Origin of the sequence: Actinomadura sp. 6K520 (assembly GCF_004349245.1) — a bacterium.
Lineage (GTDB): Bacteria > Actinomycetota > Actinomycetes > Streptosporangiales > Streptosporangiaceae > Spirillospora.
This window is the reverse complement of record NZ_SMLC01000021.1, coordinates 1-57,671: the sequence shown is the minus strand read 5'-3', so window position 1 is coordinate 57,671 and position 57,671 is coordinate 1. Positions and strand designations below refer to the sequence as shown.

Genomic DNA, 57,671 nt, shown 5'->3' with positions numbered 1-57,671 from the left:
GCCAAGCGGCTGTCGGCGGACGTCATCAACTTCTCCGCGAAGGGGTCGAGTGTGTCCAAGGGCGAGAGCCTGAAGGACACCGCCCTCACCCTGGAGGCGATGGGCGCGGACGGCGTCGTCATCCGGCACGGCGCCTCCGGGGCGCCGCACCGGCTGGCGGGCTGGGTGCGGGGCAGCGTGATCAACGCCGGCGACGGGACGCACGAGCACCCGACGCAGGCCCTGCTGGACGCGTTCACGATGCGCCGCCGCCTCGGTGAGCTGGACGGCCGCAGGGTCACGATCGTCGGCGACGTCCTGCACAGCCGCGTGGCACGATCCAACGTCCTGCTGCTCGACACCCTCGGCGCCGACGTCACCGTGGTGGCGCCGCCGACGCTGCTGCCGGTCGCGATCGACACCTGGCCGTGCTCGGTCTCCTACGACCTGGACGGCGTCCTCGCCAAGAGCGACGTCATCATGATGCTGCGCGTCCAGCAGGAGCGGATGAACGCCGCCTACTTCCCGACCGTCCGGGAGTACAGCCGCCGCTACGGGCTGACCACCGAGCGCATGGCCCAGCTGCCCGACCACGCCATCGTCATGCACCCCGGGCCGATGAACCGCGGCGTCGAGATCGCCGCCGAGGTCGCCGACTCGGTCCGCTCCACCATCGTCGACCAGGTCGCCAACGGCGTCAGCGCCCGCATGGCCGTCCTCTACCTACTGCTCGGCGGCTCCGAGCCCGCCATCGGCCAGGAGGTCACCCAGTGAGCGAGCCGGAGGGCGCGGCGCCGCCTGGGCTGAGGAGCGAGGGACGAGCGACGAGGGAAGGCGGCGCCGAAGAGCGCCCGGAGGCGAGCGGGGGAACACTGTGACGTACGTGATCAAAGGAGTTCGGGTGCTCGGCGGGGAAATCGCCGACATCCTGGTGCGCGACGGTGTGATCGCGGAGGTGGGGTCCGGGCTGGACGCCGCCGGGGCGCAGGTCGTCGACGCCGAGGGGCTCGTCGCGCTGCCCGGTCTCGTGGACCTGCACACGCACCTGCGCGAGCCGGGCCGCGAGGACGCCGAGACCGTCGAGTCCGGGACGAAGGCCGCCGCGGTGGGCGGGTACACCGCCGTCCACGCGATGGCCAACACCGAGCCCGTCGCCGACACCGCGGGCGTGGTGGAGCAGGTGTGGCGCCTGGGGCGCGAGGCCGGGTACTGCGACGTCCATCCCGTGGGGGCGGTCACGCGGGGCATCGCCGGCGAGCAGCTCGCGGAGCTGGGCGCGATGGCCGACTCCGCCGCCCGGGTCCGGGTGTTCTCCGACGACGGGCACTGCGTGTCCGACGCGGTCATCATGCGCAGGGCCCTGGAGTACGTGAAGGCGTTCGGCGGCGTCGTCGCCCAGCACGCGCAGGAGCCGCGCCTCACCGAGGGCGCGCAGCTGAACGAGGGCGAGATGTCCGCCGCGCTCGGGCTGCGCGGCTGGCCCGCGGTCGCCGAGGAGGCGATCATCGCCCGGGACGTGCTCCTCGCCCAGCACGTCGGATCGCGGCTGCACGTGTGCCACGTGTCCACGGCGGGCTCGGTGGAGATCCTCCGCTGGGCCAAGAGCAAGGGCTGCCCGGTGACCGCCGAGGTCACCCCGCACCACCTGCTGCTGAACGACGCCCGCGCCGGAACCTACGACCCGATCTTCAAGGTGAACCCGCCGCTGCGCACCGCCGACGACGTCACCGCCCTGCGGCACGCCCTCGCGGACGGGACGATCGACTGCGTGGCCACCGACCACGCCCCGCATCCCGTCGAGGCCAAGGAGACCGAGTGGGCGGTGGCGGCGATGGGCATGATCGGCCTGGAGACGGCGCTGCCGGTCGTCCAGGAGGCCATGGTCGAGACCGGGCTGCTCGACTGGGCCGGGGTCGCCGACCGCATGTCCGCCGCGCCCGCCCGCATCGGCCGCCTGTCCGGGCAGGGCCGCCCGCTGGAGACGGGTTCGCCCGCCAACATCACGCTGTACGACCCGTCGCCCCGCGGCACCGTCGACCCGTCGGCCATGACGTCCAAGAGCCGCAACACCCCGTTCGCGGGGCTGGAACTGCCGGGACGGGTCGTCGCCACGTTCCTGCGCGGAAAGCCGACCGTCCTGGAAGGGAAGCTCCAATGACCCCTGCTCTGCTGGTTCTGGAAGACGGCAGGGTGTTCCACGGGGCGGCGTACGGCGCCGAGGGCGAGACCTTCGGCGAGATGGTCTTCAACACCGGGATGACCGGTTACCAGGAGACGCTCACCGACCCGTCGTACGCGCGCCAGATCGTGGCCATGACGTCCCCCCACATAGGCAACACCGGAATCAACGGCGAGGACCCCGAGTCAGGACGGATCCAGGTCGCGGGCTACGTCGTGCGTGAGCCCGCCCGCGTGGCGTCCAACTGGCGCGCCACCGGGTCCCTGGGGTCCGCGCTGCGGGAGCAGGGCGTGGTGGGCATCGCCATCCCCGGCACCCGGGCCCTGACGCGGCATCTGCGTGACAGGGGCGCGATGCGCGCGGGCGTCTTCAGCGGGACGGCGGCCGAGCGGGGCGTGGAGGCGCTGCTGGAGCGGGTGCGGCAGAGCCCCTCGATGGAGGGCGCCGACCTCGCGCGGGACGTGTCGACCACCGAACCGTACGTCGTACCCGCCCAGGGCCAGAAGCGCTTCACGGTCGCGGCGGTCGACCTGGGCATCAAGGCCATGACGCCGCACCAACTGGCCGTCCGCGGCTGCGAGGTGCACATCCTCCCGGCGGCCAGCACCACCGAGGAGATCCTCGCCCTCGAACCGGACGGCGTGTTCTTCTCCAACGGTCCTGGCGACCCCGCCGCCGCCCACTACGCCGTGGACGCGCTGAAAGGCGTCCTGGACGCCGGAACCCCGTTCTTCGGCATCTGCTTCGGCAACCAGATATTCGGCCGTGCGCTCGGGCTGGGGACGTACAAGCTGCGGTTCGGTCACCGGGGCGTCAACCAGCCCGTCCAGGACCGCGCCACCGGCAGGGTCCACATCTCCGCCCACAACCACGGCTTCGCGGTGGACGCCCCCAAGGACGGCCCGTTCGACACCCCCTACGGCCCCGCCGAGGTGACCCACGTCAACCTCAACGACGGCTGTGTGGAGGGGCTGAGACTTCTGGAGCGTCCGGCGTTCAGCGTGCAGTACCACCCGGAGGCGGCGGCCGGCCCGCACGACGCCTCCGGCCTCTTCGACCGTTTCTGCGAGCTGATGGGAGGGTCGAAGTAATGCCGCGCAGGGACGACCTGAAGTCCGTCCTGGTCATCGGCTCCGGGCCGATCGTCATCGGCCAGGCGTGCGAGTTCGACTACTCCGGCACCCAGGCGTGCCGGGTGCTCAAGGCCGAGGGCCTGCGGGTGACGCTGGTCAACAGCAACCCGGCCACGATCATGACCGACCCCGAGTTCGCCGACGCGACCTACGTCGAGCCGATCACCCCCGAGGTCGTCGAGAAGATCATCGCGAAGGAGCGCCCGGACGCGCTGCTGCCCACGCTCGGCGGCCAGACGGCCCTGAACACCGCGATCGCGCTGTACGAGGGCGGCGTCCTCGCCAAGTACGGGGTCGAGCTGATCGGCGCCGACGTGGCGGCGATCCAGGCGGGGGAGAACCGGGAGAAGTTCAAGGACGTCGTCGCCAAGGTCGCGCGGGAGCGGGGCCTGAACGCCGAGTCCGCCCGGTCGCGGATCTGCCACTCGATGGACGACTGCCTCGCCGCGGCCGGCGAGCTGGGGTACCCGCTCGTCGTGCGGCCCTCGTTCACGATGGGCGGCGCCGGATCGGGGTTCGCGCACGACGAGGACGACCTGCGCCGCATCGCCGGCACCGGCCTCGACGCGTCCCCGACCACCGAGGTGCTCCTGGAGGAGTCGATCCTCGGCTGGAAGGAGTACGAGCTGGAGGTCATGCGCGACCGCCACGACAACGTGGTGATCGTGTGCTCGATCGAGAACCTCGACCCGATGGGCGTGCACACCGGCGACTCGATCACGGTCGCGCCCGCGCTGACGCTGACCGACCGCGAGTACCAGAACATGCGGGACGTCGCGATCGCGGTGATCCGCGAGGTCGGCGTCGACACCGGCGGCTGCAACATCCAGTTCGCCGTGCACCCCGGCACCGGCCGGATGATCGTCATCGAGATGAACCCGCGGGTGTCGCGGTCGTCGGCGCTGGCGTCCAAGGCCACCGGCTTCCCGATCGCCAAGATCGCGGCGAAGCTGGCGATCGGCTACACGCTGGACGAGATCCCGAACGACATCACCCGGGAGACGCCGGCGTCGTTCGAGCCCACGCTCGACTACGTCGTGGTCAAGGTGCCCCGGTTCGCGTTCGAGAAGTTCCCCGGCGCGGACGGCACCCTCACCACGCACATGAAGTCCGTGGGCGAGGCCATGGCCATCGGGCGCTGCTTCACCGAGGCCCTGCAGAAGGCACTGCGGTCCCTCGAACAGAAGGGCTCGTCGTTCAGCTGGGCGGGCGAGCCCGACGCCGCCGCGCTGGTCGAGTCCGCCCGGCGCCCCCATGACGGACGCCTCAAGGACGTCCAGCGCGCGCTCTGGGCGGGCGCGAGCGTCGAGGACCTCTACGAGGCGACCGGCATCGACCCCTGGTTCCTCGACCAGATCGCGGCCGTCAACGAGATCGCCGAGGAGATCCGCACCGCCGACGACGCGCTCACCAGGGAGAAGCTGATCCGCGCCAAGCGGCACGGGTTCTCCGACGCGCAGATCGGCGAGCTGCGGAACCTCTCCGAGGACGTCGTCCGGGAACTGCGCCACGCCCTGGGCGTCCGCCCCGTCTACCTCACCGTGGACACCTGCGCGGCCGAGTTCGAGGCCCAGACCCCCTACCTCTACTCGGCCTACGACGAGGAGACCGAAGTGCCGCCGGGCTCCAAGCCCAAGGTGCTCATCCTCGGCAGCGGCCCCAACCGCATCGGCCAGGGCGTCGAGTTCGACTACTCGTGCGTGCACGCGTCGTTCACGCTGGCCGAGGCGGGCTACGAGACCGTGATGGTCAACTGCAACCCCGAGACGGTCTCCACCGACTACGACACCTCCGACCGGCTCTACTTCGAGCCCCTCACCCTGGAGGACGTCCTAGAGGTCGTCTACGCCGAACAGCAGACCGGTGAGGTCGCGGGCGTCATCGTCCAGCTCGGCGGGCAGACGCCCCTGGGGCTCGCCCAGAAGCTCAAGGACGCCGGTGTCCCCATCGTGGGCACCTCGCCCGAGAGCATCCACCTCGCGGAAGAGCGCGGCGCGTTCGGGCGCGTCCTGCACGGGGCGGGGCTGCTCGCGCCCAAGCACGGCACGGCCACGTCCTACCGGGAGGCCCTCGAAATCGCCGGCGAGATCGGTTACCCCGTTCTCGTGCGTCCCTCGTACGTCCTCGGTGGGCGCGGCATGGAGATCGTGTACGACGACGCCACGCTTGAGTCGTACATGGCCCGCGCCACCGAAGCGAGCCCCGAACACCCCGTCCTGGTCGACCGCTTTTTGGACGAGGCCATCGAGATCGACGTGGACGCCCTGTTCGACGGCGAGGAGCTCTACCTCGGCGGTGTCATGGAGCACATCGAGGAGGCCGGCATCCACTCCGGCGACTCGGCCTGCGCGTTGCCGCCCATCACGCTCGGGCACGACGACATCCGCCGCATCCGGGAGTCGACGGAGGCGCTCGCACGCGGCATCGGTGTGCGCGGGCTCATGAACGTGCAGTACGCGCTGTCCGCGGGCGTCCTGTACGTCCTGGAGGCCAACCCGCGCGCGTCCCGCACCGTCCCCTTCGTGTCCAAGGCGACGGCCGTGCCGCTCGCCAAGGCCGCGGCCCGCGTCATGATGGGCGAGTCCATCGCGGGGCTGCGCGCCGAGGGGATGCTCCCGGAGACGGGCGACGGCGGGTCCCTGCCGCTGGACGCGCCGATCGCGGTGAAGGAGGCCGTGCTGCCGTTCGACCGGTTCCGCAACGAGCGCGGCCAGGGCGTCGACACCGTCCTCGGTCCCGAGATGCGGTCGACCGGCGAGGTCATGGGCATCGACGAGGTGTTCGGCACCGCCTTCGCCAAGTCGCAGCAGGCCGCCTACGGCTCGCTGCCGACCAAGGGCCGCGCCTTCGTGTCGGTGGCGAACCGCGACAAACGGCACATGGTGTTCCCCGTCAAGCGACTCGCTGACCTGGGCTTTGAGATTCTTGCCACGGAGGGGACCGCCGGGGTCCTGCGCCGCAACGGCGTGCGTGCCAAGATCGTGCGCAAGCACAGCGAGGGTCCGGGACCGTCCGGCGAGCCCACGATCGTGCGGCGCGTCCTGGACGGCGAGGTCGACCTCATCGTCAACACTCCCTTCGGCAGCCCCGGCCAGTCCGGGCCGCGGCTCGACGGTTACGAGATCCGCACCGCGGCGGTGCTGCGGGGCGTACCGTGCGTGACGACCGTGCAGGGGCTCGCGGCGGCGGTGCAGGGCATCGAGGCCGTCGCCGGAGGCCAGGTCGGCGTCCGCTCCCTCCAGGAGCACGCCGAGCGGCTCGGCGGGTCCCGTGGGCGCGTCGGCGGGCCGGCCCCGGACGGTGACGGCAGTATGGCGTCCGGGTAATGGCGTCCGGGTGACAGGAGCCGGCGCGGGCGGGGCCGGGCGGGACGTGCCGCGCCCCGCCGGCCGGCCCACGCGACGAGGAGAGGGAGACGGGTGTCCGACACACCGGTGCAGACGTCGGGGACGGTTCTGACGGTCCGCCAGGTGCAGGACTACCACGCGCTGACGCTGGTGGCCCCGGCCATCGCCGAGCGGTTCCGGCCGGGCCAGTTCCTGGCCCTCGCCGTCGGCGGCGAGCACACGTCCCGGCTGATCCGCCGCTGCTTCGGGGTGCACGAGGTCAAGTCCGACTACGGCGGCACCGTCGAGCTGGTGTTCGCCGACACCGAGCCCGGCACCGCCTGGCTCGCCGGGCGCCGCTCCCGCGACCAGGTCGACATCGTCGGGCCGCTCGGGCGCCCGTTCCGGCTGCCCCGCGACCCGGTGAGCTGCCTGCTCGTCGGCGGCGGGCCCGGCGCCGCCGCCGTGTTCGCCCTCGCCGACGCGCTGCTGCGCCGCGGCTGCCAGGTGCATTTCGTGCTCGGCGGGCCGTCCGCCCGGCAGGTGTTCGGTTCCCGCATGGCGCAGCGCATCGGCGACAGCTCCACCGTCGCCACCGAGGACGGGTCGATGGGGGAGACCGGCACCGTCCGCGACGTCCTGCCGCGCGTCATCGAGGAGACCGGCGCCGACGTCGTCTACGGCTGCGGCCCCACCGAGCTGCTGCGCTCGGTCACGCAGGTCGCCGGCGACTTCGGCCTGCCCTCCCAGGTGTCGGTCGAGGAGTTCCTCCAGCGGACGGGCGCCTGCGGCATCGGCGTCTGCATGACGTGCATGCTGCCCGTGCACGGCGACGACGGCGTGACCCGCATGGTCCGCGCCTGCGCGGACGGGCCCGTCCTGCGCGGCGACCGCGTCCGGTGGGGCGACCTCGGAACCATCCCGTTCGACGCGCTCGGCGCGCCGCGCGTCCTGAGCGTCTCCGAAAGGGGTCCTCGATGAGCGACCGGGTCAGGACCTCACTCGGGCCCCTGGAGCTGCCCAACCCCGTCATGACGGCCTCAGGGTGCGGTGGGACGGGACGGGAGCTCGCCCAGTTCTTCGACCTCACCCGCCTGGGCGCCTTCGTCACCCCGTCTGTGATGTCCCAAGCGCGCGCGGGACGTCCCACACCCCGGGTCACCGAAACGCCCAGCGGCCTCCTCACCGCGATGGGCCTCCCCGGGCCCGGAATCGAGACGTTCCTGGAACGTGACCTTCCCTGGCTCATGGAGCAGGACGTCCGCACGGTCGTCTCCGTCGCCGGCAACAGCGTCGAGGAGTACGCCGACCTCGGGCGCCGCCTCCGCAACGTCCCGGGCGTCGCCGCCATCGAGGTCAACGTCGCCTGCCCGAACGCCGAGGACCGCGGCCGCGTGTTCGCCTGGCACCCGGCCGCCGCCGCGTCCGTCGTCCGGGCCGTCCGCGACCACGCCCGGCCCGGCGTGCCCGTCTTCGCGAAGCTCGCCCCCGACGTCACCGACATCGTCACCATAGCCCTGGCCTGCGTCGACGCGGGCGCCGACGGCCTCACCCTCATCAACACCCTGGAGGGCATGGCGATCGACCCGAAGACGCTGCGGCCCGCCCTCACCGGCGTGTCGGGCGGCCTGTCCGGACCGGCCGTCCGCCCGATCGCGATCCGCTGCGTCTACCAGGTGCACGCCGCGCTGCCGACCACGCCCATCATCGGCGTCGGCGGCATCGCCACCGGCCTCGACGCACTGGAGTTCATCCTCGCCGGAGCCTCCGCCGTCGCCGTCGGCACCGCGGTCTTCCACGACCCCTCCGCCGGGCCCCGGGTCCTGCGCGAGTTGGAGGACGCCATCGCCGCCCGCCGCATCGGGCGCCTCGCCGACGCGGTCGGCCTCGCGCACAAGCCGGCCGGGTACGTCCCGCCCCAGGTGCGCCCGCAAGAGCCCGAGAAGGAGAAGCTGTGACCGCCCCCATCGCCGTCGCCCTGGACGCGCCCGACCTGGAGACGGCCGCCCGCTGGGCCACCCTGGTCACGCCGCACGTCTCCACCGTCAAGGTGGGCCTGGAGCTCTACCTGCGCTACGGGCCGGACGTCGTCGCCAGCGTCCGGGGCGCCAGCCGCGTCCAGGTCTTCCTGGACCTCAAGCTGCACGACATCCCCGCGACCGTCCGGGGCGCCGCCCGCGCCGTCGCCCGCCTCAAGCCGTCCTACCTGACCGTGCACGCCGCCGGCGGGCCCGCGATGATCCGCGCGGCCGTCGACGCGGCCCCCGCCACGGAGATCGCCGCGGTGACCGTGCTGACGTCCCTCGGCGAGGCCGACCTCACCGCCCTCGGCCTCGCCGGTCCCGCCCCGGACGCCGTGCGCCGGCTGGCCGTCCTCGCCGTGGCGGCGGGCGCCCAGGCGCTCGTCTGCTCCCCGCAGGAGGCCGCGGCCGTCCGCGCGGAGGTCGGCCCCGGCATCACGCTCATCACCCCGGGCGTCCGCCCCGAGGGCTCCGCCAACCAGGACCAGGCCCGCGTGGCCACCCCGGAGGACGCCCTCGCCGCCGGGGCGGACCTCCTGGTCATCGGCCGTCCCATCACCGCCGCACCCGACCCGGGAGCCGCCGCGGCCGCGATAGCCGCCGCCCTCCGCAGGACGTCCGCCGGCGCACCGTGAGCGAGCGGGCCGGCGGTGCGGACCGTGCCGCCCCCGGCGCCGGGACCCGGGTGCGCAGGCCCGGCCGCCCGCGGGAGCGGGCCGCGCATCCGGAGAGCCTCCCCGGTGAACAAGTGACGGGTTCTGCTTTCTGAGCAGGTATTGCTAAGGGGTTTCAGGGTGTGCGGTATCGCACTTTGTGGTTTTAGCCGCATGCGATTACGGAGACGGACTCCGCCGCATTGCGATACGTACCGAACGACGAACTCGTTCACGCGGGGCGACGATTCCCGCCGGGGAGCGTCCCCGGCGGACCGTCGGCGGTTCCGCGTCCATGTGCGATGCCCTGGCGGCGGGCGGGGGAGCTGGAGCGGTGGCGGTGCCCTCCGGGAGGTGCGCGATCTTGGCGGTCGGCGTGTTGTCGAGGATGGCAGTAACCCTCGCGGCGCGACGTGCGGAACGGCGCGGCGTGACGAGCGTCACTCGGTCGGGATCATTTGTGGGAGACCTCACAGGCGGCCGCCCGCGGGGCCCGCGGGCGTTCCGCGGGAGCGCCGGCCGGGGCGCGGCGGGGGTGCGGACCCCGCCCGCAAACCGGTACCGGGTGCCGCATATGGGGTCAGAAAGGGGGGATTTTCACGATCATGCGAAAGTCCCAGCAAGGCGCCGGGATGGGCACCCGAGGGGTCCCGATTGGGTACACTCTGTATTCAGGACACTCCAAGGAGTGATTTTCATGAATTTGTGGCGGGCTAAACGGCACTTCACGTTGCCTAATGGGCGGTGAACTCGCTAGTTTCCCAACCCGTCCGACTCCGTCGAGTGGAAACCTGAGGTGACCCGGCGTGGCTCTTCCGCCCCTAACCCCCGAACAGCGCGCCGCAGCCTTGGAGAAGGCTGCCAAGGCACGCAAGGAGCGGGCCGAGGTTAAGAATCGGCTCAAGCACGGGGGAACCTCGCTCGCCGAGGTTCTCAAAGAGGGTCAGTCCGACGACGTCATCGGAAAGATGAAGGTGTCGGCGCTCCTCGAATCACTGCCCGGTGTGGGCAAGGTCCGTGCGAAGCAGATCATGGAGCGCCTGGGCATCGCCGAGTCCCGCCGTGTGCGGGGCCTCGGCGCCAACCAGCGCGCATCCCTGGAGCGTGAGTTCGGCGGAAGTGCGAACCGCTGACGCGCGACTCACGGGCGGGCGCTGCGGCCAGGCCGCAGCGGCCGGCTCGGGGCGACCCGAGACCGGCACCATCCCGCCCGGCTCCGGCGCACGCGCCGAACGCCTCCCATCGCCGGCCGCCCCTCGCGGGGCGCACGTCCCCGGACGGGCCGGCTGAGAATGTTCGACGCAGTGCCGGACGGCTCCGAAACGCATGGCCCGCTCTCACGGCGCCTGACGGTCCTGTCCGGGCCGTCGGGCGTCGGCAAGAGCACGGTCGTCGCCGAGATCCGGCGAGCGCACCCCCGGGTGTGGCTGTCGGTCTCGGTGACCACCCGGCCGCCCCGGCCGGGTGAGACCCACGGTGTGCAGTACTTCTTCGTCGACGACGCCGGTTTCGACCGGCTCGTCGACGAGGGGGAGCTCCTCGAGTGGGCCGAGTTCGCGGGCAACCGCTACGGGACCCCGCGGCGGCCCGTCGAGGAGCGCCTGGACCGCGGCGAACCGGTCCTCCTGGAGATCGACCTCCAGGGCGCCCGGCAGGTGCGCCGCACCATGCCCGAGGCGCTGCTGGTGTTCCTCGCGCCGCCCAGCTGGGAGGAACTCGTCCGCCGGCTGACCGGCCGCGGCACCGAGCCCCCCGAGGTCGTCGAGCGCCGCCTCGCGACGGCCCGCGTGGAACTCGCCGCCGAGAAGGAGTTCGACGTCACGCTCGTCAACACGTCCGTCCGGGACGTGTGCGATGAGCTGCTAGCCTTGATGGCTGTCCACTAGTGTGGCGTCCGCCGTGTCCGGCGGACGATGAACGAACGCCGAAGCGAGACCTAGGGAAGGCCACCGAGTGGCAGCCAGCAATGAGGGCATCACCAACCCGTCGATCGACGAGCTCCTCGAAGTCGTCGACACCAAGTACGGCCTCGTGAGCATCGCGGCCAAGCGCGCCCGGCAGATCAACGCCTACTACGCCCAGCTGGGCGAGGGCCTGCTGGAGTACGTCGGCCCGCTCGTCGAGACGCAGGTCCAGGAGAAGCCGCTGTCGATCGCGCTCCGCGAGACGCGCGAGGGCCTCCTGAACGCCGAGCCCATCGAGGGCTGAGAGCGCCCCGCCCGGGGGCGACCCCGGCGGGAGACCGCCCGCTGCCTGATGGCACAGTGGGCGGCATGACCTCCCCCAAGCCGCGCGTCGTGCTCGGAGTGAGCGCCGGCATCGCCGCGTACAAGGTGTGCGAACTGCTCCGGCGGCTCACCGAGTCGGGCCACGACGTCACCGTCGTCCCGACCGAGGACGCGCTCCGCTTCGTCGGCGAGCCCACGTGGGCGGCCCTGTCGGGGAACCCGGTCTCGACGGCGGTGTGGGACGGCGTCGCCGACGTCCCGCACGTCAGGCTCGGGCAGCACGCCGACCTGGTCTTCGTCGCCCCCGCCACCGCCGACCTGCTCGCCCGGGCCGCCGGCGGCCTGGCGGACGACCTGCTCACCAACACCCTGCTCACCGCCCGCTGCCCCGTCGTCTTCGCCCCCGCGATGCACACCGAGATGTGGGAGCATCCCGCGACGCAGGCGAACGTGGCGACGCTGCGGGACCGCGGCGCCGTCGTCGTCGACCCGGCCTCCGGGCGCCTCACCGGCAAGGACACCGGCCCCGGGCGGCTGCCCGAGCCGGCCGAGCTGTTCGAGGTCGCCCGGCACGTCCTGGCCCGCGGCGCGGACGGCCGCGACCTCGCCGGGCGGCACGTGGTCGTCTCGGCCGGCGGCACCCGCGAAGCCCTCGACCCCGTCCGCTTCCTCGGGAACCGCTCGTCCGGGCTGCAGGGCTACGCGCTCGCCCGCACGGCCGTGGCCCGCGGCGCCCGGGTCACGCTCGTCTCCGCCAACGTCGCCCTGCCCGACCCGGCCGGGGCCGGCATCGTGCCCGTCGTGTCGGCCGCGGACATGCGCGAGGCCGTCCTGAAGGCCGCCGGCGCCGCCGACGCGGTCGTCATGGCCGCGGCCGTCGCCGACTTCCGGCCGGCCGGCTACCAGGGCTCCAAGATCAAGAAGTCCGAGGGGAGCGAGCCGGAGCCGATCCGGCTGGCCAAGAACCCCGACATCCTCGCCGAGCTCGGCGAGAGGCGCCGCCCCGGGCAGGTGATCGTCGGCTTCGCGGCCGAGACCGACGACGTCCTGGAGAACGGCCGCGCCAAGCTCGCCCGCAAGCGCTGCGACCTGCTCGTCGTCAACCAGGTCGGGGAGGGCCTCACCTTCGGGCGCCCGGACAACGCCGCGGTGATCCTCGGCGCGGACGGCTCGCAGACCGAGGTGCCGCGCGGCGCCAAGGAGGCGCTCGCCGAGGTCGTCTGGGACCAGGTCGCCGCCCGCCTCGTCCCCCCGCCGGCCGACTGATGCCGGCCGCGGCGCCCGGCCCGGCGGCCGTTCCCGGCCGAGGCGGCGGAGGCCCGGCGTCGCCCGGTGATCGTGGTGCCGTTCCACGTTCCCGCTAGACTCCGAAACGACCGTGGGAAACCCGGCGGGGGCGGGGTCCCCTGCCGAACTCGACAAGACATCCGTCCCTGCGACGACAGTCAGCAGCCGCTGCAAGGAGTTCACGTACGTGCCTCGCCGCCTGTTCACCTCCGAGTCCGTCACCGAAGGACACCCGGACAAGATCGCGGACCAGATCAGCGACGCGATCCTCGACTCGATGCTCAAGGACGACCCGAAGAGCCGGGTCGCCGTCGAAACGATGATCACGACCGGTCAGGTCCATGTGGCCGGTGAGGTCACCACCGAGACCTACGTGGACATCCCGGGCGTGATCCGCGAGAAGATCCTGGAGATCGGCTACGACTCGTCGAAGAAGGGCTTCGACGGCCACTCCTGCGGTGTGTCGGTGTCCATCGGCGCCCAGTCGCCCGACATCGCCCAGGGCGTCGACGCCGCCTACGAGGCCCGCGAGGGCGAGGGCGTCGACGAACTGGACCGGCAGGGCGCCGGCGACCAGGGGCTGATGTTCGGCTACGCCACCAACGAGTCGCCCGACCTGATGCCGCTGCCGATCACGCTCGCGCACCGGCTCGCGCACCGGCTATCGGCCGTCCGCAAGAGCGGGGACGTCCCCTACCTGCGTCCCGACGGCAAGACCCAGGTCACCATCGAGTACGACGGCGACCGCGGCGTCCGCCTCGACACCGTCGTCGTGTCCAGCCAGCACGCCCCCGACATCGACCTGAAGGAACTGCTGGCCCCCGACATCAAGGAGCACGTCGTCGACCCAGTGCTCGCCGGGTTCGACCTCGACACCGAGGGCTACCGGCTCCTGGTCAACCCGACCGGCCGCTTCGAGATCGGCGGCCCGATGGGCGACGCCGGGCTCACCGGCCGCAAGATCATCGTGGACACCTACGGCGGCATGGCGCGGCACGGCGGCGGCGCGTTCTCCGGGAAGGACCCGTCCAAGGTCGACCGGTCCGCCGCGTACGCGATGCGCTGGGTCGCCAAGAACATCGTCGCCGCGCAGCTCGCCGACCGCGCCGAGGTGCAGGTCGCCTACGCGATCGGCAAGGCCCACCCGGTCGGGGTGTTCGTGGAGACCTTCGGCACCGAGAGGGTCGCCCCCGAGAAGATCGAGAAGGCGATCTTCGAGGTCTTCGACCTGCGCCCGGCCGCGATCGTCCGCGACCTGGACCTGCTCCGCCCGATCTACCAGCAGACCGCCGCGTACGGCCACTTCGGCCGCAGCGAGCCCGACTTCTCCTGGGAGTCGACGGACCGCGCCAAGGCCCTGGCCTCCGCCGCCGGCCTGTAGCGGGACGGCCCGGCCGACGGTCCCGCAAGCGAGAAGAGCCCCGCGGTTTCGCGGGGCTCTTCGTCGTGTGTGCGGCGTTGAGTCTTGTGTGGCGTTGAGTGTGGCGTGGCTGCCGGCTGGGGTCGGTCAGGGTGCGCAGTGGTCGCCGCCATGCAGGCCGTAGCGGGCGCCGATGGTGTAGCGGCCGGGCTCGTCCACCTGCAGCCGGACGAACTCGCCCGCGCGCGCCAGGCAAGCGTCCCCGCCCGTCACCCTCAGCCAGGGCGACCAGTAGGCGCGCACCAGAACGGAACCGCTGGACGGCATGTCCACGACGAGTTCGCCCGCGTCGAGCTTGCGGACGGACGCCGGGCGGTCGACCAGGGGCGTCGCGCGCAGGACGCGGTACAGGCGCCAGTGCTCGTCGTGCCAGATCTCCGTCAGGTACGGCTGGCCCTCCGCGACGAGCGCGGCCTCCTCCTGCGCCGCCCAGTCGTTCTCCTGCTCGGGCAGGACGACGTACTGCACCGCCCACTTGTGCAGCCAGTCGCGGTAGGAGTCGGACGTCAGCGCGCCCTCCTCGTAGAACAGCCCGTGGCGTTCGGCGTCGACCTGGCGGTTCCAGCCGCGCGCCAGGGTGAAGTGGCGGCTCATTCCGGCCGCCTCCCAGTGGGAGCGCAGCGGGACGACCTCGATGCGCCCCTTGTCGGCGCCGAGGTTCGTCAGCTCGGTGACGAGGCCGCTGGCGTGCGCGGCGGCCTCGTCGGCGGGTTCGGTGTGGATGAGGTCGTCGACGGGCTTCACGACCTGCCAGGACGCGGTGACGATGAACGCCAGGGACAGCACGGCGATCCGCAGGCGGCCGTGCGCGCGCGCGACGGCCGACAGCAGGAACATCCCGCCGAACATCAGCGAGAGCCGCTCGACATTGCTGCCGACCGGGGACGGGATCAGCCACGTCAGCACGATCCCGGCCAGGTACACGGCGGCGCCGACGCGGACGAGGGTCCAGCTCTTCGGCGCACACGTCAGCACGGCGATCACGCCGGTGACGGCGGGCAGGACGATGGCGGTGAACGAGATCGGCTGGATGCCGTCGAAGGGGAACAGCAGGCTCGTCGTGCCCACGACGAGCGGCAGGCCGACGGCGAGGCAGACCCCGGCGCGACGGCGTCCGGTCAGGAACAGCGCGGCGGCCAGCACGAGCAGGAAAAGGCCCGCGACCGGGCTCGCCAGCGACGCGAGGAGGCTGAGGACGGCCATCCCCACCGCGCGCAGGGCGGGGGTTCCGCGGCCGGTGAACGCCACGATCGTCGCCAGGAGCGCGAACATGAGGCCCAGCCCGAACGTGGTCCGGCCGGACGCGGCGTTGCACGCCAGCGCGAACGCGGCCCAGAGGGAGGCGGGGAGCGCCACGGGCGCCTTGAACCGCCTCAGGAGGTGCGCGGTGAGTGCCGCCGAGACCGTGCCGGTCACCACGGCGACCGTACGGATGCCGAACAGCGCCATGAGGTGCGGGGACAGGACGCTGTAGGAGACCGGGTGCATCCCGCCGTACCAGGCGAAGCTGTACGCGGCGTCAGGGTGCTTCCAGACGAAGTCGGTCCACGCGGCCTGCGCCGCGAGGTCACCGCCTTCCGTCGCCAGGTACAGCGCCCACACCAGGTGGAGGACGGCCGAGGCGAACGTGGCCGCCACTACGGGGTGACGCGGGTTCGCCCACCTTCTCCAGGGCGCGGGGGACCGGGGGCGGCGTGGCGGACTCTGCAGGGCAGGAGCGTCCGCCCGCTCTTGGGTATGCGGTGTTGTCATCGCCTGGTTGTCATCGCCTGCACGGGCTTGTCGGGCGGCTAGGGCGCGGGGGCATCGGGCAATGGAGCGGCGGATGCGCACCCCGTTCGTCCCCGTTCGAACGGATCAACCCTAGCGTGCGCGGTCGGCTGTCGGGCTGATCTGGTAGGACGGGGACGTGGCGAAGGACGGTGGGGGGACGGACCTCATCCCGGGGCTGGGCGATCTGCCGGAGCGCCCCGCGGACGGGCCGGGCAAGCCTTCTCAGCCTTCCAAATCTCCCAAGTCCTCCAAGCCGGTCGGCGGCGCCAAGGGCGGCAAGCCGGGGAAGACCGCGAAGAAGGGGGCGCGGCGGCCCGCCGAGGAGCTGCCCGTCGCGCGGATCGCGGTCGACATGTCCCTGCCGCACCTGGACCGGCCCTTCGACTACCTGGTTCCGGCCGAGCTGGACGCCAAGGCCGTGCCCGGCTGCCGCGTGCGGGTGCGTTTCGCGGGGCAGCTCGTCGACGGTTTCCTGCTGGAGAGGGTCGCCGAGAGCGGTCACGACGGGAAGCTCCTCTACCTGGAGCGGGTCACGTCGTCCGAGCCCGTCCTCACCCCGGAGGTCGCGGCGCTGGTGCGGGAGGTGGCCGACCGGTACGCGGGGACGTTCGCGGACGTGCTCCGGCTCGCCGTCCCCCCGCGGCATGCCCGTGCAGAGGCGGAACCTGCGGCCGCGCCTGGCGACGAGACCGAACCTTCCGGTGACAGCGACGAACCCGGTGACAGCGAAGACGCGGACATCGGCGTATGGCGTGACTACCCGGCGGGGGCCTCGTTCCTGAGCGCTCTTGCCGACGGCAGGGCGCCCCGGGCGGTGTGGACGGCCCTGCCTGGGCCCGACTGGACGGCAGCCATAGCGCGTGCTGTGGCCGTGGCCCTGCGGAGCGGACGCGGCGCCCTGGTCGTCGTGGCCGACGGCCGCGATGTGGCGCGGATGGACGCCGCGCTGGAGGTGGAGCTGGGGGAGGGCCTGCACGTCGCGCTGACGGCGGAACTCGGCCCCGCGGAGCGCTACCGGAGGTGGCTGGCCGTTCTGCGCGGATCCGCGCGGGCGGTGGTGGGCACGCGCGCCGCGATGTTCGCCCCCGTCGCCGATCTCGGCCTGGTCGTGCTGTGGGACGACGGGGACGACGTCCACGCCGAGCCGCACGCCCCTTACCCGCACCCGCGCGAGGTCCTGGCCCTGCGCGCCCACAGGACGGGCGCCGCGGCGCTGATCGGCGGTTACACGAGGACCACCGACGCCACCCAGCTCGTCGAGACCGGCTGGGCGCACGCGCTCGCGGCGGACCGGCAGCGCGTACGGACGGCCATGCCCCGCGTCCGCTATGTCGGCGAGGACGCCCAGCTCGCCCGGGACGCCGCCGCCCGTACCGCGCGCCTGCCGAACGTCGCGTTCGAAGCGGCGCGGCAGGCGCTGCAGGACGGGCCCGTCCTGGTGCAGGTCCCACGGCGCGGATACGTGCCGGGCATCGCGTGCGGGCGCTGCCGTACCCCGGCCCAGTGCGCGGCCTGCCAGGGGCCGTTGTCACTGCCGTCGTCCCATGCCGCCCCGCACTGCCGGTGGTGCGGGCGCATCGCGGGCGACTGGCACTGCCCCGAATGCGGCTTCTTCCAGGTGCGCGCCGTGGTGGTGGGCGCCAAACGCACGGCGGAGGAGCTGGGCAGGGCGTTCCCCGGCGTGCCGGTGCGCACCTCCGGCCGCGACGCGATCCTCGAAAGGGTCGGCGCCGAACGCGCTCTGGTGGTGTCCACACCCGGTGCGGAACCGCCCGCGGAGGACGGCTACCGGGCCGCGCTGCTGCTGGACGGCTGGGTGCTGCTCGGGCGGCCGGATCTGCGCGCCGGGGAGGAGGCGCTGCGGCGCTGGATGAACGCGGCGGCGCTCGTGCGCCCGCAGGGCCCGGTCGTGGTGGCCGCGGAAGGGACGCTGCCCGCCGTCCAGGCCCTCGTCCGGTGGGACCCGGTCACCTACGCGGAACGTGAGCTGGCCGAGCGCAGGGAGGTCGGTTTCCCGCCCGCGGCGCGGATGGCCTCCCTGACCGGGACGCCCGCGGCCATCCGGGACCTTCTGGCCGATGCCCGCCTGCCCGACGGTGCGGAGGTGCTCGGCCCCGTTCCCGTCCCGCAGGCTCCAGGCCCGCAGGCGGGTGCCCATGCCGAGAAGGAACGTGCCCGGGAGAAGGAACGCGCACTGATCCGCGTACCCCGGGTTGCAGGGCACGCTTTGGCGCGCGCGCTGAAGGAGGCCCAGGGCGTGCGCAGCGCGCGCAAGGCCACGGAGACCGTACGAGTCCAGATCGACCCCCTGGAGTTGATCTGACCAATAGGGTTCTCGGGTGGCCGACAACTGGGTGGAGACCACCGTGGGCGACCTGCGGCGGTGGGCGGACGAACACGGCAAGGCGCTGGACGAGCCGGGAGCTCGGATCCTGCTCGATCTCGCGCAGAAGGAGATGGGCCTGACCGGCCCGGACGCACTGACTCCGGAGCATCTGCGCGAACTCCTGCTGAAGGTGTTCCCCGAGTCCGTGGTCGCCGGGCGCGAGGACGTGCCCACGATCCTGGACGTGCTCCGCCGGATCGCCGCTTACCTGCGCGACACCAAGGCCGTAACCGCGGACGCCGCCGCGGGCCTGGAGGCCGAGATCGACCGGATCGGCCCCGAGTTCGAGGAACTCGTCGCCTCGGTGGACAGCGTGGAACGGCAGGCCGCCGCGGAGGTCATCGGCGGGCTGATGCAGGCCGACGGCGTCTCCTTGGACGACCAGGAGGCGGTCGAGGCGTGGATCAGCGACTTCGAGGCGCTTCCCGAGCACGAGCGCTACGCCCGCACCGAGGGCTACCTGCGTCAGGTCGAAGAGATGGTCGTCCCGCCGGTGCGGCTGGCCCCGGAGGCGGAGCTGGCCGACGCCGCGCGCCGATCCAGCCTGACCCGGCTCACCCTCGCCCTGGCCGACTGGACGGGCGAGCGTGACCTCACCGAGCACGACACGCTCACCGAGGCCGACGCGGAGGCCGCCGGTGCCGCGCTCGGCCTGGAGACACCGCGGAGCCACGGCCAAATGGAGGACTCGGGGGAGCTGGAGCGGTTCTGGTGGGCCGCCGTAGAGGCCGAGGTGATAACGGCCGCTGACGGTAGGGCCGGCCCCGGCCCCGCCCTGGACGGCCTCCGTTCCACCGACGACGCGACCCTGCTCGGCGCCTGGCTGCCGATGTTCGACGCGCTTGCGGTGCCCGGCCACGACTACGCGGACGGCCTGGACGCGGTGGAACTCGTCCAGAACGAGATGACCGGCGTCCTCATCCACCTGTACGAGCAGGAAGAGCCGACGGAGCCCGAGACCCTTCTCGGGGCGTTGCTCGACCACGTCGAGGAGGCGTACGACCTCTCCGACGCCGACGGCATGCCGGCGCTCGTGTCGGACGCGTTCGCCCTTGAGCTGGCGGCCCTTGAGGAATGGGGCGTCGTCCGAAAGTCCGGTGAGGGGCGCGAGCTGACACCGCTGGGCGTGTGGGCCGTTCGGGAACTGCTGATCGCGGACGGGTTCACCGCGCCGGTCGTCGGTGAGCTGGCCGGCGCCAGGGCCTCCGAGCTCATCGCCGGTCTCACCTGGTACCGGCCCGAGGCCGCGGACGAGGAGATCGGCGGCTGGCTGGCCGGCCAGGACCCCAAGGACGCCGCCGCCGACCTCCTGGACGTCATGCGCACCGGCGGTCCGGGCGCGCGCAACCTGGCGGCGGCCGTCCTGCACCGCGTCGGCCCGGAGGCCGCAGCCGTGGTCCGCGCCGCGCAGGAGCATCCGCTTGTCTCGCCCTACGCCGCGCTTTGGCTGAACGCCACGGGCGACCCATCGGGACGGGAGCTGGCCCGCGAGGAGTACCTGTGGGTGTTCGTCGACACCGTCGCAGGGATGCTGGAGACCGCCGAACCCGAGGAGGCGGTCGAGGCGGCACTCCTTGACCTGCCGCCGGGAGCGGAGATGGAGAAGATGGTCGACGAGCTGTGGCGCACCGACCATCCCGGTGTGGCCGACGTCCTGGAGGCCCTGGGCGCGCATCACCCCGACAAGGCGACCGCCAAGGCGGCCCGCACCGCCGCCTACAAGGCGCGTTCGGCCAATCAAGGAGCGGGCCGCGGCGTGTGAATGCTCAGCGGGTAACTGTTCACGGTCGGCCTCCGTAGACTGGACGGAGCCGGACGGAGCATCCCGCCGTGCACGAACCGCAGGAACCCCCGGGGAATCTCGTAGGAAACGGAGCCTTCGTTGGCCGTCAAGCCCATCCGCCTTTTCGGCGATCCCGTGCTGCGCACGCCCGCGGAGCCGGTGAAGGACTTCGACAAGGAGCTGCGGCAGCTCGTCAAGGATCTCACCGACACGATGATCGACGCTCCCGGCGCGGGCCTCGCCGCGCCGCAGCTCGGCGTCGGCCTGCGGGTGTTCACCTACTACGTCGACGACCGGCTGGGCCACGTGGTCAACCCGACCCTGGACCTGTCGGACGAGCAGGAGACCGACGACGAGGGCTGTCTCTCCCTGCCCGGCCTCGCGTTCCCCACGCCGCGGGCCGTCCGCGCCGTGGCGAAGGGGTTCAACATGTACGGGGAGCCCATCACGCTTGAGGGCACGCACATGCTGGCCCGCTGCGTCCAGCACGAGACCGACCATCTCGACGGCATCATCTTCATCGACCGGATGGACCCCGAGCAGCGCAAGGCCGCGATGAAGGCGATCAGGACGGCCGAGTGGTTCGGCGACCCGGTCCCCGTCGTCAAGGAGTCGCCGCACCGGACCTTCGGGAAGGCGATCTAGGTGCGGCTCGTCTTCGCGGGCACCCCCGAGACCGCGCTGCCGTCGCTGAGAGCGCTTCTGGAGTCCTCGCACGAGGTCGCCGCGGTCGTGACCCGTCCGGACGGGCGTTCGGGCCGTGGGCGCCGTCTGAGCGCCAGCCCGGTGGGTGCGTTCGCCGCCGAGGCCGGCGTCGAGGTGCTCAAGCCCGCCAGGGCCCGCGATCCAGAGTTCCTCGACCGGCTCCGCGAGATCGCGCCCGACTGCTGCCCGGTCGTCGCGTACGGGGCGCTGCTGCCCCGCGCGGCCCTGGACGTCCCGCGCCACGGCTGGGTGAACCTGCACTTCTCGCTGCTGCCCGCGTGGCGCGGCGCCGCTCCCGTCCAGCGCGCCATCCTGCACGGCGACGACATGACCGGCGCGGCCACGTTCCAGATCGAGGAGGACCTGGACACGGGGCCCGTCTACGGCGTCCTCACCGAACCGATCCGCCCCGATGACACCACCGGTGACCTGCTGGGCCGGTTGGCGGACGCCGGCGCCGCCCTCCTGCTGGACACGATGAACGGCATCGAGCAAGGCGTCCTGGAGCCCCGGCCGCAGCCCACCGAGGGCGTCTCCCACGCGGCCAAGCTGACGCCCGAGGACGCCCGCGTCGAGTGGAACGGCCCCGCCCTGCACATCGATCGCCTCATCCGCGCCTGCACCCCCGCCCCGGGTGCATGGACGACGTTCCGTGACATGCGGGTCAAGCTGGGGCCGGTCCGCCTCAGGCCCGACGCGGAGAAGCTCTCACCCGGCGAACTGCGTCCGGGGAAGAACGAAGTCCTGGTGGGGACGGCCACACACCCCGTCGCCCTGGGCGAGGTCCAGCCGCAGGGGAAGCGCCGCATGGGCGCCGCCGACTGGGTACGCGGGGCCGACCTCACCGGCAAGGACACGCTGCACTGATGCCGCCCGCACGCAACCGCCGACACACCCAGAACCGCAGGCCCGGCGGTCCCCGCAAGACGGGACGTCCGCAGGACCTCGTCCGCCGCACCGCCTTCGACGTCATCCGCGCCGTCGAGACACGCGACGCCTACGCCAACCTGCTGCTGCCCTCCCGGCTCCGCGACCGCGGGCTCACCGGACGCGACGCCGCCCTCGCCACCGAGCTGACCTACGGCACGCTGCGGGGCCGCGGCACCTACGACGCGGTGCTCGCGCTGTGCAGCGACCGCGAACTGCGCCGCATCGACGCTCCGCTCCTGGACGTCCTGCGCCTCGGCGCGCACCAGGTCCTCGCGACCCGCATCCCCTCGCACGCCGCGGTGGCGACCACGGTCGAGCTGGCGCGGTCGGTCTCCGGCCCGGGGCAGGCCAAGTTCGCCAACGCGGTGCTCCGCAAGGTCGCCACCCGCGACCTCGACGCGTGGCTGGAGATCGTGGCACCCGCCGACGCCGACACGACGACCCGCCTGTCGGTCGCGCACAGCCACCCCAAATGGATCGTGTCCGCTCTGCGGGACGCCGTCGGCGCCGCCGAGATCGAGGATCTGCTCGCCGCCGACAACGACCGTCCGCGCGTCACCCTCGTCGCTCGCCCAGGCCGGGCCACCGTGCAGGAGCTGCACGAGGCGGGAGCCAAGCCCGCGCCGTACTCGCCTTACGCCGCCATCATGTCCGAAGGGGATCCGGCGGACGTCGCCGCCGTCCGTGACGGGCGCGCCGCCGTCCAGGACGAGGCGAGCCAGATGGTCGCCCTGGCCCTGACCGAAGCTCCCTTGGACGGCCCGGACGCGCGTTGGGCGGACCTCTGTGCGGGCCCTGGAGGAAAGGCGGGCCTGCTCTCCGGCCTCGCGACCCAGCGCGACGCGCGGCTCCTGGCGGCCGACATCCAGCCGCACCGCGCCGCCCTCGTCCGCCGCGCGGTCGATGACCGCGCGGGGGTGGTCGCCGCCGACGGCACCGTGCCCGCGTGGCGCCCCGGTTCCTTCGACCGGGTCATGCTGGACGCGCCCTGCACCGGTCTGGGCGCGCTCCGGCGCCGCCCCGAGGCCCGCTGGCGGCGCGGCCCGCAGTCGGTCGCCGAACTCGGTCCGCTCCAGCGCGGGCTGCTCGCCTCGGCCCTGGACGCCGTCCGGCCCGGTGGCGTGGTCGCCTACGTCACCTGCTCGCCCCACATCGCCGAGACCCGGGTGGTAGTGGACGACGTCCTGCGCAAGCGTGAAGACGTGGAACGGCTCGACGCGCCGTCCGTCCTGGCGTCACTGGCGCATGACTTGACCGAACTGGGGAACGGCCCTTACGCCCAGTTCTGGCCGCACCGCCACGGTACAGACGCGATGTTCCTGGCTCTGCTGCGCCGCACCTGACCTCCTGGAGGTTTCCGTGCTGACCGGCTTCTGGCACGCCGTGTCGTTCCTGGGCAGCGCGGGCTTCTACGTACCCGTGCTCCTCGTGCTGTTCTGGTGCGCGGCTCCGCGGGTGGTGGCACGGGCCGCCGTGCTCCTGCTGGTCGGCGGGTATCTCAACGCCGTCCTCAAGTTCGTCTTCCACGATCCCCGCCCCTACTGGACGAACCCCAGCGTCGAGGGCGAGCAGGCGTATTCGTCGTTCGGCATGCCATCGGGCCATGCGCAGAACGCCGTGGTCGGCTGGGGCTTCGCCGCCACCCTGACCCGGCGCCGGGTCCTGTGGGTGGCCGCCGCGGTGCTCGTCGCGCTGATCGGGATCTCCCGCGTCCAACTGGGGGTCCACTCGGTGGGGCAGGTCCTGGGCGGCTGGGGCATAGGCCTGACCCTGCTGGTGGTCGCCCTATTCGCGGAACCCTTCGTGGTCTCGTGGTGGACACGACGTCCCCTGGGCCTGCAATTGGCGCTCGCTCTGGGACTGTCCCTGCTGCTCCTGGGGGCGGCGTGGGCGGCGATACAGCCGCTCGAAGGCTGGCGATGGCCGCACGGGTGGGCGCAGGAGATCAGGGAGGCCGGAGGCGAGACCGAACCCATCACGCTCATCGACTCGGCCCGGGCCGCGGGTGGCCTCTGCGGAGTTCTAGCGGGGCTGTCCATCCTGGCGGCCCGCGGCTGGTTCGACCCTCGTGGGCGACCGTGGCAGCTCTTGGCGCGCGTCGCCGTGGCGATGGCCGGCGCCGCGGTCATCTACCTGCCCGCCCTCCTGCTCGACGCCTCCGGGCTGTTCCCGGCGTTCGCCCTCCAGGCGGCGCTGGGCCTGTGGGTGACGGCGGGTGCACCGGAAGCCTTCGTCCGCCTCCGCCTGGCCGCCCGCCCCACCCCCGCTCTCACCCGGCCGGGTGAGGAGCAGTCGGAACTGCGCCAATAGACTCGGTCCATCATGGCTCCTCAGATCGCACCCAGCATCCTGTCCGCGGACTTCGCCCGCCTGGCCGACGAGATCGCGCGCATCGCCGACTCCGCCGACTGGGTCCACGTCGATGTCATGGACAACCACTTCGTCCCCAACCTCACGTTGGGGCTGCCGGTCGTCCAGGCGCTGCTCGGGCACAGCGCGCTGCCCCTCGACTGCCACCTCATGATCGAGGACCCGGACCGCTGGGCCCCTGAGTACGCCGAGGCGGGCGCGAAGAGCGTCACCATCCACGCCGAAGCGGCGAAGGCCCCGATCCGCACCCTGCGCGCCATCCGCGCCGCGGGCGCGCGCGCGGGCCTGGGCGTCAACCCGGCCACCCCCGTCGACGGCTTCGAGGACATCCTCGGCGAGATCGACATGCTGCTCCTGATGACCGTCGAGCCCGGCTTCGGCGGCCAGAAGTTCCTGGACGTCGTCCTGCCGAAGGTCCGCCGCGCCCGCGAGCTCATCAAGGGCCGCGACCTTCCCGTCTGGCTCCAGGTCGACGGGGGTGTCAGCACGGAGACCATCGAACGCTGCGCCGAAGCGGGCGCCGACGTGTTCGTCGCGGGCAACGCCGTCTACGGAGCCGACGACCCCGCCGAGGCCGTCCGCAGGCTCCGCGGCCAGGCCGAGGAGGCCACGGCCAAGGCGGACTGGTGATCCTGCCCTGCGACGCCGTCCTGTTCGACGTGGACGGCACCCTCGTCGACTCGACGCCGCTCGTCGAACGCGCGGCCCGCGAATGGGCCGCCGAATACGGCATCGACCCGGACGAGTTCCTGTCCGATGCCCACGGTCGCCGGACCGCCGACCGCGTGGCCGACTTCCTCCCACCCGGGCAGGTCGGGGAGGCCACCGCACGCCTTGACGCCCTGGAGGGCACCGGCACGGACGGCATCACCGCCCTGCCCGGCGCCGTGGACCTCCTGACCGGCATGAACGGCCTGCCCTGCGCCTTCGTCACCTCGATGGGCAGGGCGCAGCTGGAACTCCGCGCAGCAGCGGCCGGCGTACCGCTCCCTCCCGTGGTGGTGACCGCCGAGGACGTCCCGGACGGCAAACCCGACCCGTCCGGCTACCTGCGGGCGGCCGGACACCTGGGCGTGCCCCCCGCACGCTGCGTGGTCATCGAGGACGCCCCCGCGGGCGTGGCCGCCGGCCGCGCCGCGGGCGCCACCGTCCTGGCGGTCCTCACCAGCCACCTGCCGGAGGTGCTGACGGCGGCCGACCATGTCGTCGAGAACCTGACACGGGTGTCGGCCGCCCCGGACGGCCTCCGCCTGGCCACCCCCTGACCTGCGGCTCCGCTGACCTTCACCCCGGGGCAGGGACGATTCCGAGGGAGGCGTGGAACATCTCGTGCACCCGGAAACGCCGGACGGCCGCCAGGTTGAGGTGCTGCACCTGATGGCTTCCCAGGAAGCGGCCGTTGCTGGTGGCCTGCGCGGTGAGCAGCCCCGCACGCCACAGGATCTCGATGAGGTCGTTGGGTTCGCGCAGGGGCAGCCATGACTCGGTGCCGCGCGTGGGGATGTCCCCGAAGGCCAGTTCGAGGCAGAGCATCTCGAGTTCCTCGCGGCCGAACGTGTGCGGATGGCTGCGGAAGACCTCGAAGACGCTCAGCAGGCCCGGGTACTGGGAGCGGTACTCGGCGGCGATGTCCTTCGTGCGCTCGGCGGAGTAGCCGTACTCGGACCGCTCGATCGCCGAGTACGGCACGGGCAGGCGCGACGTCCGCCCCCTGGCCAGATCCAGGGCCTCCGAGCAGAACTGGATGAGCTCTCTCGGCCGGTACAGCGTCCGGTCCACCATGTATCGGAACGAGCCGTCCCGCGTCCTGTCCACCGGCGGCGGGGCGAAGACCGCGGACCAGCAGGCCCGGTCTCCGGCCCGTTCGAGCGCCTCGACGTCGAACCCCTTCTCGTGGGCCGAGTACCGTATCCGCTTGGCGATGAGTTCGAGCAGCGACTCCTCCGACCAGTAGATCTTCTCCACCAGGTCCCGGTGCTTCTGCGCGTCCTCGTAGAGGGCGGGGATGTCGTCGTAGAGCTCCTGCCTGAGCGACATGTACACGCGCAGGTTCCGGTGCAGCCCGTTGACGGAGACGCACGCCTGAAACAGTCCGGAGACGAACGCCTTGGCGTCCTCGGAGGAGTCCCAGCCGCGGTCCAGCTCGTCCACGAGGACCACGACTCGCTGATTCTCCAGGACCCTCCGCAGCGCCGGGAGCAGGTTCTGGATCTCCTCCAGCTTGTAGAGCCGGTCGAGCTCCCGGGTGCGCAGCCCCGCCTCGATCGGCCCGATCTTCACGGCCTCCAGCCGCTTCAGGTACGACATCAGCAGCGACAGCGTGCCGAGCTGCTGGGCGCCGTGGCTGTCCCTGACGTACTTGTGGATCTCCCTGCCGCCGCCCTTGGTCAGCCGCATCCCCTTCCTGGCCAGCGCCTTCATGACCAGGACGTAGATGAGGTACTTCCAGGCGGCGGCGTAGGCGCCCTGCTTCGCCCACGAGCCCGCGTCCTCCGCGGCCATCGTCGAGTTGAGCAGCTCGTACGAGTAGTCCTCCGGCGACAGCTCGATCACGTGGCTCCCGGCGGCGCGCTCCCGTTTGGCCAGCACCTTGAAGATCGCGCTCTTCCCGGCCCCGCGGTTGCCCATCAGGATCGTCTTCGCACCCGTGCGCACCCGCTGGTAGGCGGGGGACTCCACGAAGCACTTCTCCAGCCCCCGCGAGATGTCGCGCTCGGCGGAGGGGGTGCCGAAATCGAGCACGTCCAGGATTTTCGGCGACAAGGTCAGCTTGGCCATGGGCCTGTTCCCCGAGTCGGTGGCGGAGGGGCTTCGTCACCGAGTTTCACCCCTGGCCCCATCTCCGGCAAGACTCGCCGTCGGGCGGTGTCGTGGGTCAGCCGAAGAGGGGGCCCACGAGGTTCAGGCCGGGGTGGGACTCCGAGGCGTAGAGGACGAAGAGGGCCAGCGCACCACCGGCCAGGGAGAGGTCCTTGAGGAACTGGAGCTGCTCCTGCTGGCGCGTCTCCGGGGACTCCTGCTTCCAGAAGTCGTGGAACACGAACGCCGTGATCAGCAGGAACGGGACGAGGGCCAGTGCGGCGAGGTCGGGCCAGATGCCGAGGATCAGCATGGCCGAGGCCACGAGGATGTAGCCGCCCGAGACCTGGACGGCGAGCTTCGGCTGCGGAAGCTTCTTGGCCGCCGCGTAACCGGCCATGGCGCCGGTGGCGGTGAGATGGCCGATGCCGGCCCCGATGAAGATCGCTGTGAACACGATGCGGGCGATGAGGGCGACGACGTCCATGACTCCTCCTGCGGGATTGTCGTCATGCGTCACTTGTGTCCCGTGATCTACCCGCCCCTCTTGATCGTTGAACGTTGAATCACCTGGGATACGCCGTTGGAACGGGCCGATTTCGTGGCGATGGTCACATCGGGCGGGTATGGACGGCGTGGCACACTGGATGGCAAAGCATGAACGCGTGCTCCGGGGTCGGTGAAATTCCGAACCGGCGGTTACAGTCCGCGACCCGGCCGAAGCCATCGGCCGGTTGACCCGGTGGAACTCCGGGACCGACGGTCAAAGTCCGGATGGGAGGCAGCGCGCGGCACGTCCCTGACCTGGGGGCGTGCGCCGATGTATGGACGTCCCCGGAGCCCTGACCTAGGAGGCCCGGGAGGATGTTCACCGGCATCGTCGAGGAACTCGGCGAGATCGTGGGGGTCGAGCCCCAGGGGGATTCGGTAGCGCTCACGGTCCGCGGGCCGCTCGTCACGCAGGACGCCGTGCACGGCGCGTCGATCGCCGTCAACGGCGTCTGCCTCACCGTCGTGGACGTCAAGGACGACGTCTTCACCGCCGACGTCATCAAGGAGACCCTCGGCAAGTCCAGCCTCGGCGCGCTGGAACCGGGCTCCAAGGTCAACCTCGAACGTCCGCTGCGGCTCTCCGACCGGCTCGGCGGCCACCTGGTCCAGGGCCACGTGGACGGCGTCGGCACCATCATCTCCCGCGAGCCGGGGGAGCGGTGGGACGTGGTCACGGTGTCCCTCCCGCACGACCTCGCGCGCTACACCGTGGACAAGGGCTCGATCACCGTGGACGGCATCAGCCTCACCGTCGTGGAGGCCGGCGCAGACCGCTTCAGCATCGCCCTCATCCCCACGACGCTCGCGCTGACGACGCTGGGCCACAAGAAGCCCGGCGACCCGGTCAATCTCGAAGTGGACGTCGTGGCCAAGTACGTCGAGCGCATGCTGGGAGACCGCTCATGAACCGGCCCCGGCTGCATACCACGACCGTGACGATCAGGTTCGAGACGTTCAGGTTCGACAAGCGGCTCCGGGACGTCCGGGCCCCGCACGCCCCCGGGCGGAAGGCGGTGACCGCATGAGCGGCAACGGCAGTGCCAGCGAGACAGGGATCAGCGAGACCGGGATCAGCGAGACAGGGATCTTCGACTCCATCGAATCGGCGCTCGCGGACATCGCGGCGGGACGTCCCGTCGTGGTCGTCGACGACGAGGACCGCGAGAACGAGGGCGACATCATCTTCGCCGCGGCGAAGGCGACGCCCGAGCTGCTGACGTTCACGATCCGCTACACCAGCGGCGTCATCTGCGTCCCGATGGAGGGCGCCGACCTCGACCGCCTGCAGATCCCCCTCATGACGGCGCAGAACACCGAGCGCATGCGCACCGCGTACACGGTCAGCGTGGACGCGCGGCTCGGCATCAGCACCGGGATCTCCGCCGCCGACCGGGCCCGGACGATCCGGACGCTGTGCGACTCGGCGTCGGAGCCGCGCGACCTGGTCCGCCCCGGCCACATCTTCCCGCTGCGCTACCGCGAGGGCGGCGTGCTGCGCCGGCGCGGGCACACCGAGGCGGCCGTCGACCTCGCCAGGATGGCCGGGCTCACCCCCGCGGGCGTCCTCGCCGAGGTGGTCAACGAGGACGGCACCATGGCGCGCCTGCCGGAACTCCAGATCTTCGCCAAGGAGCACGGGCTCAAGCTCATCTCGATCGAACAACTCGCCGAGTACCGCAGGCGCAACGAAGCGATGGTCACCCGCGTGGTGGAGACGCGCCTGCCCAACCGGTACGGGGAGTGGCGCGCGGTCGGGTTCTCCAGCGCGATCGACGGCGGCGAACACGTGGCGTTGGTGCTCGGGGACATCGGCGACGGCGAGGACGTGTTGATCCGCGCCCACTCGGAGTGCCTCACCGGCGACGTCCTGCACTCCGAACGCTGCGACTGCGGAACCCAGCTCGACGCCGCCATGGAACGCATCGCGGAAGAGGGACGCGGCGTCGTCCTCTACCTGCGCGGGCACGAGGGACGCGGCATCGGCCTCCTCGCCAAGCTGCAGGCGTACGCGCTCCAGGACAACGGGTCCGACACCGTCGACGCCAACCTCGAACTCGGGCTCCCCGCCGACGCGCGCGAGTACTCCAACGCCGCCCACATGCTGCGTGACCTCGGCGTACGATCGGTAAGGGTGCTCACCAACAACCCGGCCAAGCTCAAGGGCCTGGACGGCTTCGGCCTGGACGTGCGGGGCCGCGTGTCCATGCCCGTCATCGTCACCGACCACAACCGGCGCTACCTGACGGTCAAGCGGGACCGTCTCGGACACCAGATCGAGGGACTCACATGAGCGGCGCGGGACGCCCCGAGGCGAGCACGGTCGACGCCGCCGGCGTCACGCTCGGCATCGTCTGCACCCGGTGGCACGCGCGCATCACCGACCAGCTCCTCGACCGCGCGCTCGCGGCCGCCAAGTCCTGCGGCGTCGACCAGCCCGTCGTCACCCGCGTCGCGGGCGCCCTGGAGCTGCCGGTGATCGCGCAGCAGCTCGCCCGCGACCTGGACGCCGTCGTCTGCCTCGGCGCGGTCGTCCGCGGCGCCACCGCGCACTTCGACTACGTCTGCGACTCGGTCACCGCGGGTGTGACCCGGGTCGCGCTGGACGAGGCGACTCCGGTGGGCAACGGTGTTCTCACATGTGACACCATTGAGCAGGCACTGGAACGCAGCGGGCTGCCCGGCAGCTCCGAGGACAAGGGATGGGAGGCGACGGTGGCCGCACTCGACACGGCACTGACCCTGCGAGGTCTGCGGCATCACGGTCACGCCGGGAGCGACCAGAAGCATATGTAGGTCCGGGACGACCGCGCATTCGAGCTTCTGAGCCTCCGGGCCCTCGCACTTCCATCTCATCGAAAGGCAATTCCGTGCTGTCACTAGTCCTGCCCAAGGGGTCGCTGGAGAAGGCGACCATCCAGCTGTTCGACGCCGCCGACCTCACCGTCCAGCGCTCGTCGGACCGCGACTACCGCGCCTCCATCGACGACCCGCGCATCGACCGGGTGCGGGTCCTGCGCCCGCAGGAGATCCCCACCTACATCGAGCAGGGGCTGTTCGACCTCGGCATCACCGGCCGCGACTGGATCACCGAGACCGACGCCGACGTCGCGAGCCTGGGCGAGTTGCAGTACTCCAAGGCGACGTCCAACCCGGTCCGCGTGATCATGGCGGTGCCGGACGGCGCGCCGTGGCAGAAGGTGTCCGACCTGCCGGAGGGCGTCCGGATCTCCACCGAGTTCCCGGAACTGACCAGGCGGTTCCTCGACAAGCACGGCGTCAAGGCCACGGTCGTCCCGTCCTACGGCGCGACGGAGGCGAAGGTCCCCGACATCGTGGACGCGATCGTCGACCTCACCGAGACGGGCTCGTCCCTGCGCAAGAACGGCCTGCGCATCCTCGACACGCTGCTGACCAGCTACACCGAACTGGTCGCCAACCGCACCGCCTACGAGGACCCCGAGAAGCGCGCCGCGATGGAGGACATCTCCCTGCTGCTGCAGGGCGCGATCCGCGCGCGCGGCAAGGTCCTGCTGAAGCTGAACGTCGCCCAGGCCGACCTGCAGAGCGTCCTGGAGATCATGCCGTCGATGTCCTCGCCCACGGTCACGTCCCTGGCGGGCGGCGACTCGCACGCCGTGGAGTCCGTGGTCGCCAAGCGCGGCGTCAACCGGCTGATCCCGGCGCTGAAGGCGGCCGGTGCGCACGACATCCTCGAGATCCCCATCGCGAAGATCGTTGACTGAGACCCCGGCGCTGCCGACCGTGTGGCGTCCGCACGTCACCCGGATCGTCGCCTACACCGCGGCGGGCGTGATCATGCTGGCCCTGATCGTGCTCGCCGTGGTGGTGGCGCCCCAGTTCAAGCTGTTCGACCGCATCCTCATCGTGGTGTTCGGCGCCTTCGTCGCGTGGGTCCTGCACATGCTCGCCCGCTGCCGCGTCGTCGCCGACGAGGCGGGCCTCACGGTCGTCAACGCGTTCCGCACCCGCGGCTTCGAATGGCCCGAGGTCCTGGACGTCACCATGTCCGATGGCGAGCCCTGGCCCACCCTCGACCTGGCCGACGGCACCTCCGTCAGCGCGATGGGCATCAACGGCACCGAGAAGGCCCTCGCCGCCCACCAGCTCGCCGAACTGAGAACCCTCCTCCACACCCGAGGCGAAGCCCCCGACCCCACCTGAACATGCCTGGCTTAGGCTGTTGCCCGGACCAGAGCGCGTTCTTGTGCGAAGGTAGTGCTCATGACCGCTCAGAGTGTTGAGGCGATCGCGGAAAGTGGCTCCATGGAACTTGATCCGCTGCCAGACTGGGTGCTCCCCCCGCCGGACGGCTACACGGCCGACGTCTTCCTGCGCATGGACGGTCTGCCCCGGCACACGGAGCTGATCGACGGGAGCCTGGTCTTCGTGAGTCCGCAACGCAAGTGGCACGTCCGAGTGATCGACCTGCTGCGGACCGAACTCAACCGCCAGGCACCGGAGCAGCTGTGCGCGGACCGCGAGATGACGGTCAGGCTCTCCGAGCGTCACGCGCCCGAGCCGGACGTGCTGATCGTCTCAACGGAGGCTTACGAGCGGGAGGAGCCGTCGACCTACTACCTCCCGGAAGACGTCGTACTCGTGGTCGAGGCGGTCTCCCCTGATTCGCAGATCCGGGACCGGGAGATCAAGCCGCGCAGATACCGGGAAGCCGGCATCCGGCACTACTGGCGCGTCGAGGAGAACGAGGGGAGCACGATCGTCTACGTGTACGAGTTCGACCCCGCCTGCGCCGCATATGTCATGACGGGCATCCACCATGACCTGCTCAAGGTGACGGGGCCGTTTCCCATTGAGATCGACCTCACCGCGGTCACCAAGCGCCGGTAGGTGCTCTGCGGACCGCCGGCCCGCTGGGGGTCACGGAGCGCATATTCCCTACCAGTTCAGTCGGATCATCCAGTCAACCTCCCATCGCGCGTGACCCTTCGTGGGAAGCATGCGCGGGCGGCGAAAACGCAAGGGGCCGGACCATGTGAGTTGCGCCTCGGGCTGAGTAGCCTGAAAGCCGTGGGGGAGACGGCAGCGATGACACTGGACCAGGTCGGATCGCCCGCGGATCTCGCGGGCCTGCTCGACAGGCACGCCTACCTGTGCGACGAGGGGCTCGCGACGGCGTGCTTCCTCGCACTGCGCATGGGCCGCCCGCTGTTCCTGGAGGGCGAGGCCGGGGTCGGTAAGACCGAGCTGGCCAAAACGCTTGCGCGGGGCCTCGGCGCACCACTGATCCGGCTGCAGTGCTACGAGGGCCTCGACGCGTCCCAGGCCCTGTACGACTGGGACTTCCCGCGCCAGCTCCTGCACCTGCGCGCGGCCGAGGCGGCGGGCGTCAGCGACGTCGCGCGGCTGGAGGGCGAGCTGTACGACCGGCGGTTCCTGCTGGCCCGGCCGCTGCTCCAGGCCCTGGAGACCTCGCCGAGCGTCCTGCTGGTGGACGAGCTCGACCGCGCCGACGACGAGTTCGAGGCGTTCCTCCTCGAAGTCCTCAGCGACTTCACGATCACCGTTCCCGAGCTGGGCACGATCCGGGCCGAGCGCCCGCCGGTCGTCGTGGTCACCTCCAACCGCACCCGCGAGGTCCACGACGCGCTGAAGCGGCGCTGCCTGTACCACTGGCTGGAGCACCCGTCGTTCGACCGCGAGGTGGCGATCATCCGGCGGCGGCTGCCCGGCGCGGCGGAGCGGCTCGCCGGGCAGGTCGCCCGCGCCGCGCAGCGGATGCGGGAGACCGACCTGCTGAAGCCGCCCGGGGTCGCCGAGACCATCGACTGGACCGAGGCCCTCGTCGCCCTCGGCGTCCGCGACCTGGACCCGGGGACCGCGGCGGTGACGCTCGGCGCCGTCCTCAAGTACCGCGAGGACCAGCAGCGCGTCCTCAGCGGCGGCCTAGAGGCCCTGCTCAACGGGGGGTGAGCGCGTGGAGCGGGACGTCACCGAGACGATGGTCGGCTTCGCCAGGACGGTGCGCGCGGCGGGCGGGAGCGCCGATCCCGAGCGGGTGCAGGCGATGCTCGCCGCCCTCGACCACCTCGACGTCCTCGACCCGGCCGACGTGTACTGGGCGGGCCGCCTGACGCTCTGCGCCGACCCCGACGACCTCGCCCGCTACGACCGGTGCTTCGCCGCGTACTTCTCCGGCGCGACCGCCCGCCCGGGGCGCCGCCCGCCACCGCCCGTGGTCGTCCGCCGGGTGACGGTGCCCGACCCGGGCGCCGGGGACGGCGCGGAGGAGTCCGGGAACCTGAAGGCCGCCACCGCCAGCGCCGTCGAGGTGCTGCGCGACCGGGACGTGGCGCGGCTCAGCGCCGCCGAGCGCGCCGAGGTCGCCCGGCTGATCGCGATGCTGCACGCGGGCGCCGAACGGCGCCGGTCCCGGCGGTTCACGGCCGCCTCCACCGGGCGGCTCGACCCGGCGCGGACCATCCGGGAGACCCTGCGGCGCGGCGGCGAGACCGCGCTGCTGCGGCACCGCACGCACCGCACCCGCCCCCGCCGCGTCGTGCTGATCGTGGACGTCAGCGGATCGATGAGCCCGTACGCCGACGCGCTGCTGCGGTTCGCGCACGCCGCCGCCCGCTCCGGGCGCGACGTGGAGGTGTTCAGCGCCGGGACGCGGCTGACCCGCCTCACCCGCGAGCTGCGGCACCGCGACCCGGACGCCGCGATGGCGGCGGCGTCCGCGGCCATCCCCGACTGGAGCGGCGGCACCCGGCTCGGCGCGGAGCTGAAGGAGTTCCTCGACCGGTTCGGGCAGCGCGGCCTCGCCCGCGGCGCGATCGTCGTGATCGCCTCGGACGGCTGGGAGCGCGGCGACGCGGCGCTGCTCGGCGAGCAGATGGCGCGGCTGCACCGGCTCGCGCACCGGGTGGTGTGGGCGAACCCGCACAAGGCGCGTCCCGGGTACGAGCCGCTGACCGCGGGGATGGCCGCGGCGCTGCCGCACGTCGACGACTTCACGTCCGGGCACAGCCTCGCGGCGCTGGAAGAGCTGGCCCGCCTGGTGGCCGGTGCCGGACGTGGCTCAGGGAACCTCGGGAAGGGGAGGGCACATGCGTGACGTCCTCGGCGACATCGCCGGCTGGTACGCGTCCGGGGAGACGTTCGGGCTCGCGACCGTCGTGAACACCTTCCGCAGCGCGCCGCGCCCGCCGGGCGCGGCGATGGCGGTGTCGCCCGGCGGGGAGGTCGCGGGCAGCGTGTCCGGCGGCTGCGTGGAGGGCGCCGTCTACGACCTTGCGCAGTCGGTGATGGCGAGCGGCGAGCCCGTCGTCCAGCGGTACGGGGTCAGCGACGACGACGCGTTCTCCGTCGGCCTGACCTGCGGCGGGATCCTGGACGTCCTGGTGGAGCCGGTCGGCCCCGCGACATTTCCGGAGTTCGCGGAGGTCGCTGCCGCGATCGAGCGGCACGAGCCCGTGGCCGTCGCCACCGTCGTCGCCGGTCCGGGGCGCCTCGGCGCGCGCCGCGTCATCTGGGCCGACCGCGCCTCCGGGTCGCTCGCACCGGGCGCCCCGCACGCCGGGCGCCTCGACGCGGCGGTGGACGACGACGCCCGCGGCATGCTCGCCCAGGGGCTCACCGGCCAGCGCCACTACGGCGCGGAGGGGGAGCGGCGCCTGGACGACCTGACGGTCTTCGTGCACTCGTTCGCCCCGCCGCCGCTGCTGCTGGTGTTCGGCGCGATCGACTTCGCCGCCGCCGTCGCCCGCATCGGAAAGTTCCTCGGCTACCACGTGACGGTGTGCGACGCGCGGCCGGTGTTCGCGACGCCCAAGCGGTTCCCCGAGGCCGACGAGGTCGTGGTGAAGTGGCCGCACAAGTTCCTGGAGGAGGCACGCGGCGCCGTCGACGAGCGGACGGCGATCTGCGTCCTGACCCACGACCCCAAGTTCGACGTCCCGCTGCTGGAGGTCGCGCTCCGCACCGGCGCGGGCTATGTCGGCGCCATGGGTTCGCGCCGCACCCACGAGGACCGTCTCGCGCGGCTCCGCGAGGCGGGCATGACCGAGGCCGAGCTGGGCCGGCTGCGCTCCCCGATCGGCCTCGACCTCGGCGCCCGCACGCCGGAGGAGACGGCGGTGTCGATCGCGGCCGAGCTCGTCCAGCTCCGCTGGGGCGGCTCCGGGCGCCCGCTCTCCGACACCACGGGCCGGATCCACGCCGACGCGCCGTGACGGGACTACCCTCGCGGGATGACGTTGCACGGTGCGGAGCCTCCGGCGGGACTGCTGCTCGCGGCGGGGGAGGGAAGCCGGCTCGGGCGTCCGAAGGCGACGCTGGAGCTGGCGGGTGAGCGCCTGGTCGACCGGGGCGTGCGGATGCTGCGGGACGCGGGCTGCTCCCCGGTCCTGGTGGTCGCCGGGGCCGAGCCGGTCGAGGTCATCGGCGCCGTCGTCGTGCCCAACGCCGGCTGGCGGGACGGGATGGGGTCGTCGCTGCGCGCCGGGCTGGCCGCGCTGCCGCCCGCCTGCCCCGCGGTGGTCGTCGCGCTGGTCGACCAGCCACTCGTCACCGCGGCGGCGGTGGAGCGGCTGATCGCCGCGTACGAGGACGGGGCCGAGCTCGCCGTCGCGACCTACGGGGGAGCGCCGCGCAACCCCGTCCTGCTGAGCGCCGGGCACTTCCCCGCCGTGGCCGAGGCCGCCGTCGGCGACAAGGGCGCCCGCGCCTACCTGCGCGCCCACCCCGACCGGATCACGCGCGTCCCCTGCGACGACGTCGCGGCCCCCGACGACATCGACACCCCCGACGACCTGCGCACCGTCGAACGGGCCGCACTGGACCGCCGCGCCGGAGAGCCGCCCGGGGCAGGCTCGGGGGAAGGCTAGGAGGCGGGCAGGACGCTCTCGTCGAGGGCGCCGCAGTCGACGGCGCGGCGGAGGCGGTCGGTGAGCGCCTTGATGGTGGCTGGCTCGTCCAGGACCCCCGCGTTGCCGGCGGCCTGCTCGTGCCACGCCCGGACCCGCCCGATGACGTCGTCGACGCCGCTCAGGTGGAACGCGTACACGGCGGCGTACCGGCTCGGCAGGTGCGCGGGGTGCAGGTCCCAGCCCTGGTAGAAGCCGTGCCGCAGTGAGTGCCGGACGTGCGCGGCGTGCGCCGCCCACGTCGCGTTGACCTCGTCGGGCCCGTCGTTGCGGGGGATGACGTTGGTGGAGCCGTCCGACAGCCGCACGCCGGTTCCGGCGAACGACACCTGCATGACGTGCCGGGCGAAGTCGCAGGCGGGATGGTCGAGGCGCTGCTCGTGCGGCGGCAGCCCGAGCGCGGCGGTGTAGTCGAACACCCCGAAGTGGGCGGCGGTGAGGCGGCCCCCGGCGGCGGCCGCGATGGCGCGCAGCGCGGTCCGGCCCTCGCCGTCCAGGATCGACTCGGGCGTCTCGACCTGCACCTCGAACCGCAGGATGCCGGACGGCAGGCCGAGCGCGGTCTCCAGCCGCTCCAGGTACTCGGTGAACAGCGCGACGTGCTCGGCCGCGACGACCTTCGGGAACGTGATGGTGAACCCGCCGGGCAGCCGCCCGAGCCGGTCGCGCAGCGCGGTGAGGAACGCGTCGAGTGTGCGCATCGCGCGCTCGTGCCCGCCGTCGGCGAACGACTTGACCCGCACGCCCCAGTAGTGGGGGAGGCCCTTGACCTGGTACGCGGCGGCGACGGCCTCGACGACCTGCGCGACGTGCGCGTCCTCCTCGGCGTCGGGCCGCACGCCGTAGCCGTCCTCGAAGTCGATCCGCACGTCCTCGACCGGCTCGGCGGACAGCTTCGCCGCGACCCGCTCCCGGACGAGCCCGGCGATCTCGGGGTCGAGCGCGAACGCCGAACCGAACGACCCGGCGCCCGGCGTGTGCGTGTTCAGCAGCCGCAGCGCCTCCGCGCCGAAGTCGGCCGGGGTCGAGCGGGAGAACCGGTCGGCCGGCACGTACACCGTGTGCACCGGCTGCCGCCCGTCGGCGCCGCCGGGGTGGCGCTCGCGGTGCTCGTCACGGACGGCGGCGATGCGCGCGGACAGGTCGTCGAACGAGGAGACGCTGAGATTCACCACCCCGCCATGATCCCGCAACCCGCACCGGCTGGGAAACCGGCTGGCCGGGGGAATGTCCCCCTTCAGGCCGGAACCGGACCGGGTCAGGACACGGCCTGGACGTCGACCGCCTGGATGCCATAGGTGCCGGTGTGCACGGTGCCGGGGGCCAGGTCGATCACGCCCTCACCGGAGGCGAACGCGTTGGGCGGGCACGTCATGGGCTCCACGCCGAGGCCCGCGCGGGGGGTGGGCGCGTGGTCGGCGGTGTAGATCATCATCCAGGGGTACGCCTCGTCCGCCCAGAGCCGGACCGCGCGCCGCTCCGGGGCGGCGCCTCCGGAGAGGGTGACCCGGACGCGGCCGTCGCCGTCGCGGTTGAGGTCGGCGAACGCGTTGTCGATCACCCGGTCGCCCAGGACGGGCCCCGTGCGCAGGTCGTACCGGGTGCCGGTGACGTCCAGGGACGGCCCGGACGGGATCATCCGCTCGTCCACCGGGAGGTAGCGGTCGGCGCCGAGGGTCACCTCGCAGGCGTCGATGGGCTCCCCGACCGTGAGGTAGGGGTGCGCGCCGTGCCCGTACGGGGCGGTCGCCGTCCCGGCGTTGCGGGCGGTGACGCGGACGCGGAGGCCGTCCGCCGCGTCCAGGGCGTACTCGGCCTCCAGGTCGAGGCGGAACGGGTACCCGGCCGTGCCGAGCAGCCGGTGCGTCAGCCGCACCCGGTCCGGCTCGTGCTCGGCGGCCCGCCACGGCGCCCAGCGGACCAGCCCGTGGATCGCGCAGTCGCGGGCGGGCTCGGAGATGTCGAGCCGGTGCGAGACGCCGCCGTATTCGTAGCGGCCCCGGTCGACGCGGTTCGGCCACGGGAGCAGCAGGTGCCCGAACGCCGCCGGGGCGGGCTCGTCGGCGCCGTGCGACAGCACCAGCGGCCGGCCCTCGTGCGTCAGCTCGCGCAGGCTCGCGCCCGACTCGGTGATGACCGCCTGGTAGGGCCCGGCGCGGAGGGCGTACTGCTCGCCGGTGATCGGCCCCCCGGCGATCTGCTCCCCCATGATCGACTCGCTCATGCCGGGGACGTTACCCCGTGCCGCGACCGCTACGCGATCTCGGCGAGGGCGTGCAGGGCGTCGGTGAACACGCCCGGCGGGGGTTCGACGAGCCCGGCGCCGACCTGGCCCGTACCCGCCTCGCGGCCCGCGATCCCGGTGTCGATGACCGGCAGGATCCCGGTGCGGACGACGCGGGTCACGTCGATCCCGGCCGGGGTGCCGCGGAACGACAGCAGGGGGATCTGCAGCGCCGGGTGCTCGGTCAGCGTGATCTCGTACATCCGCTGGGTGGCGGCCACCGCGTCCGGCACCTCACCGCCGACGAACCGGACGATGGCGGGCGCGGCGGCGAGCGCGAACCCGCCCATCCCGGCCGTCTCGGTGATCGCCGAGTCGCCGATGTCGGGGTTGGCGTCGGCCGGGCCGTAGCCGCCGAGGTAGAGGCCGTCGGGCACCCCGGCCGGGCCGGTGAACCAGCGGTCGCCCGTGCCGGACACCTGGATGCCGAACTCGGTGCCGTTGCGGGCCATCGCCACGACCAGGCTGGAGCCGGGGACGCCGCGGGCCGCGTCCGCGCACGCCTTCGCCGCCGCCATGCCCGGGTTCAGGAAGAAGTGCTCGTTGCCCGCCGCGAACCGCAGCGCCTCGGCGGCCAGCTCGCGCGGCACATCCTCGGCGGCGGCGAGGTCGGGCGCCAGCTCGCGGAGCAGCAGCGACGTCGCCGCCCGGTTCCGGTTGTGCAGCTCGTCGCCCATCTGGACCGCCTGCGCGATGAGCGCCATCAGGTCGAGGGGGCCGTGGCGGCGCACGGTCGCCCGGAGCGCGGGGCCGAGGAATTCGCCCATCCACGTCAGCCGCTCGATGACCTCCGGCCCGTACGCCCCGTACCGCAGGACCTTCCCGAGCCCTTCGTTGAGCGAGCAGTAGGACCTGCCGCCGTGCTCGGCGTCCTCCACGACCCACATCCACATGGACGGGCTGACGACCCCGGCCATCGGCCCGACCGTGGCGTGGTGGTGGCACGGTTCGAGTGTCGCCGCACCGCGTGCCAGCTCGCGTTCCGCGTCCTCCGGCGTGGCGGCCAGGCCCTCCAGCAGCATCGCGCCCATCAGCGCGCCGCGCATCGGCCCGGACGCCTGCTCCCACGCCAGCGGCGGCCCCGCGTGCAGGAACGTCCCGGCGTCCAGGCCGAGGACCTCCCGTGCCGGGCGGACGTCCACGAGGTGGGGACGGGCCGTCACCATGCGCCGCACGGCGCGGGCGTTGGCGTCCGCGTGGCCGGGGTCGCCGAGCACCGCCGCGAGGGCCTGCTCCGTCCCGGCGGGCGGCGGCCTCCAGTCGACCGTCTCCACCGGAACGGCCTGCTCGGCGAGCGCCCCGGCGAGGACCTCCACCCCGGCGGCGACGACGCCGGGTTCCCGCGTGAGCAGACCGCCCAGCCGGTGCCGCTGGTTGTTCATCCGGGCGTCCCTTCCACCGTCGCGAGGGCGTGCCGGGTCGCCTGGGCGTTGGAGGCGAACACGTCCGCGCCCGCCTCGGACAGGGCCGCCGCCTGCCGGTCGCGGTCCTGCGGGTCCGCGGGCGTTCCGCACAGTGAGACGGCAACGGCCAGGTCGGGGCGGTCCTTCACCGCCTCGGCGATGGCCGGGGCCAGCGACGCCGCCGGGTCCGGCTCGGCCCCATATCCCAGCACCACGTCCAGCAGGAGGACCCCGGTCTCCGGGTCGGCCGCCTCCGCCCGCACCGCCTCCAGCCGCAGCGTCGGGTCGATCATCGGGTGGGCGCGGCCGCGCGTGTAGGCGTCGTCGCCGAAGTCGGTGAACCGGTGACCGCGCGTCTCCAGGTCCCAGCCCAGCACGCCCCGCGCGATCATCTCCGCCTCGTCGCGCAGCGTCCCGCCGGCGAACAGCCCGCGCAGCGCCCGGCCGCCCGCCGGCACCGGCCGCCGCCGGGCCGCCCACCGCGGCCACCGCGGGACCGCCCGGCCGAGCGCCCGCACCGCCTTCTCCGCCGCCTGCGTGATGTCGTCCTCGCCGGCCATCGGCAGCGCGAAGACGACCGGGGTGTCGAGCCGCCGCGCCGCCTCCCGGATCAGGTCCGCCACCTGCGGCGCGGGCGGCTTGGAGACCAGCACGATCAGCTCGGTGCCCGGGTCGGCGTCCAGCGCCGCCAGCGCCGCCAGCGCGGACCGGCCGCTCACCTCCGGCGACAGGTCGCGCCCGCCGACGCCCAGCACATGGGTGACACCCACGCCGGCCGCGTCCAGCAGGCACATCAGCTGCTGCGCGCCCGTCCCGGACGCCGCGACGATGCCGACCGGCCCCGGGCGCACCGCGTTCGCGAACCCCAGGCCGGCGCCGCCGATCACGGCGGTGCCGCAGTCGGGGCCCATCACGATCAGGCCGCGGCGCGCCGCCGCCTCCTTCAGCGCGATCTCCTGGTCGAGCGGCACGTTGTCACTGAAGATCATCACGTTGAGGCCGGCGTCGAGGGCGTCCATCGCCTCCGGGAACACGTGCGGGCCCGGCACCGACAGCAGCGCCACGGTCGCGTCGGCCCGCGCCGCCGCGGACCCGGTCGTCCGCGCCGGGACCGCGGCGCCCAGCACCCCGGTTCCGGCCGGCGGGCGGGACGCGGCGCGCAGCAGCCCGTCCAGCGCCTCCCGCGCCGCGTCGAGCTTTTCGCCGCGTCCCGCGTCCGCGACCCGGATCGCCACGACCAGGTCGTCCGGGCCCGCGCCCGCGGGCACCTCGAAGCCCATGCCCGCGACCATCTCGCGGTTGAGTTCGGTGCCCATCGCCACCATCGCCGCGGCGACCTCCGGCCGCTCCGTCAGGGAACGGCTCACCCGCATCAGCGTCACCGAATCGTGGTAGGCCCCCCGCCGCACCTCGACCCAGTCCCTCACGGGGCGCCCCCCGCGTGCTCGGGGCCGCTCATGCGGAGACCCTCGGGGTGGGCCGGCCGGCGTGCGAGGCGTGCGCGGTCAGGGCGAGGGTGGCGCGGCAGCCGGCGAGGACGCCCTGCGCGAGGTCGGCGCCCGAGGTGTGGCCGACCGCGAGAAGGCGGCGGACCGCCGTGCCGGGCGGCTCATGGCCCGCGACGCAGCGCAGGACGGCGGCGACCTCGGCGCCCGCGCCCCCCGCGGTGGCGCAGTGCAGCAGCGTCGCGGCCAGCGCGGTCGTGCGGGTGCCGGCGTCGGCGGTGACGGCGGCGCCGAGCCAGTCGGCCAGCCACACCGCCCCATGAGCGGAGCGAACCGTGGGGTGCGGGGGGTCGTTCCCCCGCAAGGGGACCGCGCGGTCGTGCCGGACCGCGTCGCCGACCAGCCGCAGCGACACCAGCAGGCCGCACAGGATGTCGTCCCCGCTCGGCGTGAGTCCCGGGCCGAGGCCCACGATCCGCTCGGCCGCCTCCACGGCGCCCGCGAGGTCGCCGGCGGCGCAGGCCCCGGCGAGCTCCACCGGGTCCGGGTGGCCGGCGAGGCCGCCGCCCGTCATCCCGGGGCCGTCCAGTGCGGCCTCCAGTGCGGCCTCCAGGGACCGGACGCCGGCGGCGAGCGCGGCGGGCTGCAGCGCGCCGAGCGCGGGCGAGGGGTCCCACCAGCGGCGGACGCGCACCCGCAGCCCGTCGGCCTCCACCCGGCCGTCGCCGACGAGCGCGTCGCCGCCCTCGCGGACGGAGCGGAAGGGGTGCTCGCGGCGCGTCGCGACGACCACCACGGCGTTCGGCAGCCGGTGCGCGTCGGAGGTGACGACGGCGAGCACGCGCGGCTCGGGGCCGTCCCGCATCTCCAGGTACAGCGCCGAGGGGAACACGGCGATGACCCGCGCCGGGCGGCGCGGCGGGTCCAGCAGCGGGCGCAGCGCGAGGCTCGCCGCGCCGGCGGCGGGCGGCCGCCCGCCCGGCCGTGCCGGGAGCGGGATCGGGTCGCGGACGAGGGCAGTCACGGATCCTCCCGAGGCCGGTGACGGTGGCCGTCCGGCACGCGGGCGGACCGGCCTCTGCGGAGACCGTAGAACGGCCCCCGCGGCGGACGTATGGGGAAAGCTGCCAAGGATGGTTGTCATCGTTCGTCTTTGTTGTCACTGTTGATCAGGAACCGGTAGCGATCACGCCGTAACGGGCGATGTACGCACCAAAAGGCGAGGTGACCCCTGGCATGAGTTACACCAGCGCGGACCCGGGCCCACCGGCCCTCAGGCTCGCGAGCACCGGAACACTGACCTATGGCCTGTCGGTCGGTGAGGTCCTCGGCGTCAGCACCCTCAACGGCGCCCGCCTCATCGCGGGACGGACCGGACTCGACCGCATCGTCCAGCGGCTCAACGTGATGGAGGTCCCCGACATCCTGTCGTGGGTCAAACCCAACGAGCTGCTCCTGACCACCGGCTACCCCCTGCGCAACACACCCCAGTCGCTCGACAACCTGGTCGCGGACCTGGACGAGCGCGGCCTGGCGGCGCTGGCCATCAAGCTGGGCCGCTACCTCGACTCGCTGCCCGCCGAGATGATCGCCCAGGCGGACCGGCGCGGTTTCCCGCTGATCCTGCTCCCGAACGACGTCGGCTTCGACGACATCCTCAACCAGGTCCTGACCGACATCCTGAACCGGCAGGCGGCCGTGCTCGCGCGCACCGAGGAGGTGCACCGGGCGCTCGTCCAGATCGTGCTGTGCGGCGGCGGCCTCCAGGAGGTCGTGGACGAGGTCGCGACCCTCCTCGACGTGGCGGTCGTCGTCCTGGACGGCGAGCAGCGCGTCCTCGCCGGTGCCGGGCCGGACGAGCACGTCCAGGCGATGCGCGCGTTCGACGCGGGCCGGCACGCGGCGTGCGGGCGCGGCGGCTGCGGCATCATCGGCGCGCACGGCACCGGCGACCACCTGGTCGTGCCCGTGATGGCGGGCGGCTTCGACCACGGCCGGATCGTCGCGTTCAGCCCGGCCGGCACGCTGCGCGGCACCGACCTCGGCATCCTGGAGCGCGCGGCGACCGTCGCCGCGCTGGTGGTGACCAAGCAGCAGGCCGTCGCCGCCGTCGAGAGCAAGTACCGCGCCGACTTCCTGCGCGACATCCTCGCGGGCCGCGCCGGTGACGACGACCGGGTCATCGCGCACTGCGACGGGTTCGGCTGGAACCTCGACCGCCCGGTGATGGTCGTCGTCGCCGAGCTCGACGGCCGCCCGCGCGGCGCACCGGCCGCCCAGCCGGCCGCCGCACCCGCCACCGCACCGGCCGCGGGCGCCGACGCCGACGGCAAGGGCCGCGGCAAGGGGCCCGACGCCGACGGCGGGACCCGCGGCCGCGGCGCCGAGGAGCGCACCGCGCAGGAGCGCCTCGCCGCCGCGTGGACGACGGCCGTCCGGCGCCACGACCGGGGCGCGGCCGTCGCGAGCTTCGCGCACGAGGTCGTCGCGGTCGTCGGCGCGGACGGCTTCGACTCCGCCGAGCTGACGGCCGGGCCCGTCCAGGCGATGGTCAAGGAGGCGTCGTCGATATTCGCCGAGCATCTGCCGGTGCGGCGCACGTTCTCCACCGGCATCAGCCGGACGGTGACGTCCCCGGCGGCGCTGCCCGAGGCGTACGAGCAGGCGGTCAAGGCCGTCCGGGTCGGGCGCCAGCTCAACGGCGCGGGCGCGCGGGCGCACTTCGACCAGCTCGGCGTGTACCGGCTGCTGAGCCTCGTGTCCGACCCGGCGGAGCTGCACGCGTTCGTCCGGGAGACGCTGGGCGACCTGGCCTCGGACGACGAGCCGGAACTGGTCGACCTGCGCCGCACCCTCCAGGTGCTGCTGGAGACCAACCTCAACGTCGCCGAGACCGCGCGGCGGCTCCACTTCCACTACAACACGCTGCGCTACCGCATCGGGAAACTGGAACGGATGCTCGGCGCGTTCACCGAGGACGCGCATCTGCGGCTCAACCTCACCCTCGCTCTTCACGTTCTGCGCATGCGAGGTATCTGACGGTAGTACACGCTCACCGGCGCGTCCCCCAGGCGCGCCGGGCGGCGGCTCGCACCGGCCGCTCCTCCCAATCGGGGGCGCGGGCTTTGGCAGATGTCGCCGATGCCCGCCCACCAGGGTAGATCTACCTTGCCCGCATACCGCGGACGGTTGAGCTGGGAGGGGCCCGATGGCGATCGGCTGGAAGCTGCACGGCGACGGACGAACACCGCCGCCAGGGGAGGTCGTCAGACCCGACGAGCGGCTGTCGTGGCCGCGCACCGCCGGGATCGGCGCGCAGCACGTCGTGGCGATGTTCGGGGCGACGTTCGTGTTCCCCGTGGTGATGGGCCTGGACCCCAACCTCGCCATCATGATGTCCGGGGTCGCGACGATCCTGTTCCTGCTCATCGTCGGCGGCCGGGTGCCCAGCTACCTCGGCACGAGCGCGTCGTTCGTCGGCGCGGTCGCGGCGATCCGCGCGGCGGGCGGCGACACCGCCACGGTGACCGGTGCGATCCTCGTCGCGGGTCTCGTGCTGGCGCTGATAGGCGTACTGATCCACTTCGTGGGCGGCGAGGTCATCCACCGGGTCTTCCCGCCCGTGGTCACCGGCGCCGTGGTCATGCTGATCGGGTTCAACCTGGCCCCGGTGGTCGCCAACGTCTACTGGCCGCAGGACCAGTGGGTCGGGCTGGCGACGCTGGGCTTCGCCGTGCTGTGCGCGGTGCTGCTGCGCGGGTTCTGGGGACGCATCACGATCCTGCTGGCGCTGGTGTTCGGGTACGCCCTGTCGTGGATCCTGGACAAGACCGTCGGCCAGATCACCTCGGTGCTGCCGGGCCAGAACCTGCTGGACGCCAACGGTCAGCCGTGCACCGCCGAAGGGCCGTACTGCATCGCGACCGCCTTCCCCCACGACCGGGTCGACTTCGGCGGCGTGAGCGGCGCCGACTGGTTCGGGCTGCCGAGCATGCACGGCCCCGACTTCAAGACCTCGGCGATCCTGCTGGCGCTGCCGGCGGTCATCGCGCTGCTCGCGGAGAACACCGGGCACGTCAAGGCCGTCGCCGCGATGACCCGGGAGGACCTCGACCCCGTCCTCGGCCGGGCGATCGGCGCGGACGGCGTCGGCACCGCCCTCGCCAGCGCGGTCGGCGGCGCGCCCACCACCACCTACGCCGAGAACATCGGCGTCATGGCCGCGACGCGGATCTACTCGACGGCCGCGTACTACGTCGCCGCGGCCGTGGCGATCCTGTTCGGGCTGTGCCCCAAGTTCGGCGCGCTGATCGCCGCCACGCCGGGCGGCGTGCTCGGCGGCATCACCGTCGTCCTCTACGGGATGATCGGCCTGCTCGGCGCGAAGATCTGGGTCGAGAACCGGGTGGACTTCGCCGACCCGGTCAACCTCGTCCCGGTGGCGGCCGGGGTGATCCTGGCGATCGGGGACGTGACCCTGCGGATCACCGACGACTTCCCGCTGCAGGGCATCGCGTTCGGCACCATCGCCGTCCTGCTCGGGTACCACGTCCTCAACGCGCTGCGCCGGCCGGACGCCTCGGGCGCCGGGATCATCGCGCCGGCCGAGCGGGAGATCGGCGGCCCGGTGCGCCGCGCGGGCGGCCACGAGCCCGGCGGGAACGGGCCCGGCAAGAGCGAGCCCGGCAAGAGCGAGCCGGGCAAGGACGAGCCGGGCAAGGACGAGCCCGGAAAGAACGAACCCGGCACCGGGCCGGGCTGAGGAGGCGGCCGGTGAAACCACCCCCGTTCGGCTACCACGCCCCGCGCACGCTCGACGAGGCGCTGGACGCGCTCGCCGCCGTACCGTCGGGCAAGGTGCTCGCCGGGGGGCAGAGCCTCATCCCGCTGCTCAACATGCGGCTCGCCGCCCCGTCCCACCTCGTCGACATCAACCGCGTGGCGGGGCTCGACACCGTCCACGCGGGGGACGAGGGGGTGCGGGTCGGCGCGCTCGCCCGGCACGCCCGGGTGGAGCGCTCGCCGGAGGCCGCGGCGATCCAGCCGCTGCTCGGGCGGGCGCTCCGGCACGTCGCGCACCCCGTCATCCGGAACCGGGGCACGGTCGTCGGGAGCCTCGCGCACGCCGACCCCGCCGGGGAGATGCCCGCCGTGCTGGCGGTCCTCGGCGGGACGGTGGAGGCGGCGTCGGCGCGGGGCCGCCGGACGATCCCGGCCGCCGAGCTCTTCCGGGGCCCGCTCGAATCGGCGCTCGAACCGGGCGAGCTGGCCGTGTCGGCGTTCTTCCCGGCCGCGCCGCCGCGCACCGGCAGCGCGTTCGCCGAGACGGCGCGGCGGCACGGCGACTACGCGCTCGCGGGGGTCGCCGCGGTCGTCACCCTGGACGAGGACCTGCGGGTGTCGGCGGCCCGCGCCGGGTACCTCGGCATCTGCGGGGTGCCGCTCGTCCTCGACCTGGCGGGCGCGGCGGGGCCGGCGGGCGACTGGGCGGCGGCCGCCGCGCACGCGCGGGAACGCGTCGACCCCGAGCCCGACATCCACGCGGGCGCCGGGTACCGGCGCCATCTGGCCGGTGTGCTCACCGAGCGCACCCTGAGCATCGCGGCGGCCGAGGCGCTGCGGAGGGCGGGAGATTGATGGAGGAGTGCTTCGAGGTCGCGCTGACCGTCAACGGGGCCCCGCGGACGGCGAGCGTCCCGGCCAGGCGGCTGCTGTCGGACCTGCTCCGGCACGACCTCGGGCTCACCGGCACGCACGTCGGCTGCGAGCACGGCGTGTGCGGCTGCTGCACCGTCCTGCTGGACGGGGAGCCGGTGCGGTCGTGCCTGATGTTCGCCGTCACCGCCGCCGGGCACGAGATCACGACCGTGGAGGGCCTCGCGGCGGAAGACGGCACCCCCTCGGCGGTGCAGCGGGCCTTCCGCGAGTGCCACGGACTGCAGTGCGGCTTCTGCACCCCCGGGTTCCTGTGCACCGTCACCGCGCTGCTGCGGGAGACGCCGCGCCCGACGGACGACCAGGTCCTTGAGGGGATCTCCGGGAACCTGTGCCGCTGCACCGGCTACCAGAACATCGTGAAGTCGGTGCACCGCGCCGCCGACCTGCTGCGGGAGGGGGAGGGCTGAGTGGCGACGCGATTCTTCGGGGAGCCGGTCGAGCGCCGCGAGGACGGCAGGCTCACCACCGGCCGGGGCCGCTACCTGGACGACCTCGGCCCCGGCGCCCTCGCGGCGGCGTTCGTCCGGTCCCCGCACGCGCACGCCCGGATCGCCGACATCGACGTGTCGGAGGCGCTGGACGTCGACGGCCTCGTCGCCATCTACACCTGGGAGGACCTGCCGGGCCGGGTCGGGGAGCCGCTGCCGCTGCTGATCCCGCACCCGGCCCTGACGCACGGCCGCACCGGGTACCCGCTGGCCCGCGACGTCGTCCGGCACGTCGGCGAGCCCGTCGCGATGGTCGTCGCCCGTGACCGCTACCTGGCCGAGGACGCCGCCGAGCGCATCCGCGTGGAGTACGAGCCGCTCCCCGCCGTCGTCGGCATCGAGGCGGCCTCCCGGGCGGAACGGCTCGTCCACGACGACGTGCCCGGCAACGTCGGGGCGGTCCTCGTCCAGGAGAACGGGGACGCGGCCGCCGCGATCGAGGCCGCCCCCCACGTGCTGGAGTTCAGCCTGGCGATCGAGCGCAGCGCGTCGATGCCCCTCGAAGGGCGCGGGGTGTACGCGCGGTGGGACGCCGCCGACGGTTCGCTGCGCGTGTACTCGTCGACGCAGGCGTCCACCAGCGTGCGCGCCGCGATCGCCGCGCGGCTCGGGCTCCCGAACGGCAAGGTCGAGGTGGTCGCGCCGGACGTCGGCGGCGGGTTCGGCGTCAAGATCGTCCACCCGTGGCCGGAGGAGATCCTGGTCCCGTGGGCGGCGCGGCTGCTGGACCGCGAGATCAAGTGGACCGAGGACCGCCGCGAGCACTTCGTCGCCGCCGCCCACGAACGCGGCCAGCTCCAGGACGTGCGGGTCGGGTTCGACGGCGAGGGCCGCATCCTCGGCCTGGACGTGCGGATCCGGCACGACCACGGCGCCTACACCCCGTACGGGATCATCATCCCGATCATCACGTCCACCCAGCTGCTCGGCCCGTACAAGATCGGCGCGTACCGGGCGGAGGTCGTCAGCCTCTACACCAACACCCTGATCGTCACGCCGTACCGGGGCGCGGGCCGCCCGCAGGGCGTGTTCTGCATGGAGCGGACGATGGACCGCGTCGCCCGCCACCTCGGCCGCGACCGCGCCGAGGTGCGGGAGGCCAACCTCATCCAGCCCGACGAGTTCCCCTACGACCAGGGCCTGACGTTCCAGGACGGCCGCCCGCTGATCTACGACTCGGGCGACTACCCGGAGCTGCTCCGCAAGGTCCGGGAGCTGATCGGCTGGGACGGCTTCGCGGCCGCACGCGCCGAGGCGAGGGCCCGGGGCCGCCGCGTCGGCATCGGGCTCGGCATCTACGTCGAGGGGACGGGCGTCGGCCCGTACGAGGGCGGGCACGTCGAGATCGACACGGCCGGGCGGGTGCACGTCTCCACGGGCCTGACCTCGCAGGGGCAGGGCCACGAGACCGTCTTCGCGCAGATCGCGGCCGCGGAGCTCGGCGTCCCCATCGAGGACGTGCGGGTCACCACGGGCGACACCCGCCGGTTCGGGTACGCGGTCGGGACGTTCGCGTCCCGCGCGGCCGTGATGAGCGGCAACGCCATCGCGCTCGCCGCCCGGAAGGTGCGCGCCAAGGCGCTGCGCATCGCCGGAGAGGCGCTGGAGGCCGACCCCGGGGACCTCGACATCACCGACGGCGTCGTCCACGTGCGCGGCGACCCGTCGGCCGCGGTGCCGCTGCGGACGGTCGCGGTGCTGTCGAACCCGCTGCGGTACGCGTTCGACGAGGAGGCCGCGGCGGCGACGCAGTTCGCGGTCGGCCGCCCGGTCACCGAGCCGCCCGTCGCGGCCGGTGACGAGCCCGGCCTGGAGGGGCGCGACTACTACTCGCCGGTCCGCTCCACGTTCGCGGCCGGGGCGCACGCCGCGATCGTGGAGGTCGATCCCGACACGGCGGAGGTCGCCGTCCTGCGGTACGCGGTCGTCCACGACTGCGGGCGGCTGATCAACCCGATGGTGGTCGAGGGGCAGATCCACGGCGGTGTCGCGCAGGGCATCGGCGGCGCGCTGTACGAGCGGATGGTCTACGACGAGGGGGGCCAGCTGCTGAACGCCTCGTTCATGGACTTCCTCATGCCGTACGCGACGGAGATCCCCCGCATCGAGACCGATCATCTGGAGACGCCGTCGCCGCTGAACCCGCTGGGCATCAAGGGCGCGGGGGAGGCGGGCGTCATCCCGGTGTCGGCGGTGATCGCGTCGGCGATCGAGGACGCGGAGGGCGTCCGCGTGGACGCGATGCCGATCTCCCCGGACGGCCTCTACAGGCTCCGGCTGCGCGCCGCCGCCGACCCGTCGCTGCGCGTCGGGGAGAACGTCCCGATGGGGTGATGCTGGCGGGGTCGGCTCGGGTTTGCGGGGGACCTCAACCCCGCCAGCGTGTTGACCCTAGTGAACGCCGGCCTGGGCGCTCGGCGTTAACGTGATTCCTCCGGGAAGGTCGTCTTTCAGCCGTGCGCCGGCGGCTTGTCGGGCGCGTTGCCGCCGAGGGACCTCGGCAGGTAGTTCTCGACGGCGGCGGGCCGGAAGCCGGCCTGCTCGATCCACGTGAGGATCATCTTGAGCTGCCCGGCGAGGCCCTTGCGGTAGTGCATGAGGATGATGTCGCCGGGCTTGAACCCCTTGCCGCCGTCGCCGCGGGCGAAGCCGTTGAAGCCGACGCCGGGCCCGGACGTGCCGTTGTAGAACTCCGCCGACCACAGCAGGATCGACTTGATGCCGCACTCCTTGGCCACGTGGCGGGTGGTCTCGTTGAAGCTGCCGAACGGGGGGCGGAGGATCTCGGGACGGCGGCCGTAGCTCTTCGCGATCTCGTCGGACGCCTCGCAGATCTGCCGTTTCTGCTCCTCGGGCCCGAGCGTCGCCATGTTGGGGTGGCTGACGGTGTGGTTCTCCATCACCGAGCCCGCGTTGCGCATGGCCCAGAAGTACTGCCCCTGCCCCTTGATGTAGGTGGAGGTCAGGAACGTCATGATGGGGACCTTCTCCTTCCGGACGAGGTCCACGAACTCGGAGTCGTAGGTGTAGCCGTCGTCGATGGTGAGGAAGACGACGCGCTCCTGCGTCTCGATGTTCTTGATGACGGCGGGCAGCCCGTCCTTGGCGGGCTGCGGGACCGTCCAGGAGCCGGGCTTCGGCGTCGCCCACGTCCGGTGGCCGATCACCGAGGCGAGCTGCGCCCGCATCGGCGGCTCCGACCCGCCCGCGACGGCGGCGGCGACGGGCCAGCCGCCCGCGGCCACGCCGAGCACTCCGGCGGCCACCATGGTGATGACGGGCGTCTTCCCTCGCATCTGCCGCGCACTCCGTCCGTTCGGTTTGCGGTTCGTTCTGTTGTGGCTCGTTCTGGTGTGGTTGGTTCGGCCGGGGATCTTCCTCGGTTGACGCGCCGGTGCCGACGTGAGTTCGCAGCCGACGGAACCCGCCGGACTTATCTGACCATTTCCCGGCGCTTCCGGGGCAGCTTCGCCCAAACCTCGGCGTGTGGTCGGCAGAAGTTGCCGTTCGGCCCGGCGGTGTCATTCCCTAAAGTCGGGTCATGCAGCTCAACGGCAGTGTCACCGTCGCCGCGCCGCTCGCCCGCGTGTGGGACGCGCTCCAGGACCCGGCCGTCCTGGCGAGGACGATCCCCGGATGCAGTTCGCTGGAGGAGACGGGCCCCGACACGTACCGCATGACCGTCACGGCGGGCGTCGCCTCGATCCAGGGCACCTACGTGGGCCATGTCGAACTCGCCGAGCCCGACCCGCCGCGCTCGTTCGTGCTGCGGGCGCGCGGGCAGGGCGCACCCGGCACGGTGGACGCCACCGTCCGCGTGCGGCTGACCGACGGCGACGGCTCGACCAGGATCGACTACGACGCGGACGCGACCGTGGGCGGCATGGTCGGCGGCGTCGGCCAGCGGATGCTCGGCAGCGTCGCCAAGCGCACCGCCGGCGAGTTCTTCGCGGCCGTCGAACGCGACCTCACGGCCCCGGCGGCGGCTCCCGGACCCGCCGCCCCGCCCGCCGCACCGCCCGAGGCCGCGGCGGCACCGGCCCCGGGGACTCCCGCCGGGACCGGCACCGTCTACGCGGGACGCGCCGCGGCGGCACCGGACCCCCGGCTGGAGCGGCCGTCCGTGGCCTGGCCGATGGCCGCCGCGTTCGGCGCCGGCGCGGCCGCCGCCCTCACCGGGGTGGCGCTCGGCTATCTCCTGGGAAGGGCCCGCAACCGCTGAGCTACTTCACGTCCACCAGGTCGACGATGAAAATGAGGGTCTCGCCGGGCTTGATGGCGGGGCTCGGGCTGCGGTCGCCGTAGGCGAGGTGCGGCGGGATGACGAGCTTGCGGCGCCCGCCGACCTTCATGCCGGCGATGCCCATGTCCCAGCCCTTGATGACGCGGCCGGTGCCGAGCTGGAAGTCGAGGGTGGAGCCCCGGTTCCAGGACGCGTCGAACTCCTCGCCCGTCGACCACGACACGCCGACGTAGTGCATCGACACGTTCGAGCCCTTGGCGGCCTCGGGGCCGTCGCCCTCGGTGATGTCGGTGATGTCGAGGTACTCGGGCGGCCGGCCCTCGGGGAAGTCGATCTCGGGGCGTTCAAGCGCCATGTAGGGGCTCCAGCGGTCTCGTGGAATGCGTCGGTCGGATGGAACCGCCCAGCCTAGCGGGAGCGGGGCCTGACGAAAGAACATCGCGTCCGTTGGCAGATCACGACGGTTTCGCAGGTGGGGGCCGTCCGGTAGACCTTGGGCATGGCACGGCGGCTGCGGATCGGGATCGACACGGGCGGGACGTTCACCGACGTCGTCGCGCTGGACGAGGACGGGGGAGGGCTCGTCACCACCAAGACGCCCTCGACGCCCGCCGACCCCGCGGAGGGGTTCGCGGCGGGCGTCGCCAAGGTGCTCGGCCTGCTCGGCGGCGAACCGGACGACGTCGCGGCGCTGACGCACGGCACGACCGTCGCGACGAACCGGCTCCTGGAGGACCGCCTCGACGACCTCGGGTTCGTCACCACCGAGGGCTTCGGTTCGATCCTGGAGATCGCGCGGCAGAGCGTTCCGGACGGCTACGGCAACAGCTACTTCTGGGTGAAGCCGCCGCGGATCGTCCCGGTGCACCGGGTCCGGACGGTCGGCGGGCGGCTCGACCACACCGGCGCGGAGCTGCGCCCGTTCGACGAGGAGTCGGCGGTCGCGGCGGCCCGCTGGTTCCGGGACGCGGGCATCCTCGCGATCGGCGTGTGCCTCCTGCACTCCTACGCCGACCCGTCGCACGAGCTGGCGATGCGGGACGTGCTGGCCCGCGAGCACCCGGACGCGGTGGTGTCGCTGTCGTGCGAGGTGCTGCGCGAGTACCGCGAGTACGAGCGGTCGGTGACGACGCTGGTGGACGCGGCCGTCAAACCCGCGATGAACGGCTACCTGACGCGCATCGCCGGGCGGGTCGCGACCCCGCTGCTGGTGATGAAGAGCAACGGGGGAGTGCTGTCGGCGGACGAGGTCGCCCGGCAGCCGATCACGACGGTGCTGTCCGGCCCGGCCGCGGGGGCGCTCGGCGCGGCGTTCGTCGTCGCCCGCAGCGGGCACGGCTCCGTGGTCACGCTGGACGGCGGCGGGACGTCCACGGACGTCGCGGTCGTCCTGGACGGCGAGCCGACCCTCACCACCGAGGGGACGATCGGGCGGCACCCCGTCAAGATCCCGATGATCGACATCGTGACCGTCGGGGCGGGCGGCGGCTCGGTCGCGTGGCGGTCGCCGGAGGGCGCGCTGAAGGTCGGCCCGCGCAGCGCGGGCGCCGACCCCGGCCCGCTCTGCTACGGGCGCGGCGGCACCGAGGTCACGGTGACCGACGCGCACGCCGTCCTCGGCCGCATCCCGCCGCACCTGCTCGGCGGCGAGGTCCCCCTGGACGTGGCCGCCGCCCGGACCGGCCTCGACACCCTCGCCGGCGACCTCGGCCTCCCCGTCGAGCGGGCCGCGGCCGGGATCCTGGAGATCTCCGCGTGGAACCAGGCCAACGCCATCAGGCAGATCACCGTGAAGCGCGGCCTGGACGTCCGCGACTACCCGCTCGTCGCGTTCGGCGGCTCCGGCCCGCTGCTCGCGTGCCGGCTGCTCGACGTCCTCGGGCTGCCCGCCGCCGTGATCCCGGAGAACCCCGGCAACCTGTCGGCGTTCGGGCTGCTCACGGTGGACGTGAAGAACGACTACGTCCGGACGCGGGTCGTCCGCGACGCCGAACTCGACCCCGCGCTGCTGGACGAGATCTACACCGGCCTCGAATCGGACGCCGCGAGCACGCTGTCCCGCGAGGGGTTCCCGCCGGACCGGCACCGCTTCGCCCGCTCCGCCGACCTGCGGTACTACGGGCAGGCGTTCGAGGTCCGGGTCCCCGCCCCCGCCGGGCCGCCGGACGACGCGTTCCGCGCCGAGGTCGTGCGCCGCTTCCACGACGCCCACGAGTCCCTCTACGGGTACTGCTACCGCGACGACCCGCGGCACCCCGTCGAGTGGGTCAACCTGCGGGTCTCCGGGATCGGCCCGATCGCCCGGCCCCGCCTGGCCGAGCGTCCGCCCGGGGACGGCGACGCCGCCCGCGCCCGCACCGGCACCCGGCCCGTCTACTTCGACGCCTGGGCGGAGACGCCCGTCTACCGGCGCGAGAAACTCGCCCCGGGCGACACCGTCGAGGGCCCGGCCGTCATTGAGGAGTTCGGCTCGACCCTCCCGCTCCACCCGGGCTTCACCGCGACCCTCGACGGCTACGGCAACCTGGTGGTGACGCGCTGATGGACCCGATCCTGCTGGAGATCGTCGAAGGGACGCTCGCGTCGGTGGAGCGCGAGGTCGAGACGGCCATCGCGCGCACGGCCCGCTCCCCGATGATCCGGGACGCGCACGACTTCCGCGCGGGCATCCACGACCGCCGCCTTCGCAAGCTCACCGGACGCTCGTACTCCGCCCTCGTCCAGCCGGTCGCCCGCGACTTCCCCCTCGAAGAGATGCGTCCCGGGGACGTGTTCTTCCACAACGACGTGTACCTGTCGGAAGGCGGCATCGGGCACCTGCCGGACCTGTGCGTCACCGTCCCGGTGTTCCACGGCGGCGAGGTCGTCGCGTTCGTGCAGGCGTTCGGGCACCACGACGACATCGGCGGCGCCGTCCCGGGGTCGATGCCGAGCCATGCCCGCAGCGCGTTCGAGGAGGGCCTGATGGTCCCCCCGATCAAGCTGTGGGACCAGGGCGTCCCGAACGAGGCCGCGCTGACCATCATGACCCGCAACTCCCGCATGCCCGACTCCCTCGCGGGCGACCTGGACGCCGAATGCTCGGCGTGCCTCATGGGCGCCCGCCGCCTCGGCGAGCTGTTCGACCGCTACGGCCGCGCGGACATCGAGGCGTGCTTCGACGCCGTCATCGACAAGACCACCGAGACGTTCCGCCGCGAGCTGCTCGCCAAGATCCCGGACGGGACGTTCGTCTGGGAGGACTACGCCGAGCACGACGGCGTCGACCCGCCCCGCCTGCACGCCCAGCGCATCACGCTGACCGTCGACAAATCTGCGGACGTCCCCCTGGTCATCGACTTCGCCGGCACGTCACCGCAGGCCAAGGGCCCCATCAACCACGCGGGCGACTACGCGGACGGGGTGTTCCTGAAGAAGTGGCTGGCGCCCGTCCTGCGGAACCTGGCCGACACCCCCGAACGCGCCGCCGAACTCGACGTGAACGAGGGCGTGGTGCCCCTCATCGAGATGCGGTTCCCGGAGAAGGGCACGCTGCTCACGCCCGTCTTCCCGGCCCCGACCAACGCCCGCACGTTCGTCATCCTGCGCCTCCTCGGCGTCCTCGCGGGCGTCCTGGCCAAGGCCACGGGAGGCCGGATGCCCGCCGACCAGGAGACGATCCGCTACACCGGCGTCTACGGGGAGGACGACCGCGGCCCGTACCTGATGCGCGAGGTCCTCGGCGGCGGCTCCGGCGGCCGCTACTACGCCGACGGCGAGGACACCATCCACGTCGTCCCCGACTCCCGCAACATCCCCGCCGAGTTCGCCGAGGCCCGCTGGCCGTTCGTCGTCGAGCGCCTCGGCCTGGCGGTCGACTCCGGCGGGCCGGGGGAGTACCGCGGCGGCCTCGGCTACGACAAGCACATCCGGATGCTCCGCGACGCCCACTACATGTCGATCGCGGACCGCTCGATCCTGTCGTGCTGGGGCGTCAACGGCGGCCGCGCGGGCCGCCCCTTCCGCGTCGACATCGACGGCGAGGAGATGGAAGGGCTCGTGGACGACCACCCGGTCAAGGCAGGCCAGGTCATCCGCATCCGCACCACGGGCGGCGGCGGCTGGGGAGATCCGTTGAACCGAGACCCGTCCCAGGTGGCGGCCGACGTCCGCGACGGCAAGGTCTCGACCGAAGGCGCGCGCACCGACTACGGCGTCATCCTGACCGACGGCACGGTGGACGAGGAAGCGACCACGGCCCTACGCCAACGCCTACGCGCCCAACGCGGCCCCGCCCCCTTCTTCGACCGAGGCCCCGGCTACCCCGAACTCTCCGGCGGCCCGACCTCCGCCGAAGTCGACACCCTCGACCATCGTCCCGAGACCACCTAGCTCCGCCGGGCCCTAATCGGGGCCGGTGAAGACGGCCACGAGCGCGAACACGACGATCAGCACGAGCCCGAAGCACATCAGGGCGACGCTGTTCCTTGTCTCGTTGCCACCGCCCCGTCCCAGCGGACACGCTTGGGCTTACGAGGGTCGTAGACAAGGTCGATCGGCGCTCCCGAAAGCAGAAACGGACCGTCGTAGGCGACCCTTCCCGACATGCGCCTGCCGGGTGCGATGTCCCAGGTGCAGTAGATCCAGCCTGGCTGCATACGGTCGTAGTAGACACCTGTCACCCGAACACCGCGTCGATCGAGGAGTCGGGCGTTCCGGTAGCCGGCCGCCGCGATCAGGATGATCGGAACGGCGGTGAAGAGTGACACTCCCGTCACCCAAAGAAAGGCGCCCACCGAATTCCCTAAGGTCGTGCACGTCATGGTCCCGAGGCATTCTGCAGTGCTTGATCGGCGGGCGTGCGTGAGGCCCCCGCCCGCATACCGACCCCGGTTACATGTACGACCTGCCCGGGAACGAAGAACGTCCGTCGGACAGCCAGACCACCGTGGCCTCCTGCCAGGGCCACCATCGCGACCGGACTCCCGGACCGCCGGTCACGGAACAGCGGTCCGGCCACTGACGGCCGACGCCGACCCGGGTGAGAGAAGATTCGGGTGCCAAGCCGGCGCCGGCCGCCCCGGACCCTGGACGGACAGATCCCTCGCCCGTCGCGGGGGCCGTACCGCGCGCGTGGGATCGGCGGCGGCCAATGCCGCCTTCCTGCGCGCCGCGCCCGGAGTCCCCCACGCGGCTAGAAGAGCACCCTGCAGGGGCCGAGCGCGTCTCGAGTCACGCCCAGCGTCGCAGCAGCCGACTCCATCCTTGCCAGCCGATCCCACGACCAGCCCGCAGAAGACTCACAGCGTGCCAGCAGCAGACTCACAGCGTGACTCGGAGTCCCGTGTGTGACGGTGTGTCGTGATCGCTAAACAGCGAGGTCTCCGGGACGGCGGTTATCGCCGTCCGCTACCAGGTCACCTTCGACATTGCCGTCATCAATGCCGTCATCAATGACGGGCTGGCCTGCCTTCGAGGGAAGCACCAGCGAGATCGCGCGGCACGATTGAGATCACGCGGCACGATCCCGCGGGCTGCCCGGGTGGCGGTAGTGAGGCTTGTCGGTGTCAGGGACCGGTGGTTTTGTGGTGGCTTCTGGCTGGAAAGCCGGTTTGCGGTGTTCGGGGGGCTGTCTCTTATACACAGCTGAGGCTGCCGACGATGTTACGCGTGTAGGTGGC

At 72.9% G+C, this 57,671-nt stretch carries 49 protein-coding genes and 1 riboswitch (1 of these 50 running past the window's edge); of the genes, 39 read left to right on the top strand and 10 right to left on the bottom strand.

Annotation, left to right across the window (positions count from 1 at the left end; translation table 11 throughout):
* From E1289_RS08485 to metK, 12 genes are all read left to right on the top strand, one after another.
* Positions 1-753, top strand: the 3' portion of a protein-coding gene (locus tag E1289_RS08485; protein WP_131977083.1) for an aspartate carbamoyltransferase catalytic subunit. It extends 189 nt beyond the left edge of the window; the window shows 753 of its 942 coding nt (coding positions 190-942); its start codon lies off the left edge, out of view; the stop codon is at positions 751-753.
* A gap of 100 nt (positions 754-853) precedes the next feature.
* Positions 854-2,137 carry a dihydroorotase gene (locus E1289_RS08480; protein ID WP_131977081.1) on the top strand — a complete coding sequence of 428 codons (1,284 nt, stop codon included), beginning with the start codon at positions 854-856 and terminating at the stop codon, positions 2,135-2,137.
* Positions 2,134-3,249, top strand: a complete 1,116-nt coding sequence (gene carA, locus E1289_RS08475) for a glutamine-hydrolyzing carbamoyl-phosphate synthase small subunit (protein WP_131977071.1) — start codon at positions 2,134-2,136, stop codon at positions 3,247-3,249. Before E1289_RS08480 ends, carA begins: the two co-directional genes overlap by 4 nt.
* The gene (carB, locus tag E1289_RS08470) at positions 3,249-6,617 is read left to right on the top strand and encodes a carbamoyl-phosphate synthase large subunit (protein WP_131977069.1); all 3,369 of its coding nucleotides are present in this window, start codon (positions 3,249-3,251) and stop codon (positions 6,615-6,617) included. Before carA ends, carB begins: the two co-directional genes overlap by 1 nt.
* Positions 6,618-6,710: 93 nt before the next feature.
* A complete protein-coding gene (locus tag E1289_RS08465) occupies positions 6,711-7,598 on the top strand; it encodes a dihydroorotate dehydrogenase electron transfer subunit (RefSeq protein ID WP_131977067.1) in 888 nt (295 codons plus the stop codon).
* A complete protein-coding gene (locus E1289_RS08460; protein WP_131977065.1) occupies positions 7,595-8,575 on the top strand; it encodes a dihydroorotate dehydrogenase in 981 nt (326 codons plus the stop codon). Before E1289_RS08465 ends, E1289_RS08460 begins: the two co-directional genes overlap by 4 nt.
* On the top strand, positions 8,572-9,273 hold the full coding sequence (gene pyrF / locus E1289_RS08455) for an orotidine-5'-phosphate decarboxylase (protein ID WP_131977063.1): 702 nt from the start codon (positions 8,572-8,574) through the stop codon (positions 9,271-9,273). Before E1289_RS08460 ends, pyrF begins: the two co-directional genes overlap by 4 nt.
* 824 nt (positions 9,274-10,097) lie before the next feature.
* Positions 10,098-10,424, top strand: a complete 327-nt coding sequence (gene mihF, locus E1289_RS08450; protein ID WP_026405770.1) for an integration host factor, actinobacterial type — start codon at positions 10,098-10,100, stop codon at positions 10,422-10,424.
* A gap of 159 nt (positions 10,425-10,583) precedes the next feature.
* Complete coding sequence (gene gmk / locus E1289_RS08445; RefSeq protein ID WP_131977061.1) at positions 10,584-11,177, top strand: guanylate kinase; 594 nt, start codon at positions 10,584-10,586, stop codon at positions 11,175-11,177.
* A gap of 67 nt (positions 11,178-11,244) precedes the next feature.
* Positions 11,245-11,499: a DNA-directed RNA polymerase subunit omega gene (gene rpoZ / locus E1289_RS08440; RefSeq protein ID WP_021597645.1), complete on the top strand. Its 255-nt coding sequence runs from the start codon at positions 11,245-11,247 to the stop codon at positions 11,497-11,499.
* 65 nt (positions 11,500-11,564) lie between these two features.
* Positions 11,565-12,785, top strand: a complete 1,221-nt coding sequence (coaBC, locus tag E1289_RS08435) for a bifunctional phosphopantothenoylcysteine decarboxylase/phosphopantothenate--cysteine ligase CoaBC (RefSeq protein ID WP_131977059.1) — start codon at positions 11,565-11,567, stop codon at positions 12,783-12,785.
* 208 nt (positions 12,786-12,993) lie between these two features.
* Complete coding sequence (metK, locus tag E1289_RS08430; protein WP_131977057.1) at positions 12,994-14,187, top strand: methionine adenosyltransferase; 1,194 nt, start codon at positions 12,994-12,996, stop codon at positions 14,185-14,187.
* A 126-nt stretch (positions 14,188-14,313) separates the two neighbouring features.
* On the opposite strand, the gene E1289_RS08425 is transcribed toward metK, so the two are convergent.
* Positions 14,314-15,864 carry an MFS transporter gene (locus E1289_RS08425; protein ID WP_131977055.1) on the bottom strand — a complete coding sequence of 517 codons (1,551 nt, stop codon included), beginning with the start codon at positions 15,862-15,864 and terminating at the stop codon, positions 14,314-14,316.
* Between the two features lie 271 nt (positions 15,865-16,135).
* On the opposite strand from E1289_RS08425, the gene E1289_RS08420 reads away from it, so the two are divergent.
* From E1289_RS08420 to E1289_RS08385, 8 genes are all read left to right on the top strand, one after another.
* Positions 16,136-18,322, top strand: a complete 2,187-nt coding sequence (locus tag E1289_RS08420) for a primosomal protein N' (protein ID WP_131977053.1) — start codon at positions 16,136-16,138, stop codon at positions 18,320-18,322.
* Between the two features lie 16 nt (positions 18,323-18,338).
* Positions 18,339-20,147: a hypothetical protein gene (locus tag E1289_RS08415; RefSeq protein WP_131977051.1), complete on the top strand. Its 1,809-nt coding sequence runs from the start codon at positions 18,339-18,341 to the stop codon at positions 20,145-20,147.
* A 120-nt stretch (positions 20,148-20,267) separates the two neighbouring features.
* A complete protein-coding gene (gene def / locus E1289_RS08410; protein WP_131977049.1) occupies positions 20,268-20,813 on the top strand; it encodes a peptide deformylase in 546 nt (181 codons plus the stop codon).
* On the top strand, positions 20,814-21,740 hold the full coding sequence (gene fmt, locus E1289_RS08405; RefSeq protein ID WP_131977047.1) for a methionyl-tRNA formyltransferase: 927 nt from the start codon (positions 20,814-20,816) through the stop codon (positions 21,738-21,740).
* On the top strand, positions 21,740-23,146 hold the full coding sequence (locus tag E1289_RS08400; RefSeq protein ID WP_131977045.1) for a transcription antitermination factor NusB: 1,407 nt from the start codon (positions 21,740-21,742) through the stop codon (positions 23,144-23,146). The genes fmt and E1289_RS08400 overlap by 1 nt, the downstream gene beginning before the upstream one ends.
* A gap of 16 nt (positions 23,147-23,162) precedes the next feature.
* Positions 23,163-24,113 (top strand): phosphatase PAP2 family protein, encoded by a 951-nt coding sequence (locus E1289_RS08395; protein ID WP_165970393.1) that lies wholly within the window; start codon positions 23,163-23,165, stop codon positions 24,111-24,113.
* Between the two features lie 12 nt (positions 24,114-24,125).
* Positions 24,126-24,803 (top strand): ribulose-phosphate 3-epimerase, encoded by a 678-nt coding sequence (rpe, locus tag E1289_RS08390; RefSeq protein ID WP_131977041.1) that lies wholly within the window; start codon positions 24,126-24,128, stop codon positions 24,801-24,803.
* Positions 24,800-25,438, top strand: coding sequence for an HAD-IA family hydrolase (locus E1289_RS08385; protein WP_131977039.1), 639 nt, complete (start codon positions 24,800-24,802; stop codon positions 25,436-25,438). The genes rpe and E1289_RS08385 overlap by 4 nt, the downstream gene beginning before the upstream one ends.
* Positions 25,439-25,457: 19 nt before the next feature.
* Here the strand turns inward: E1289_RS08385 and E1289_RS08380 are convergent, their stop codons facing one another.
* Both E1289_RS08380 and E1289_RS08375 read right to left on the bottom strand, forming a co-directional pair.
* The gene (locus E1289_RS08380) at positions 25,458-26,951 is read right to left on the bottom strand and encodes a hypothetical protein (protein WP_131977037.1); all 1,494 of its coding nucleotides are present in this window, start codon (positions 26,949-26,951) and stop codon (positions 25,458-25,460) included.
* A gap of 97 nt (positions 26,952-27,048) precedes the next feature.
* Positions 27,049-27,459 carry a DoxX family protein gene (locus E1289_RS08375; protein ID WP_131977035.1) on the bottom strand — a complete coding sequence of 137 codons (411 nt, stop codon included), beginning with the start codon at positions 27,457-27,459 and terminating at the stop codon, positions 27,049-27,051.
* 174 nt (positions 27,460-27,633) lie between these two features.
* Positions 27,634-27,764: riboswitch (FMN riboswitch) on the top strand.
* Positions 27,765-27,836: 72 nt separating this feature from the next.
* Between E1289_RS08375 and E1289_RS08370 the strand changes: the two genes are divergently transcribed.
* The 11 genes from E1289_RS08370 to E1289_RS08325 all read left to right on the top strand — a co-directional run bounded on the left by E1289_RS08370 (position 27,837) and on the right by E1289_RS08325 (position 36,391).
* Entirely contained in the window at positions 27,837-28,430 is a 594-nt protein-coding gene (locus E1289_RS08370) for a riboflavin synthase (RefSeq protein WP_131977033.1), read from the top strand.
* Entirely contained in the window at positions 28,427-28,549 is a 123-nt protein-coding gene (locus E1289_RS40065; protein WP_279487044.1) for a hypothetical protein, read from the top strand. The genes E1289_RS08370 and E1289_RS40065 overlap by 4 nt, the downstream gene beginning before the upstream one ends.
* Positions 28,546-29,814 carry a bifunctional 3,4-dihydroxy-2-butanone-4-phosphate synthase/GTP cyclohydrolase II gene (locus E1289_RS08365; protein ID WP_131977031.1) on the top strand — a complete coding sequence of 423 codons (1,269 nt, stop codon included), beginning with the start codon at positions 28,546-28,548 and terminating at the stop codon, positions 29,812-29,814. Before E1289_RS40065 ends, E1289_RS08365 begins: the two co-directional genes overlap by 4 nt.
* Positions 29,811-30,317 carry a 6,7-dimethyl-8-ribityllumazine synthase gene (ribH, locus tag E1289_RS08360; protein ID WP_131977029.1) on the top strand — a complete coding sequence of 169 codons (507 nt, stop codon included), beginning with the start codon at positions 29,811-29,813 and terminating at the stop codon, positions 30,315-30,317. The genes E1289_RS08365 and ribH overlap by 4 nt, the downstream gene beginning before the upstream one ends.
* 74 nt (positions 30,318-30,391) lie before the next feature.
* Positions 30,392-31,267 carry an ATP phosphoribosyltransferase gene (gene hisG / locus E1289_RS08355; protein ID WP_131977027.1) on the top strand — a complete coding sequence of 292 codons (876 nt, stop codon included), beginning with the start codon at positions 30,392-30,394 and terminating at the stop codon, positions 31,265-31,267.
* The gene (locus tag E1289_RS08350; protein ID WP_243712701.1) at positions 31,260-31,706 is read left to right on the top strand and encodes a PH domain-containing protein; all 447 of its coding nucleotides are present in this window, start codon (positions 31,260-31,262) and stop codon (positions 31,704-31,706) included. Before hisG ends, E1289_RS08350 begins: the two co-directional genes overlap by 8 nt.
* Positions 31,707-31,808: 102 nt before the next feature.
* The gene (locus E1289_RS08345; RefSeq protein WP_131977025.1) at positions 31,809-32,393 is read left to right on the top strand and encodes a Uma2 family endonuclease; all 585 of its coding nucleotides are present in this window, start codon (positions 31,809-31,811) and stop codon (positions 32,391-32,393) included.
* Between the two features lie 198 nt (positions 32,394-32,591).
* On the top strand, positions 32,592-33,476 hold the full coding sequence (locus E1289_RS08340) for a MoxR family ATPase (RefSeq protein ID WP_131977099.1): 885 nt from the start codon (positions 32,592-32,594) through the stop codon (positions 33,474-33,476).
* A gap of 4 nt (positions 33,477-33,480) precedes the next feature.
* Entirely contained in the window at positions 33,481-34,620 is a 1,140-nt protein-coding gene (locus E1289_RS08335; RefSeq protein WP_243712700.1) for a VWA domain-containing protein, read from the top strand.
* Positions 34,613-35,737: an XdhC family protein gene (locus E1289_RS08330; protein WP_131977023.1), complete on the top strand. Its 1,125-nt coding sequence runs from the start codon at positions 34,613-34,615 to the stop codon at positions 35,735-35,737. Before E1289_RS08335 ends, E1289_RS08330 begins: the two co-directional genes overlap by 8 nt.
* A gap of 18 nt (positions 35,738-35,755) precedes the next feature.
* Positions 35,756-36,391: a nucleotidyltransferase family protein gene (locus E1289_RS08325; RefSeq protein WP_131977021.1), complete on the top strand. Its 636-nt coding sequence runs from the start codon at positions 35,756-35,758 to the stop codon at positions 36,389-36,391.
* Here the strand turns inward: E1289_RS08325 and E1289_RS08320 are convergent.
* The 5 genes from E1289_RS08320 to E1289_RS08300 form a co-directional block, all read right to left on the bottom strand.
* Positions 36,388-37,605 carry an aldolase gene (locus E1289_RS08320; protein ID WP_243712699.1) on the bottom strand — a complete coding sequence of 406 codons (1,218 nt, stop codon included), beginning with the start codon at positions 37,603-37,605 and terminating at the stop codon, positions 36,388-36,390. The two genes, E1289_RS08325 and E1289_RS08320, sit on opposite strands and share 4 nt — an antisense overlap.
* Before the next feature lie 83 nt (positions 37,606-37,688).
* Entirely contained in the window at positions 37,689-38,654 is a 966-nt protein-coding gene (locus E1289_RS08315; protein WP_243712698.1) for an aldose 1-epimerase family protein, read from the bottom strand.
* A gap of 29 nt (positions 38,655-38,683) precedes the next feature.
* Positions 38,684-40,096: a DUF1116 domain-containing protein gene (locus E1289_RS08310; RefSeq protein ID WP_131977019.1), complete on the bottom strand. Its 1,413-nt coding sequence runs from the start codon at positions 40,094-40,096 to the stop codon at positions 38,684-38,686.
* A complete protein-coding gene (locus tag E1289_RS08305; RefSeq protein ID WP_207928863.1) occupies positions 40,093-41,544 on the bottom strand; it encodes an FdrA family protein in 1,452 nt (483 codons plus the stop codon). Before E1289_RS08305 ends, E1289_RS08310 begins: the two co-directional genes overlap by 4 nt.
* Before the next feature lie 28 nt (positions 41,545-41,572).
* Positions 41,573-42,586 carry a DUF2877 domain-containing protein gene (locus tag E1289_RS08300; protein WP_131977017.1) on the bottom strand — a complete coding sequence of 338 codons (1,014 nt, stop codon included), beginning with the start codon at positions 42,584-42,586 and terminating at the stop codon, positions 41,573-41,575.
* A gap of 212 nt (positions 42,587-42,798) precedes the next feature.
* On the opposite strand from E1289_RS08300, the gene E1289_RS08295 reads away from it, so the two are divergent.
* The 5 genes from E1289_RS08295 (at position 42,799) to cutA (ending at position 50,102) form a co-directional block, all read left to right on the top strand.
* Positions 42,799-44,601 carry a PucR family transcriptional regulator ligand-binding domain-containing protein gene (locus E1289_RS08295; protein ID WP_131977015.1) on the top strand — a complete coding sequence of 601 codons (1,803 nt, stop codon included), beginning with the start codon at positions 42,799-42,801 and terminating at the stop codon, positions 44,599-44,601.
* Positions 44,602-44,770: 169 nt separating this feature from the next.
* Positions 44,771-46,324: a solute carrier family 23 protein gene (locus E1289_RS08290; RefSeq protein WP_131977013.1), complete on the top strand. Its 1,554-nt coding sequence runs from the start codon at positions 44,771-44,773 to the stop codon at positions 46,322-46,324.
* Positions 46,325-46,335: 11 nt separating this feature from the next.
* Complete coding sequence (locus E1289_RS08285; protein WP_131977011.1) at positions 46,336-47,199, top strand: FAD binding domain-containing protein; 864 nt, start codon at positions 46,336-46,338, stop codon at positions 47,197-47,199.
* Positions 47,199-47,687 carry a (2Fe-2S)-binding protein gene (locus tag E1289_RS08280; RefSeq protein ID WP_131977009.1) on the top strand — a complete coding sequence of 163 codons (489 nt, stop codon included), beginning with the start codon at positions 47,199-47,201 and terminating at the stop codon, positions 47,685-47,687. Before E1289_RS08285 ends, E1289_RS08280 begins: the two co-directional genes overlap by 1 nt.
* Positions 47,688-50,102: an aerobic carbon-monoxide dehydrogenase large subunit gene (cutA, locus tag E1289_RS08275; protein WP_131977007.1), complete on the top strand. Its 2,415-nt coding sequence runs from the start codon at positions 47,688-47,690 to the stop codon at positions 50,100-50,102.
* 116 nt (positions 50,103-50,218) lie between these two features.
* Here the strand turns inward: cutA and E1289_RS08270 are convergent, their stop codons facing one another.
* Entirely contained in the window at positions 50,219-51,064 is an 846-nt protein-coding gene (locus tag E1289_RS08270) for a polysaccharide deacetylase family protein (protein WP_131977005.1), read from the bottom strand.
* Positions 51,065-51,309: 245 nt separating this feature from the next.
* Between E1289_RS08270 and E1289_RS08265 the strand changes: the two genes are divergently transcribed.
* The gene (locus E1289_RS08265) at positions 51,310-51,990 is read left to right on the top strand and encodes a carbon monoxide dehydrogenase subunit G (protein WP_131977003.1); all 681 of its coding nucleotides are present in this window, start codon (positions 51,310-51,312) and stop codon (positions 51,988-51,990) included.
* 1 nt (position 51,991) lies between these two features.
* On the opposite strand, the gene E1289_RS08260 is transcribed toward E1289_RS08265, so the two are convergent.
* On the bottom strand, positions 51,992-52,366 hold the full coding sequence (locus tag E1289_RS08260; protein ID WP_131977001.1) for an FKBP-type peptidyl-prolyl cis-trans isomerase: 375 nt from the start codon (positions 52,364-52,366) through the stop codon (positions 51,992-51,994).
* A gap of 144 nt (positions 52,367-52,510) precedes the next feature.
* Between E1289_RS08260 and E1289_RS08255 the strand changes: the two genes are divergently transcribed.
* Both E1289_RS08255 and E1289_RS08250 read left to right on the top strand, forming a co-directional pair.
* The gene (locus tag E1289_RS08255) at positions 52,511-54,553 is read left to right on the top strand and encodes a hydantoinase/oxoprolinase family protein (protein WP_131976999.1); all 2,043 of its coding nucleotides are present in this window, start codon (positions 52,511-52,513) and stop codon (positions 54,551-54,553) included.
* Positions 54,553-56,382, top strand: coding sequence for a hydantoinase B/oxoprolinase family protein (locus E1289_RS08250; protein ID WP_131976997.1), 1,830 nt, complete (start codon positions 54,553-54,555; stop codon positions 56,380-56,382). The genes E1289_RS08255 and E1289_RS08250 overlap by 1 nt, the downstream gene beginning before the upstream one ends.
* The last annotated feature ends 1,289 nt before the right edge of the window (positions 56,383-57,671 follow it).

Excerpts from the sequence above, each read along its gene's own strand:
- carA (WP_131977071.1), top strand. The coding sequence starts at position 2,134 with ATGACCCCTGCTCTGCTGGTTCTGGAAGACGGCAGGGTGTTCCACGGG.
- carB (WP_131977069.1), top strand. The coding sequence starts at position 3,249 with ATGCCGCGCAGGGACGACCTGAAGTCCGTCCTGGTCATCGGCTCCGGG.
- E1289_RS08460 (WP_131977065.1), top strand. The coding sequence starts at position 7,595 with ATGAGCGACCGGGTCAGGACCTCACTCGGGCCCCTGGAGCTGCCCAAC.
- gmk (WP_131977061.1), top strand. The coding sequence starts at position 10,584 with ATGTTCGACGCAGTGCCGGACGGCTCCGAAACGCATGGCCCGCTCTCA.
- coaBC (WP_131977059.1), top strand. The coding sequence starts at position 11,565 with ATGACCTCCCCCAAGCCGCGCGTCGTGCTCGGAGTGAGCGCCGGCATC.
- E1289_RS08400 (WP_131977045.1), top strand. The coding sequence starts at position 21,740 with ATGCCGCCCGCACGCAACCGCCGACACACCCAGAACCGCAGGCCCGGC.
- rpe (WP_131977041.1), top strand. The coding sequence starts at position 24,126 with ATGGCTCCTCAGATCGCACCCAGCATCCTGTCCGCGGACTTCGCCCGC.
- E1289_RS08380 (WP_131977037.1), bottom strand. The coding sequence starts at position 26,951 with ATGGCCAAGCTGACCTTGTCGCCGAAAATCCTGGACGTGCTCGATTTC.
- E1289_RS08375 (WP_131977035.1), bottom strand. The coding sequence starts at position 27,459 with ATGGACGTCGTCGCCCTCATCGCCCGCATCGTGTTCACAGCGATCTTC.
- E1289_RS08370 (WP_131977033.1), top strand. The coding sequence starts at position 27,837 with ATGTTCACCGGCATCGTCGAGGAACTCGGCGAGATCGTGGGGGTCGAG.
- E1289_RS40065 (WP_279487044.1), top strand. The coding sequence starts at position 28,427 with ATGAACCGGCCCCGGCTGCATACCACGACCGTGACGATCAGGTTCGAG.
- E1289_RS08365 (WP_131977031.1), top strand. The coding sequence starts at position 28,546 with ATGAGCGGCAACGGCAGTGCCAGCGAGACAGGGATCAGCGAGACCGGG.
- ribH (WP_131977029.1), top strand. The coding sequence starts at position 29,811 with ATGAGCGGCGCGGGACGCCCCGAGGCGAGCACGGTCGACGCCGCCGGC.
- E1289_RS08345 (WP_131977025.1), top strand. The coding sequence starts at position 31,809 with ATGGAACTTGATCCGCTGCCAGACTGGGTGCTCCCCCCGCCGGACGGC.
- E1289_RS08340 (WP_131977099.1), top strand. The coding sequence starts at position 32,592 with ATGACACTGGACCAGGTCGGATCGCCCGCGGATCTCGCGGGCCTGCTC.
- E1289_RS08330 (WP_131977023.1), top strand. The coding sequence starts at position 34,613 with ATGCGTGACGTCCTCGGCGACATCGCCGGCTGGTACGCGTCCGGGGAG.
- E1289_RS08325 (WP_131977021.1), top strand. The coding sequence starts at position 35,756 with ATGACGTTGCACGGTGCGGAGCCTCCGGCGGGACTGCTGCTCGCGGCG.
- E1289_RS08315 (WP_243712698.1), bottom strand. The coding sequence starts at position 38,654 with ATGAGCGAGTCGATCATGGGGGAGCAGATCGCCGGGGGGCCGATCACC.
- E1289_RS08310 (WP_131977019.1), bottom strand. The coding sequence starts at position 40,096 with ATGAACAACCAGCGGCACCGGCTGGGCGGTCTGCTCACGCGGGAACCC.
- E1289_RS08295 (WP_131977015.1), top strand. The coding sequence starts at position 42,799 with ATGAGTTACACCAGCGCGGACCCGGGCCCACCGGCCCTCAGGCTCGCG.
- E1289_RS08290 (WP_131977013.1), top strand. The coding sequence starts at position 44,771 with ATGGCGATCGGCTGGAAGCTGCACGGCGACGGACGAACACCGCCGCCA.
- E1289_RS08280 (WP_131977009.1), top strand. The coding sequence starts at position 47,199 with ATGGAGGAGTGCTTCGAGGTCGCGCTGACCGTCAACGGGGCCCCGCGG.
- E1289_RS08270 (WP_131977005.1), bottom strand. The coding sequence starts at position 51,064 with ATGCGAGGGAAGACGCCCGTCATCACCATGGTGGCCGCCGGAGTGCTC.
- E1289_RS08265 (WP_131977003.1), top strand. The coding sequence starts at position 51,310 with ATGCAGCTCAACGGCAGTGTCACCGTCGCCGCGCCGCTCGCCCGCGTG.
- E1289_RS08260 (WP_131977001.1), bottom strand. The coding sequence starts at position 52,366 with ATGGCGCTTGAACGCCCCGAGATCGACTTCCCCGAGGGCCGGCCGCCC.
- E1289_RS08255 (WP_131976999.1), top strand. The coding sequence starts at position 52,511 with ATGGCACGGCGGCTGCGGATCGGGATCGACACGGGCGGGACGTTCACC.
- E1289_RS08250 (WP_131976997.1), top strand. The coding sequence starts at position 54,553 with ATGGACCCGATCCTGCTGGAGATCGTCGAAGGGACGCTCGCGTCGGTG.